Genomic DNA, 54213 nt, shown 5'->3' with positions numbered 1-54213 from the left:
ACGAGGGCGCCAAGCCGGCGCTGCTGGGCCTGAACCCGGGCAGCGGCCCGGTCGAGCCCGGCAGGACGTTCGAGACCACGATCACCGCCCGCTCGACCAGCGGCTCCGCCGCGTCGGTGCGCTGGGAGGCCAAGCCCCCGCCGGGCATCTCGGTCACCCCGGTCAGCGGCACCCTCACCCCGGCCGCGGGCGCCCCCGCCTCACGCCGGATCACGGTGACCGTGCCCGCCGGCACCCCGCTCGGCACGATCAGCATCCCGATCATCGGCTCCGGCCAGGCCATGGCGGGCATCCGGCTGAACGTGGCCCGGCCCGGCACCCCCGCCTGGCACCACAACAACGCCAGCATCGGCGACGACACCAGGCCCGGCAGCGCCAACGTGGACGGCGCGAACTTCAGCTACTCCGCCCAGGCGCTCGCCGCGGCCGGCCTCACCCCCGGCGCGCCGGTCACCTGGAACGGCTTCACGTTCACCTGGCCGAACCGCGGCCCCGGCGAATGGGACGACATCCAGCCCGGCCCCAAACCACTGGACGTCACCGCCCCCACCGGCGCGACCCAGATCGCCTTCCTCGGCGCGGGCACCGGCGGCTACCCCGAGGTCGACACGACGATCACCTACACCGACGGCACCACGACCACCGCCCGCCTCGGCATGAGCGACTGGCTGCTCGACTTCGGCGGCGGCTCACCCCAGTACGGCAACGAGATCATCGCCTCCAGCCCCTACCGCCTGTACGGCGGCTCGTGGGCCATGCAGCCCATCCCGGCACACGTGTTCGCGGCCCGGCCGATCGCGCTGAACCCGGCGAAGAAATTGAAGAGCATCACGTTCGGCCCATCGGACGACGGAACCCTGCACATCTTCACCTGGGCGTTCCGGTAACCAGCCGAGAAGGGCGCCCCGCGGGCCGCGGGGCGCCCTTTCGCGCCCGAGTCGAACGGAAAGCTCCGATACCGGACAATCCCTGGTGATGGAGACTCATGATCTTCGTCCCGAACTGTCCCGCCACCCCGTCCCCGACTTCACCGGCCGGGAGGACGCCCTGGCGGAGCTGCGCTCGGGGCCGCCGGTCCAGGTGGTGGCGGGGCCCGACGGGATGGGCAAGACCGAACTCCTGCTCCAGTACGTCGACCGGTTCGCCGCCAACCACAGTCTCGTGTGGTGGATCGACGGCGCGGGGGCCGTGCGGATCGAGGAAGGCCTGGCCGACCTGGGGCGCGCCCTGCTGGCCGCGCCGACCCTGGAGATCGCCGTCCCGTGGGCACTGGAGTGGCTGCGCACCCACCCGGGCTGGCTGCTGGTCTTCGACGACGTGTGGGACGTCGCGCACGTGCTGGCCCACGTCGAGGGGCTGCCCGGCGGACGGGTGATGATCACCACCGCCTTCGACCCCGGCGACCTGGCCGCCGTGCCGCTCGGCCCGCTGCCCGTCGACCGCCTGGGCGGGAACCCGCTGGCCCTCGCCCTCGCGGGCGGCCTGCCCGATCCGGCCTTCGCGCCCGAGGACGGCGACCCGGTGAGAACGGTGCTGCGGCTCGTCGTCGACCGGATCGAGGAGCTCGACCCCTTCGCCGGGCGGCTCCTCGAGACGCTGGCGCTGCTCGGCCGCGAGACGGTGCCGCGTGAGCTCCTGCCCGCCACACCGGAGATCGACGCGGGGCTGCGGCTGCTGGCGGGGCACCGGCTGATCACCCTGCACGACGGCCTGATCGGCGTACACGAGAAGATCCAGCTGTTCGTGGACGCCGAGGTCGGCGCCGAACGCCGGTTCCAGGCCTTCGAGAAAGCGGTGTTGTGGATCGGGGCGCTCCTGCCGGATGACCCCCTGGTGCCCCTGTCGTGGCCGGACCATCGGCGGATCATGCCGCTCGCCCGCCAGGTGCTGCCGGTCACCCCCCGGACGTGGGAGCTCAACAAGCGGCTCGTCGACCGCGAGGGCGCGGCCGCGGTGGTGGCCCGGCGCGAGGGCGTGCGCCGCAGCGTGACACGGCACGGAGCGGACGACCCCGAGACGCTGTCCGAACGCCACCAGCACGCCATCGCCATGGCGCTCGCCGGTCACCCCGCCGCGGGCCGCGACGTGTGTGCCGAGGTGCTCCGGATCTGCGAGGGGACCGTGGGCCCGGAGGACCCTCTCACCGTGTCCATCCGCCAGGACCTGGCCATGATGATCGGCGAGGCGGGCGACCCGGCCACCGCGCGGGACATGCTGGCCGGCCTCCCGGCCCTCAACACGCGCATACACGGCCCCGACCATCCCGAGACCCTGAGATCCCGGCACAGCCTGGCGCTGTGGACGGGCATGGCCGGCGACGAGGTCGCCGCCCGGGAGCAACTGACGGAACTTGCGGCCGTCTGCGAGCGCATCCTCGGCCCCTACGACCCGCTGACCTTCACGGCCCGGCACGAACTGGCCCACTGGACCGAGGGCGCGGGCGACGCCGCCCGCGCCCTCGACCTGTATACGTGGCTGCTGGAGGACCGGCGGCAGATCCTCGGCCCCGACCATGTCAAAACGCTGACGACCTGGTTCGAGACGGCCCGAGTGACCGGGGTGGTGGGCGACCACGCCGGCGCGCGCGACCAGTTCGGCCTGCTGCTGGCCGAGCGGGAACGCGTCCAGGGCGCCGAACATCCCGGGACACTGCGCACCCGCCGCGCGTTCGCCGCCTGGACCGGGCTGGCAGGCGATCCGGTGACCGCCAGGGACCTGCTGGCCGCGCTGCTGCCGGTCCAGACGCGGGTACTGGGCGCCGGAGACCCTCACGTGACCGCCACGCGTGAATCGCTGGAGATCTGGTCCGAGCAGGCACTCGCCTCGGGTGACGGGAACCCCGAGTCACCCGCAAGTGGTGGACAGCGCCGCTGTCCGAGCATCGATGCGTGAACCTCAGACGCCTCATCGTCGCCACGTGTCGGCGAACGAAGAACCGCCTGTGACGTTTGATCGGATGCCGTGCACCGGGTGTGAAAGTTTCCCGTCCCGGAGGGCGGCCGGCGACGTACCCGCAGATCGGCGAGCGGGGGCCCGCCCGACGATTGCCCCCGGCGCGACCGGCGCTTTCCATGGAGACGAGCCGGTAGCTCCATCCCGCCCGGGAGCGTGTGATGCCCAAGCACCTGTCCTCGGCACTTTCCATCGTCCTCTGCGCCGTGATCGCCGCCACGGCGGTCGTCGTGACCCAGCCCGCCGCCGCAGGCGCGGTGACAGGCGGGTTCGGCTTCTCCCGGGCACAGGTCGCCGCTGTGGGGCTGCGGGTGCCCTGGGGCATGGCCTTCCTCCCCGACGGCAGCGCCCTCGTCTCCGAACGCGACACCGCGACCATCACGCGGGTGCGTCCCGGCACGTCGCCCGTACCGGTGGCCGCGGTCCCGAACGTGTACCCCGCAGGCGAGGGGGGCCTGCTCGGCATCGCGCTCTCCCCCACGTTCGCGCAGGACCAGTGGGTCTACGCGTACATCAGCTCCGCCTCCGACAACCGGGTGGTCCGGTTCCGGCTCAGCACTCCGCACACCCAGCAGGTGATCATCGCCGGCATCCCCCGGGGCCAGTACCGCAACGGCGGCCGCATCGCCTTCGGTCCCGACGGCATGCTGTACGTGGCCACGGGCGACGCGGGCTATCCCGCGTACGCCCAGAGCTCCAACCTCGCCGGCAAGATCCTGCGCATCACCCGCGACGGCGCGGTCCCCCCGGGCAACCCGTTCTCCGGCTCACCGGTCTACAGCTACGGCCACAGCAACGTTCAAGGGCTCGCCTGGGACGAGGCCAGCCGGCTGTACGCCACCGAATTCGGCCAGAACTCCACCGACGAGATCAACCACATCCGGCCGGGCCACAACTACGGCTGGCCCGCCTGCGAGGGCATGTGCGGCAACCCGGGCTACACGAACCCCCTGGTGACCTGGAGCGACACCGAGGCGTCCCCCAGCGGCCTGGCGTACGCCAACAACACGCTCTTCGCCGCGGCCCTCGCCGGCAAACGTCTGTGGACGGTGCCGGTCAGCGGCGGCACCATGGTGGGCACCCCGGTGGCCGAACTGCAAGGAATGCCGGGCCGCCTGCGCACCGTGACGGTCGGCCCGGACGGCTGGCTCTGGGTGGCCACGAGCAACCGCGACGGCAGGGGCACACCGGGCCCCGGCGACGACTTGATCATCCGAATCCCGCCCGTCGGCCCATCCGGCCCGTCACCCTCCCCATCCGGCCCATCGCCCTCCCCATCCGGCCCCGGGGTCTCTCCGTCACCCAGCCCGTCGGCCAGCCCGTCGCCGGGCGGCCCTTCGCCGTGCCCCTCTCCTTCTTCCAGCCCATCACCGTCACCGACACCCAGCCCGTCGGTGTCCCCCAGCGTCTCCCCCTCACCCAGCCCTTCGCCGTCGCCCACCGCCTCGCCATCGCCCAGCCCTTCGCCGTCGCCCAGCCCCTCGCCATCGCCCAGCCCATCACCGTCGCCCAGCCCCTCGCCGTCGCCCAGCCCCTCGCCGTGCCCCTCGCCGTCACCTAGTCCATCGCCGTCGCCCAGTCCGTCGCCGTCGCCCAGTCCGTCGCCGTCGCCCAGTCCGTCGCCGTCGCCCAGTCCGTCGCCGTCGCCCAGCCCGTCACCGTCGCCCAGCCCGTCACCGCCGCCCAGCCCGTCACCGTCCACGGGTACGCACTCCTGCGAAGCGACGGTCCGGTTCTTTCTCCAGTGGACGACGGCCTCCTGGGGCGAACTGACGGTGCGCAACACGGGAACGTCGCCCATCACCTCGTGGACCGTCAGCTTCAAGGTTCCCGGCGGGCTGACCTACCTGCAGTTGAACGGCTACAACCTGCCAGGAGCCACGGTGACCGTCACCCAGAACGGCGTACTGCCGCCGGGCAATTCGGTGACGGTGTCATTCCCGGTCGGCTGGGCCGGCGGAAATGTCGCGACTCCGTCGCCCATCACCTGTACGGCCAGATAGCGTCCCGGCTACGAGACCAAGGCGGCCACATGCCCAAGTTCGCCTTTCTCCGCGCGGAAATTTCACCGATCACTTCGGGATGAACCAAAGGTGATCGTTGCTCCGGAAAGCGCACCTGCTGTGCTCGACCTGCGGGGCTGTGGCGGCCGTCCAAAATCGACCGTGGATGCCGGAGCGGGTGCGGGAACTGATGGCCGACAACGTGCTCCGGCATCGCCTGGCGCTGGACTTCCCCTCCGGCCTGACGACGTGGTCGTCCAAGACCGGGACCACCCTTAACCCGCGCCACGAGGTGGACGTGGCGCAACCGCTGACGGTCAGGTCCACGCGGTCGCGGCGCTGACCGGGTCAGGGTCGCGGCGGTCCGGCAGCTGAGTGCGGAGGCGGCGAATATCTACGCGCCATCAAGCCCGGCGACCCTGACTGGGCTGCCGAGGCGGCGCTCATGGCTCAGGCGGCCGGGGCGTTATGACCCGAATTCCGCCCCCACAGATCCCAGCAATCAGTTTCGCCGCCCTGGACCGGAATCGCGCGACAGCGACCGTATCCGCGTTCACCCGTGTCCTGATTTACTCATGAGAATGGCGGGACCTCAGTGTGAATATGAGACGTTAACCCACCTCCCCGAAAGCGAAACGACCGGCTTATAGTTATTTCCGCGAATTCTTTCTCGGCATCCTTTCCCGAGCCCGGCAAGGCGTGCGGGCATTGGCTTCCAGCGTCTTCCACGTCGGTCGCGCACTCGACATCAACCTCGCGGAAGCCGACCTCGGGCACCCGGAAATCCCCGGCCTCTGGGATGAACTGCTCACCGAAAGGAATCGCCCCGTCCCCGATCGTGCATTCAAGGTGACGGAGGTGCACCCGAGTCGCCTCCACAGGCAGGCCGGCAGCTCAGTGGGTTCGTCGACCGATAGCTGACCACGACCGTTGGGAGTGATTCTGCGAAATCACGCCCACAGGAGCCTGCCAGGAGGTTGGCGTGCCGGACCGGGGGCCCAACGGGATGAGTCTCCTACCCGCTCTAGTGCTGTGACCGGAAATGATCACCGGCTTCGCGTGGAGTTCCTCGCGCCGATTGGATGTGCCGTACACGTCCGATCGGCGCGAGGAGGCAGAACCGGCCAGGGTGCGGCCACTGATGGATTCAGGAAGGGCGGAAGCTGTGGCAGATCGTCCACCAGGCGGCACCGGCTACAGGCGAGCGATGATCGTGCCGGCCTCGGCCGGAGATAACACCGCCGGCCGTGGAAGGCTCGTCGCCGCTGCTCAGGCGCGCAGCCACTCCCGGGCCTCCGCGAGTATCTCAGGTGGCGTCGTACGGTTGACGTCGGCGATCAGGTCGGCGATGGTGACTGCACGTAGCGACTCCCGCCAGGCCCGGTCGGCGGAATCCATCGTGCGGGCGATCGGGCAGGGAGTGTCACAGCGCTCCGCCGGCACGGCCATCGGGCCCCGCTGACGCACTTCCGTACACCGGAACGCCGGCTGGACGCCGTCGATCGCCTCGACCACGTCCAGCACCGTGATCTCATTCGCAGCCCGAGTCAGCACATAGCCGCCGGACTGGCCCAGCGTCGAGCGCACAAGGCCTGCGCGGGACAACAGTTGCAGCTGTTTGGCCAGATAGCTCTGCGAGACGTCGTGCAGCTCAGCGAGCTTGGCCGCCGTCACCGGCGCGCCCGCGCCACTGAGCGCGACGCAGCAGTGCAAGCCCCACTCGACGCCGCCTGACATCTTCATTCGCCCAGCCTACTTGACTCGGACAAGTCTTGTCCGAATAGAATCTCGGACAAGAGTTATCCGAATTGGGGGTGGGACATGCGCATCGTCGTTGCCGGGGGAACCGGACTCATCGGGTCGAAAGTCGTCGAGTCGCTGCAGCGGCTCGGCCGCGATGTCGTGTCGGCCGCGCCGGGAACCGGCGTGGACACGATCAGTGGCCGCGGTGTCGCCGACGCGCTGAAGGGCGCGGACGTGGTCGTCGACGTGACCAACAAAGTGATCTTCGAACCCGAACCGATCCTTCACTTCTTCACCACCTCGACCCGCAACCTGCTGGCCGCCGGGCGGGAAGCCGGGGTGCGACACCATGTGGTGCTGTCGATCGTCGGTGTAGACCGGCTCTCGCACCCGGGCTACCTGGACGCCAAGGCCGCGCAGGAAAGGCTCGTCGCCGAGTCGGGCATCCCTTTCACCATGGTGCGGGCGACACAGTTCTTCGAGAACCTCACGGCCATGGGGGCCGGGATGGCGCAGGACGACGTGATCGTGCCGCCCACCGCGGACCTTCAGCCGGTCGCTGCGGCCGACGTCGCCGCCGCGCTCGTGGACGTAGCCACCTCCGCCCCGCTCGACGGCGTGGTCGAGGTCGCGGGACCGGAACGCGCGGCCTTCGCCCGGTTCATCGGTCCGGCGCTCGCCGCACGAGGTGATGAGCGCCCCCTCAAGCCGGACGCCGGCGCCGGCTATTTCGGCGTACCGATCGTGCGGGACTCGCTGGTTCCGCTCGGTGCCGCCCGGATCGGGAGCACCACCTTCGACGACTGGTCAGCCGCGCACTCCCCGTGATCCCCGCCTGGCTCGACAACGCGATATCCACGCCTGAAGGAGAAATCATGACCACCCACATGCACGCCGGTACGCCCCGCCTCGACCTGCGGACGGCCGCCCCAAAAGCCGCCAAGGCGCTCTACGCCGCGGACCAGGCCATTCTCGCCTCGCCGCTCGATCCGACCATCCGCGAGCTGGTCAAGCTGCGTACGTCGCAGATCAACCACTGCGTGCACTGCATCGACCTGCACAGCCACGATGCATTGGAGCAGGGTGAATCGCTGGACCGCATCATCCAGCTGTCCGCGTGGCGCGAATCGGCGCTGTTCACCACGGTGGAGCGGGCGGCGCTGGAGTACACCGAGGCCGCAACGACGCTGACCCCGCACGGCGTCAGCGACGAGGTCTGGGCCGGCGTCCGCGACCTCATGACCGACGAGGAACTCGGCGCGCTGGTCGTCCAGGTGGCTTTGATGAACGCCTTCAACCGGTTCGGTGTCCCGCTGCAGATGCCGGCGCGGCCTCGCAATTGAGGATTTGTCCTGCCCGGGTCTCCACCGACGCCTCGGAACCCTTGGAGTGTGACTTGGGCCCGAGGTCATGGTGACGGCATGAGAGTGTCGACGTCCAGGTAAATGGTACGTGAGAAAGGGGCCATGGCCCGATCTTGGTAGGGCTTCCCCGCAAGTCGACGCCGGTTTCTGATTAGCCAATGCTGCGCGGGTGAGAAGCTGAGGGACTGATGGCCAGGACCTGCAGTTTCGTGTTCGCGGCCTCATGAACCTCAGGAGCCAGGGGATCGGCGGTCAACTCCCGCAGACGCGAGCGGACTGCGGCCGTATCTGGCGCCGCCTCACACGCGCGCTGCTGAACTGTCGGCTCGCAATCGTGGAGTCCTTCGATCAGGACGGCTTCGGCCTCATGCGGCGCACATCCCAGAAGCCCGTCCAGGAACGCTTCCCGGGCACGTGAATGAACTGTGCCTTCCCACGCGGCCATGAGCTCGCTCGCGGCTTCACCGATCCCCAACCGGCCCAGGCCTCGAGCTGGAACCTCGGCAGCGCACCATTCTCCAGCGACGACTGTGCGGCGCAACGCGGCCAGCAACACCGGCGCATCGCCCCGGTCACCGACCTCTGCCACCACACGCTCCCCGAACGCGACGAGTGTGTCGTCGCCGCTGCCGATCCACGTGCGGGCGCGTGGCAGCGCGTCCGGCCCGAGGTGATGGAGCGCCTGTGGAATACCCGGCAGCCACCCGGCCGCGTTGCGCAGGCCGGGGTCTTCGGCGAAGTCGAAGACGATGCGATCGCCGCGCCTACCCAGCTCCTCCAGCGCCCACCGGCGCTCGAAGCCGCCGGCAGCGACAAGCCCGATCAGGTCTTCGTTGTCGATGGCGGCGATTTCGGGTCGTCTGTCGCGCCTGGCCGGTCCGGATGAACGGGAGGCCTTGAGCTCGTCGATGATTCGCCGGATCCGTGGCTGGGACTGCGCGAACCTCGTCCACGGCTCCGTGTCGCCCCAGATCGCCTGTGCAAGCTGGGCATCGTCGCGATTGGCGATGACGTCGTCAGCGAGCCCGTCCCAGATGACGGGAAGCTTCATCGCCCCGCTGTCGCCGATCACCTCCAGTGCCATGGACCAATGCGCCCCGTCGATCGCGTACCCGCGCAACACGGCCACCGCGTCCGGTCGGCCGACCATCGCAAGCAGGGCAAGGACCTGCAAGGCAAGCTCAACCGGTTCGGCGTCCTGGCCGTCGTAGGTGAGCAGGTGCTGGTGGATCGGTGCCAGTGGCAGGTCGAGCCGAGCGATGAGACCGGCGAGATAGCTGTCGCGTTGATCAACTTGCCGGTCCCAGCGCGTGTCCGTGATCACGCACTCATACACCGCGTCGGCGGCGCCGGGCGCGGTCGAGATGTGATGCACCGCGGTACCGCGTCCCCGTTGGAGCTGACCGCGGAAGGAGGCCGGACTGTCATATTCGATCATCGACATGCGGTATCCCCGTGGTGGAGGCGCTGAGCGGCGGCTGATTCGTCGCACGCCGGCGGCTGGAGAGCCTGGCCCGGTTTTACGGCCCCGCGCCCCTTGACTTCGCGGCATTGGGCGTCCATCTATGAAACACCGCTCCGTTCCAGCACCGCATCTGTGCGAGAGGAGGGAAATGATGGCGGGCTGGCCTGCACTGGGGATGTCTTGATGGGATTCACTTGGCCGGTGGCGCGCCGTGGCAGCGCTTGTACTTCATGCCGGACCCGCAGTCGCAGGGGGCGTTGCGCTCTGGCTTGCCAGCCCTTTTTCGCTGCCCAGCGGTCGTATCCATTGGCAGTCCCCGTTCGCGGACGGTACGCAGGTTGTCGCGTATGACTCTGGTCGTGGGGTGGTCGCCGCCCAGCACCCGCTTGCAGCCGGCCAGGGTCTGCTCATACAGCGGGATGGCGCGGCCCAGATCGCCGGCCGCGTAATAGGCGCCGGCGAGGTTGTTGCGGGAGGTCAGCGTGTCGGGGTGGTCGCCGCCCAGCAGCCGCTCCCGATCGGCCAGGGTCTGCTCCAACAGCCGGATGGCCGGGCCCAGTTCTCCCGCGTCCTGGTAGGCGCTGGCGAGATTGTTGCGGGAAAGCAGGGTGTCGGGCTGATCGCCACCCAGCAGCCGCTCCCGATCGGCCAGCGTCTGCTCCAACAGCGGGATGGCCCGGCCCAGATCTCCCGCCGCGAAGTAGCCGTAGGCGAGATTGTTGCGGGAGATCAGCGTGTCGGGGTGGTCGCCGCCCAGGACCCGCTCGCAGTCGGCCAAGGTCTGCTCATACAGCCGAACGGCGCGGCCCACATCGCCGGCCGCCCGGAAAGCGGCGGCGAGGTTGTTGCGGGAGGTCAAAGTGGAAGGGTGGTCGCCGCCCAGCACCCGCTCGCAGTCAGACAGGGCCTGCTCATACAGCGGGATGGCGCGGCCCGGATCACCGGCCGTCCGGAAGGCTCCGGCGAGGTTGTTGCGGGAGGTGAAGGTGGCAGGGTGGTCGCCGCCCAGCAGCCGCTCCCGGTCGGCCAAGGTCTGCTCGAACAGCGGGATGGCCCGGCGCAGATCTCCTGCCGAGGCATAGGCGTTGGCGAGGTTGTTGCGGGAGGTCAGCGTTTCGGGGTGATCGCCTCCCAGCACTCGCTCGCGATCGGCCAGTGTCTGCTCGTGCATCGGGATGGCCCGGCCCAGATCTCCCGCCGCGTAGTAGGCGCTGGCGAGATTGTTGCGGGAAAGCAGGGTGTCGGGCTGATCGCCACCCAGCACCCGTTCCCGATCGGCCAGCGTCTGCTCGTGCATCGAGATGGCCCGGCCCAGATCACCCGCCGCGTAGTAGGCGCTGGCGAGATTGTTGCGGGAAAGCAGGGTGTCGGGGTGATCGCCACCCAGCAGCCGCTCGCGATCGGCCAGGGTCTGCTCATACAGCTGGATGGCCCGGGCCAGGTCCCCCGCCGCGTAGTAGGCGCTGGCGAGATTGTTGCGGGAGTTGGAGATGTGGGGGTGGTCGTCGTCCAGCAGCCGCTCGTAGTCGGCCAGGGTCTGCTCATACAACGGGATGGCCCGGCTCACATCTCCCGCCGATTCATAGGCGCCGGCGAGGTTGTTGCGGGAGGTCAGGGTGTCGGGGTGGTCGCCGCCAAGGAGCCGCTCCATGTCGGCCAGCGTCTGCTGCAGCAGCGGGATGGCGCGGGCCAGGTCGGCCAGCTGGTTGAGGTACTGCCCGCACCAGGCGCGTAAGGCGAGGAGTCTGTGCGGGGGATCCCCGAAGGTGGCGGCCGCATCGTGCAGGGCCGCGGTCTGTTCGGCCAGCATGTCGACAGCGGGGCGGGCGGCCCAGGTGGCGGCGCCGTCGGGGATGTGGGTGTTGAAGCGGTGCAGCAGTTCCACCGCGCCGGCGAGCACCTGGTCTAGCCGGCTTCCGCCGTTCCCGTCGCCGGGCAGGGCGGTGTGGTGGGCGCGCTCACGCAGTACCCGGCTGGTCAGGCGGTGCATCAGCACCGTGGTTCCGTCGTCGCTGAAGCTGATCAGCGAGGTGTCGACCAGATCGGCCAGCACCTGGTCGATGTCTTCGGTGTCGGCGGGGTCGAGGTGGGGGTCGGTGGTCCCGTACAGGATCGTCCTCGAGACGCCGGATTCGGCCAGCACCGCCAAAAGCTCCAGCATCTCCCGCGCGCCGGGGATGGTCTGCTCGGCCTGATCGACCGACAGCAGGATCGCCGCGGCGGTCCCATGCGGGTACCCCTCAGCGGTGTGCGGCAGATACCGGTCCAGCTGATAGTCGCGCAGTAGGCCGAGGTAGGCGGAGTAGGTCAGGCGGCGGCGGTGGATGTAGGCGCCGGCCTGGCCCAGCGCCAGCGGCAGATGCCCCAGTTCGGTGGCGACCTGCTCGGCGCCCGGTGTGGTGTCGCCGGTGCGCTGGTGCAGCAGTGCCACCGACTGCTCGGGCGGGAAGACTCCCACGTCGATGGCCGTGAACAGGGTGTGGAAGGCCCGGTTGCGGGTGGTGATGAGAATCTGCACCTCGCCGGTGGCAGGACACCACGGCCGGACATCATCCACGGCCGTGGCGTTGTCGAACACCAGCAAGCCCGGCTGGTCGGCGGCGGCCAGCCAGTCGCGTGCCTTGAGCGCCGCGGTCCGCGCGTCGTCGTCGGGGTCGTGCAGTTTCAGGCGGCGGGCCAGGCCGGCCAGACCGGTCAGGATCTGATCGGGGTGCTGGGCGTTGATCCAGACGATCAGCGGCCAGCCGGCCTGCTGGCACGCCCACGCGTAGGACGCGGCCAGTATGCTTTTGCCGACGCCCGGGGTGCCGGTCACCGCGTCGATGACCGCCGCCCCCTCCTGGCGGACCTGCGCTTTCAGCGCATCCAGCAGCCCGGGCCGCGGCTGGAAGGCCGGCGGACGCCGCGGGATGTCCCCCTCCACGATCTGACCGGCAGGCGGAACCGGTGGCGGGAGGTGGATGTTCATCGTGTTCACCGTGTTCACCGTCTTGTTGACGGTCAGATCACGACCGGCCTGATACACCTGGCCGTGATCGGTGGCGGTGGCCTCCTGGTGAATCGACTCACCAGGATCCTGGCCCGGTTCTTCCTGACCGGACGATGCGGGGCCGTTCATCACTCGTTGATGGTCTGGTCGCCGTCGGCCTGATACACCCGCCCCGATCCCGACGCCTTCGCGTTCTTCTGCACATTGCGCGCGTTGTCCCCGGTGGAGACGATCCCGCTGTTGTCACCGCCCACGGTCACCGACCGTTCACCCGCGCTCTTTTCGTCGCTCTCGCCGGTGGCCGACGTCGAAGCGGCGCGGGTGAGCAGGTGCGTCACCCACGTCAGCGCGGCCGAGATCACCAAGGCGGCCAGGATCCACCACCAGTTCCACTTCCCGTCGTTGAGGATCTGGTTGACGGCCACACCGACCGCGACCGGCAACACCGCCGACCCCGCCAGCAACCACAGCCTGAACGCACCGGAAATGTTTCCTGCCATAGCGTCATCATCGCCACAAACCCACGCCCCGTTTCACCGGAAGGGACCAATGTTCTAATCCCGCTCCGCGCCCGCAGCCGACCCATCGGAAGCGAGCGGAGTTCGGTTTCTCCTGGGGCCCGTAGTGGCGAGCTGCTGGCTCGGCTGTTTCATAGGCGGTCGCTTATGAAACACGATGGCGACATGCGACGTCCAGTCGCTTAAGCAGGATCGGCATCGACCTGTTGACGGGCGGTCGACACGTTGCCGCGCACTCTCCTTGTCATAGGGTGCTCGGCTCCCAGGACGCGTTCGCAGTCGGTCAAGGTTGGCTCGTGCAGCGGGATGGCCCGGCCCAGATGTCCCGCCGCCTGGTAGGCGTGGGTGAGGTCGTTGCGGGAGGTCAGGGTGTCGGGGTAGTCGCCGCCCAGCACCCGCTCCAGATCGGCCAGGGTCTGCTCAAGCAAAGGGATGGCGCGGGCCAGGTCGGCCAGATCTTCGAGGTAGCTCCCGCACCAGGAGCGTAAGGACAACAGCAGGTCGGAAGGGTCACCGAGGGTGGTGGCCAGGGTGCGCAGGGGGGTGGTCTGCTCCACCAGCATCTCGACAGCCGGCCGGGCCGCCCACGTGGCCGCCCCGTCGGGGATGTGGGTGTTGAAGCGGTGCAGCAGGCCGACGGCGCTGTCGAGCACCTGCACCAGCCGATCCGCCTTCTCATCGTCGCCGCTGTCCACGGTGGTGTGATGGCCGGCGCGTTCGCGCAGGACCCGGCTGGTCAGCCGGTGCATCAGCACGGTGGCGCCGTCTTCGCTGAAGGTGATCAGTGAGGTGTCGGCCAGATCGGCCAGCAGCCGGTCGGCCTCCTCCACAGCGGTGTCAGCCGGGTCAGCGTCAGGGCTGCCGTACCCGCTGGCACGCCCAGGCGTAGGAGGCGGCCAGCAGGCTTTTCCCAGCGCCCGGGGTGCCGGTGACCGCGTCTACCACCGCCGTGCCCGTGCCCGCTGACCCGTTCATGCAACCGCTCCAGCAGGTCGGCGCGTTCCTGGAAGGCGAGCGGCCGCTGCGGGATGTCGTCCTCGATGATCTGCCGCGGCGGGGCGGGCAGTGGCGGGAGATGGAAGTGCAGCGCCGTCTCGGTCATGTGCTGGTCCCCGGCGGCCTGATACACCCGGCCATCCCCGGAGGGGGACCCTTCCAGGTGGGCCGCCCCTCCCGGATCCTGACCGGGACCCGGGCCAGGGCCGGGATCGGGATCGGGGGCTGGGTCTTCCCGGTCGGCCGATTCGGGAGTGTCCGGTTCGGGGGTGTTCACCGCTCGTGGATGATCTGGTCGCGGCCGGCCTGATACACCCGCCCGTGACCGGTCGCCGTCGCGTTCATCTGCACATTCCGCGCCCCGTCGCCGGTGGAGACGATCCCGGAGTTGTCGCCCTGGACGGTGGTCGAGCGGTTGTCTCCGAGTGTGACATCGCGGGCGGCGCCGATCTGGGTGACGTTGCCGCCGACGTGGCTGTCGGAGATGACCTGGCTGCCCGCCCCGGCGGTGAGCGGCGTCGCGTCTTTCACCAGGGCGGCGATGTCGGCGGCCAGCCGCGCATCGGCGCTCAGTGCCTTCTTCACCCGCAGCCGCAGCGCCGCCACCGCGTCCGGGTCGGCGGCGTCCTCGATGACATAGGCGATCGCCTCCCGCACCGCGGTCCGGGCCGGCTCATCCGCGGTCAGCAGCGCCAGCATCCGCAACCCATACAGCGCCGCCGCCTTATCGGCCCGCACGGCCAGCCCGCTCTCGGCGGCGGTCGGGGCGGGCACGTCCCACACCCGGGCGCCGTACTGGCCGGTCGCGGCCGTGATGTACGGGACCACCCGGCCGGTCAGCTCAGCGACCTCACTCATCGCCATTCCCCTCCCCCTTCGCATTTCGTCCCCCCGAAGGTGGATGCGATCGTAACGCGCCCGCCACTCACAACCACGCACCGATGACGAGAACAGTTCCCGACCGGACGCCATAAACCAATTCGACCCCACCAGCCCTTCGCGACAACGATCCATATCCGGGCTCTCAGAAGCCGGCCATTTTTGATCACCGCGTGCGGAACGCGATGCGCCCCAGAGCATCAGGGGGCCTGACCTGCCGGAAGATAGGAGGATTCCGGCTGGAGAAGGTGCCGCGCCATCGCACGGCAGCCGGCCTGTGGCGCCTGAACGCCGCGCCGCGAATAATCGAACCCGACATATGCCGCATTCCAGGAATGCGGTCGAAACAGTGGAGACGGGAGTTTCTCTCGTTTCGTTCCTGTGACGGTGGCGGGCCCATTGGGGTGTATCGCGTCAGAGATTCCGGTATCGGCGGGCGGGCGGGTTACGATCACGCGAACCTGTACGCAAAAGACAAAACAAGGGGATGAGGAGGCGGGGGATGGATGTCGCGGAAGTGGCCGCCAGGTAGTCCCGTACGTGACCGCGGCGATCGGCGCGCTGGGCGGAGCGGTGTGGACCAAGACTCAAGACGCTGCTGCTGAGGGGGTGGTCGGCTGGGGGCGGCGCCTGCTGGGCCGGGTGGCCGAGCGGGAGGAAGGACGGCCGGCGTTGGAGAGCGCGGTCGCCGATGTGGCCGCCGATGTGCAGCAGATGCTGGCCGCGGCGACGCCCATCATCGCGGGGGCGGGCAGTCAGGTGATCTCCGGCAGCTACATCGGCGGGGACGCCTTCCAGATCGGCTCGGCGGGCAGCGTGTCGATCCACCGCCGCCCGCCCTCCACGTGACCACCTGCATGCGGGCGCGGGTGACCACGCTCTCGGATGCGTTCACGGAACTCCGGGGTCTCCCCGAGCGAGGTGGCCACCACTCCTTCCAGGGCACGGCGGCCACGACGAGACCGACGTCGGTCTGCATCGACACGAAACTCAGCCCCGTTCTCGACCTCCCTACAGCTTCTGCCAGAGATCCCAGAACGACGGGAAACGGTGAACGCCCGGAATCCATGCGGCGAGATGCCAGGCCTCCCACTCCCCCTCGTCGGTCACGGCGAGCGGGTTGAGCAGGATCACGCCGTCGTCGTCGAATTCTCCGATCTTGAGGGTCGCCGACAGGTATTCCTCGTCGGCCTCGGTGCCGGGCGGCACGGGAGCGCGGCGGACGACCGGGTCGCCGGTCTCCTCCGGGGCCCAGCACCGGAAGGTCTCGGGATCGACGTCAGGGAACCAGCCCACCTCGGACGCCCGGGACATCATGTCGGTGATCCCATCGGTGAACAGGAGAAACGCCCGGTAACTCGGCGGCAGCGCGACCTCGAGACGGGCCTCCAGCGCCGCCACGTCGGCGACGCCCTCGCTGTGACCGTCGAGCACCGCGGCCCAGTCATACTTCACGCCCACCGACCCTAGTCCGCCCCACCGACAGAACCGGACGTCCGACAGGTCTACCGTCAACTAGATGTCCTGGACTCTCATTTCACTGTCATCTTGAAACGCGCCAGATGTCTGGCGCAGCGGTATTTGATAGCGGAAGCCCTCGCTGACCTGGGCACTATCAAACAGACGGATATCGAAGCAGCCGGTGGTCGACCGGCGCAGACTTCCGTGCGCAATCTGGGACCGCCGCCACAACTTCCCCGGGCTGCGGGGCGCCGTCGATCGACGTTCGACCCGGCCTACCGCAGACGGCACCAGCAGCAGGCCAGGTGCGGCGAGGTCGGCGGCCACCGCCTCGCCGTCGGACGGACTTCACCTACGCGACCGCCGACACCGAACTGTCCTACGGCGACGTGATCTCCGGGCGAACCGACGACGTGGAGCGCTTCGCCGAGCTCCCCTATAGGGGTGTGCGGAAATCATCTGTATTAAGGCCCTCATGGATGCGGACGATAATGAGCGCCGATTCCCATGGTGATTTATCGCGGTATGAGGAAAAGGCACCTTTATGTTTCACTGACGGCATGGTGTCCGCCCGGGATTACGAGCGCATCATCGCCCTTGCCGCCGGTGCCTTCGAGATCGGCGACCCTTCGGCGGTCTGGCCGTTCATCGCGCGGGAGTTCGTCGGGTCGCTCTTCGGTGCCGACGTCTTCACCCGGGCCGCCATCGACTACACCTCGGGCCGGTCGGTGCTGCTCGACATCGACCCCGCCGACCTGCGCCAGGGCAGCGGGCTCGATCCGGTGATCGTCAAGCGGCATCCGCTGTCGGTCCACTACGCCGTCACCGAGTCGCCCGAGCCGCTGCGGATCAGTGATCTGGTGCCGCCGCGACAGTGGCGGGGGCATCCGGTGGCGGCCCGGATGCGTGAGGTCTTCGGGACGACCAGCGTGATCGCCATTCCGCTCCAGGCCAGGCCGTTCCGCGGCCTTTCGATCCAGCGGGAGCGGGACGGCTTCTCCGATCGGGAACTCGCGGTGGCCGCGCGGGTGCAGCCCTTCCTGGTCGCCGCCGACCGGCACGCGCGGGCGCTGCCGGAGGCGGCTCAGGAGGCCGGGCTCACGCCGCGTCAGACGGTCGTGCTGAACCTCATGGCCGAGGGGCTGGGCGCGACCGCCATCGCGCATCGGCTGGGCATCTCCGTCAGGACCGTCGACAAGCACCAGGAGCGGCTCTACCGGAGGCTGGGCGCGTCCGACCGGCTCACCGCCGTCGTCCGCGCCCAGCGGCTCGGGCTCATTCGAACGCCAGGAGCAGCTTCTCCGGGGCTCGGGTGAACACGCCGGCGTCGTGCGGCTCCTCCATCAGCCGCAGGCCGGGGAAGCGGTCGAGCAGCATGGTCACCCCGATCCGTACCTCGGCCCGGGCGAGCTGGGCGCCCACGCAGAAGTGCCGGCCGAGGGCGAAGGCGGTGTGGTTGGCGCCGGCGGTGTAGGCCCGGGTCATGTCGAGGTCGGGGCGGAACAGGTCGAAGGCGTCGGGGTCGGTGAAGCGGGACGGGTCGCGGTTGGCCGAAGCGATCAGGCAGGTCACGGTGCCACCGGCCGGGACGGTGCCGCCGGAGAGTTCGAGGTCGGTCTCGGGCTGGCGCATCACCATCTGGACCACCGAGTCGTGCCGCAGGGTCTCGGCGAACGCGCGGTCGAGCAGTTCGGGGTCGCTCCGCACGGCGGCGAGCTGGTCGGGGTGGGTGAGCAGGTTGCGGACCAGGCAGGTGATGGCCTTGTCGGTGGTCTCGCCGCCGGCGGCGAGCAGCATACTGACGAACGCCTTGATCTCCTCGCTGGTCATCCGCACACCGTCGATCTCGGCGGTGCACAACGTGGAGAGCAGGTCGTCGCCGGGGTCGGCCCGGCGGGCCTCGACGATCGGGATCATGTACGCCGCCAGTTCGTCCCGCGTCCGCGCGCCGGCCTCGATGACCGCCGGATCCTGGGCCAGGTTGGAGATGAAGGCGACGACCGAGGTGTACCACCGCTGGAACAGGTGCTCGTCCTGCGGCGGCAGGCCGAGCATGCCGACGATCACGCCGACCGGATAGCGGGTCGAGAACCGGGAGACGAGGTCGTCGACGCCCGACAGCGGTTCGATCAGCCCGGCGGCGGTCCTCTCGATGACCGGGACGAACTTCGTCGCGAGTTCGCGGCCCCGGAACGACGGCGTCACCAGGGCCCGTTTGGTCGCGTGCTCGCGGCCGTCCATCTGGATGATGGTGCGGCCGTGCACGGGTTCGAGCTGCCATTCGTAGTTGCGGTTGCCCGCTTCCTTGAGTGCCTTGGCGACGTCTTCGTATCGGGAGACCAGATACGTCTGGGTCGCCTCGTGCCACAGGAGGGGAAAGTGGTCACGCAGCACCGCGTAATGCGGATAGGGGTCGGCGGCGAACTCGGGCGACAGGATGTCGGGGGCGTCCATAAGACGACGGTAAACACGCTGCGGCGGGTGCGATATGCGGAGAATTGCGTAAGCACGCCCAGGATCTCCACGCGTGACTTGGAGCTCCGTACGCGATCTCATGAACCCCGATCGAATTGTTCGGAGCTCGGCCACCAGCGGCCACAGCTCGGGTGCTTCGACGTCGTCCGGCGGCGAGGTGAGCAGCGGGTAGGTGCTGGCAGGGCGTCGGCCGGCGCGGCAGACCCGCCTGGCCCGTCAGTTCCAGCAGGGCGCGGCCGACGTCCGCCCGCCACCACAGAGGCGGGGGTGTGGCGGTTGGTGCCGCCCAGATCAGCGGCTCCAGTGGTACTCCGGAGGGCAACCGGTCGGGACGGCGGCCCGGGGCGGTGCTACTGGATCTCGCGCCGGTGGGGGGTGGGCGTCTTGGTGTGTGAGTAAGTGGGCACTGATGAGTACGTTCCCGTAACAAGATCGCGTCCGGGGGTCGTCCGGGGGATGATGGGCGCGGGCATCGCCGCGCCTCGCGGCCGGGCCGATTTCTCCAACCGCCCCCGCCGGTGGCTGCGAACGGAGCGCCATGATCTGCCTGCTGATCGACGTCGACGGCGGCTCGCGCGAGATCGTCCTCCCGGCCGATCCGGCCCAACGCGCCGCGCTGGTCGACGGTCTGCTCGGCGCGGCCTGGAACGTCCGGGTGGCCATCGCGCGGGGCCTGGGCCTGTGGGCGGGGTGCGGGGTTGTCCGGCTCGCCTGCGATGGCCGGTCAACGGGCCGGCCTCGGCGCTGACGGCCGACCTGAGTGGGGACCCGTGGCGTGACTACCACGGCCCGGTGCTGCTCCGCGGCCTGAACCTCGGCGACGCGGGCTGGGAACATGACGTCGATCTGACGGCGGACCAGATCGCGGATCTGCGGCGGCGGCTCGACCGCCAGCGCGCCGAATGAACGTAAATAAGCGAGTGCGCCCGCCGGAATCGGCGGGCGCACTCTCCCACCCCTGCGCGCAGAGACACGGAACCAGGGAATCACAGTGAACAAAAAGAAGGACAAAGGGCTAACCAGAAGTCTGTTTTATTTAACGGCCAGCGTCCTTCTGGTCGGCGTGGGCCGCATCATCGCCGACTATTACACGGATGGACCAGAGCGCATTACAGGTGGCTATCTCGTCACCCAGGCGGGAGTCTTCGGGGGAGGATGGCTCCTGCTGTTGCTGATCGCCCTCTGGGTTCATTTCAAGACCAACAACCTTGATGACGACGATGAAAACGACTAGCGGTATCCCCATGCCACTAGAAGCCTTGTTCGACGGGGCGACCTTCGGTAGGCCGCCAATCCGGCAGACGGGGTGGCGGCTGGAGGTGACCGGGACGGCGGCGCGTCTGGTGGCGGACGGCGGACCTGCGGACGGGCCCGCGACCGGCTGGCGAGCACCCGCGCCGAATTTCGGTCATAAGGGGATGAGTCGGGCCTCCATAATCGGGCTTATGAGGTGGTGGAGTCGTTGCCGTGCGTTTGGAGTGGACGCAGCCGTTGGTGTTCGGGGTCGGCGATCCAGTCGGTGACTCCACCAGACCCATCGGTGAGCCGCACCATCAACTGCTCTCCGTGCTCCGTCGCCGTGAACACCACCAGGGCGTCAGCGCCGCCCATGCGGCCTGACCCATAGGCGAAGGCCGTGCCTGCCAGGTCGCCGGTCGTCAGCTCCACAGTGTCAACATCTACGCGACTGGCCCATGCGAGCTGAAGGAAGAGCAGGGGCAGGAGCCGAGGTGGCGACTCTTCCGTACGTAAATGGATCTTGACTACATTGCCGTCCTCCATATGGAACTCGGGGCCTGGCACTTGAACGGCTAGGAAGTGCTCGCCCGCCACGGTGCCTTCAGGGGCCGGCTGCTGCTCGAAATCCGCCAACGCCATCTGCACCAAGTCGACGATGTGCCCAACCTGCACGCCGTCAGCGTTGAACAAGGCGTGTTGGAAAGTGAGCATGGGGTGTTGAAGTTGGCCGTCGACCATGACGGTGCCGCGAATCAGCGCTAGATCACCAAGAGCGATGCTGTGGGCTTCCATGGCGGTCCGGTGGAGCGCGGCCAGCGGGCCGTCGTCGGCGATCGGCCCGCCGGGTGTCACCGTTTCGATGTTGTAGTGGCGGGCCTTGATTGCTGCGGCTTTCGAGAAGCCGGAGGCGGACACCAGGACAAGCTGATCTGTGGGCAGGTCGTCATGCTTGGCGCGCATCTCTTCGACGAAGCCCACGTCGTTGGCTCTTCCATGGTCTCGGACCTCGACGCCAATACGGACGGGGCGGCCAGCGACCTGTGCGGTGATCAGAATGTCGACCTCGCGAGATTTCCCGGTGACCCGGTCCATGACACTCGCGGACTCCTCAACGGTCGCATTCGTGGCCAGGTGGCGTTCAACGAAGTAGACGACCGCTTGGAAGTCATTCGATCGTGCGGGCATCCCGTCACCTTACGAGGCAACAGCTCCGAGATTGGGGCCAAACGGTGTCCGGACATGCCGAGGCTTCGGAACAGCTATGTCCATTCGAGGTAAGGGCGCAGAGAGTGGACCCTAATTAGAGTTCATGTATGGGTGCTCCCCGGATGACTATCCAGACGCAGCTCGTCCTGCGAGCCCTCCTAGAGGATCCGACACGCGAGATGTACGGGCTGGAGATCTGCGCCGCCGCCGGCCTCCAGGCCGGGACAATCCACCCGATCTTGGCCAGGCTGGAAGGCATCGGCTGGCTGGAATCCGATTTCGAGGCGATCGATCCCCGGCAGCTCGGGAGACCGCGTCGCCGCTACTATCGGCTCACCCGCGACGGGCTCGAACACGCCCCCGCCGCGCTGGCAGAGGCCGAGGCCAAGCGAATGGCACGAGTCCCGCGGATATTCAGGCCCGCCGCCGGGGGCTCCCGATGAAACCCGACCCCCAGGCACACGAGCTGGCCCGCCTCCTCGTCGACACCATGGAGGCCGATAAAGAACTTGACAACGCCTTTCATCGCCTCTTCCCTGATCCGATCACCTGCCATCGTGAACTTATCTACTATGCTGCCGAAGACCTGGCGCGTGGCGGTGGTAGCCGCAAGTGGTGTATCCGCGTAGTCCAGCAGTTCTTCGACGCCTGTGACAAGGCTGCTCAATCCGAACCCTTCAATGCCGATCCCCACCTGACGAGCAGGCTGCGCCGGGTCCAGCTCATCGGCCACTATCTCCTGGCCGCCCTCAAGAGGAAACCGTCCGGAAAATCACTCAAGAGCAAACCGTCCAGGGAACTGCTGCTCGATGATCTTCGCGCAAGGTTTCCTCGCCCCACGAAGGTCCACCCCACCGCCACTCGCCTGATCAGGCTTCAGATGACCCTGCTGCCGCGGGTCCACCGGTCGCGCTACGAGGAGGAAATCGGGGCGGAGCTCGAAAGCCTGGCCGAAGTGAGGGCGACGAGAGCGTTACAGATGGTGTACGCCGCCCAGCAGCTCCGCCGAGTGTGGCAGCTCCGAGCAGCGCTTCAGGCCCCCGACCGGCCTCGCTTCTACCGGATGCACCGCGCCGCTTGCTGGATGCTGACCTCCCAATTCCGTACCTGGGCGCCCGTGCTCGGCCTGCTGCTCGGCGGCGGGATCGAGACCGTCGGCGACACCGGCCCGTGGGCGGCGGTCACGTTCATCGTGCTCAGCGGGTCCGGGTACGCGCTCGTGGTCGAGAGACTGCGCGCCCGCTGGGGCGTCGAGGTGAAACGGCGTCGGCGGCCAGAGGCAGAGTAGTTCCGGACCGTCCAATGGCTGGCGATACGGAGCGTAGCCGCTCCCAGTTCTCCACCTGACGACATTAAGAGTCAATGCAACGCAGCACCCGGAGCGCCCTTAGCGCCCGTTAGGGGTTCTGAGCTGCGAATATGTGCGGGTGCTGCGAAATTCTCAGCACCCGGTCTAGCACCCGCAGCACCCGCTGAGCGCCCGGAGCGGGTGCTGTGCGGGTGCTGGCGTCCATCACAGCACCCGCACGTTTGCGCACGTCAACACAGGTAGCGGGTGCTGTGGGCGCTCCGGGTGCTGTAATGCAATGACTCTCTAATGACGAGGGTGCCTCCAACTCCACCGGTTACCGTCCGTGTATGGGTTCAGGTGTGGCCGAGGGCTACGCGGCGAGGGACAGTGCACCACTGCGGATGGCCAGCGAGGCCGGGAGGTCGGTTAGCAGCAGCCGCACCAAGGGCCAGGGAAGCCGGCGTCCTTCCGTCCGTTGCACGCCTCGCAGGCGAGCACGGCGTTGAAGAGCTCGCGGACGCCCGACCAGCCGCACCGGCGGTTCACTAGCGCTCTAGCGGGGTTCGGTGACGCACCCCTACGGCCAAATGCGGAGTCGCAGCACGTCGAAGTGGTTGCCGTACGCGCGTGTATCCCGGTTGTTCTTGTGGTTGTTTCCCCGCCGTCGACATGGGGTGTCAGTGCACTTCATGGCACCAAGCAGCGTCCGCGCCGAGGTGACAGCCGACGCGCACCAGTGGTTACCCGAGACGTTCATCGAAGTAACCGCTTCGGTGACCGGTCCGGGAACCACCTCGGGAACCACGCCCCCCGGCGCCCTCCTCGGCGCGGCTGGGTAAAGGGTCAGCGTTGGTGGCACTCCGTACAAATTAGATTACGAAGCGCATGCATGGTGAGGTGAGGATGAGTACGGTCTGAAACCATGACCATCCCCCGCAACTACCTGTTCGTGATCACCACTGCATTCGCGATTGCGGGCTGCTCGAACTCGGGCAAGCCCCTGGAGTCTTCTTCTCCATCTCCCCTCGCCTCGACCTCCCCGGCGACCTCCCCGGTGGCCTCCCCAGCCTCGCCCCCCGCCCAGACGAGCTCGGCGTTCTGCCTGGACCTGCCAACGTTTCAGATAGGCGCCATCATGTTCCGCGCCGAGGTTCTGGACGCAGCGCACGGCAAACGACTTGACGTCGCAGAACTGCGCAGGAAGGCGAAGGTCCTTGCTTTGCTGGCCAAGGAGATGAAGGCGAGTGCGCCGCCAGAGATCGCCACGCACTTTGACACTGTCGTACGTGAGCTGGCCGCTTCTGCCAGAGCGCTTAAGTCGGAGGCCAGCATGCGTGAGGCGGCTGCTCCTCTCCTGAAGGTAACCAACCAGGTTGCCTTCGACGCAGTCGACAACTTCAAATGCATTGGGCCGACGCCGTAGCCCACCACTACTTCCTACTTCCGCTGTTCAGGCCATAACGCACAGTCCTCAGGCGTAGTCGGCTTCGAGGCGCCGCAGTTCCTCGCGGAAGTCCAGCATGAAGCGCCGCGCCGCGGCGGATGGGTCGCGCAGGTCGATCCAGCCCTGAAGGTGGACCTCCATGCGCTCGATGATGGTGGTCCGGCCGCCCTGGCCCGAGCTCCCGGCGCCGGACAGCGCGCCGCCAAGGTGGCCGGCCGCGCCGCCGTCGAGCGCCTGGTCGACCATTGACTGGGTGGCCGACCGGACGACATGCGAATTCTCGGTCACACCGAGCGCCACGCCGGCCGGGATCTCTCGGCCCACCTCGTCGGCCATGAGCCGCGACGGCGAGCCGATACCGAGCGCATCCTTGACCCACTGCGGCACCAGGCGGGAGAAGAAGCTCGTGAGCTGGGAGGACAGCCACCCGGCCATGGATTGGAGGCCGTTCCACAGGCCGGTCAGCAGGTCGCGGCCCGCGTTGCTGAGCAGCGACCCGAGGTTGCCGATGGCCGACAGGATCCGCCCCGGCAGGCCGGCCAGCCAGGACACCAGTTCGCCCATCTTGGTGACGGCCCAATCCTTGGCCTTGCCGAAGAACTCGATGAACTTGCCGGGCGGGCTGCTGATCCACCGGATGATCGCGGTGACCATGTCCGGGATGATCGAGTGGCCGACGAGGGTGTCGTACAGACCCGCAGCCAGCCAGGCCTCACCGCATCGGGCCCGGCCTCTATGTCTTCGTGCCTATCCAGTGGGAGGGCGAGGTGGACTCGTACGCTGTCCGGCTCGTCGTGGATGTCGTCGAGGGTGACCGCCTCGGCTGCAGAGAGCTGACTATGACGTCCCGCTCGGGCCAGCCGATCAACGGCAAGGCTCTCCGTCTTCTCCCGATTGGGATGGTCGTGAGGGACATGGTTCGATCGCTCGTGGTGGTGGAGTCCGACGAGTCCCCGGGGGTCATCAGCTTTGAAGAGCCGTACCTGCCCGAAGCGATGCACGTCGGGCGTGGCCCAACCGAGGATTCGCAGAAGGCCGTTGCTCTGAGCTATTCGATCGCCTCTGCGCGTGGAGATCCGCCAGCGAAGAGCGTCGAACAGGACCTCGGGCTCACGGCACCCACAGCGGGACGCTGGATTCGCATGGCTAGAGATCGAGGTTTCTTGGAGATCCCTGCGGAAGTCGGACAGAAGATCAAAGGCCGAAGAAAGGGCATGGGTGATGGCGGACCCGATCAAGCGGATTGAGCTGAAGGACGGAACGGTTCGCTACCGGTTCGTCATCGACGTCGGACGAGACCCCGAGACCCGCAAGCGGAAACAGGTCACGCACACGTTCGACACCAAGCGCGAGGCGAAATCCGAGTACGCGCGGATCAAGAGCGAGGTGGACCGGGGAACCTACGTCCGGCCTTCCGACGTCACACTGAACACCTTCCTTGATCAATACCTGGCCAGCGCAACCCGTGACGTCGAGCAGGCCACGGCGTCGAACTACCGGCACGCTCTACGCCCGGTCCGCGAACGTCTCGGCGACCGCCGATTGCAGGCCCTCGCCGAGGGGACGTCGAGAAGCTCGTCGACTGGATGCTCAGCTCCGGCCGCCGGCGCGGCGGGCCGCCGGGAAGCGGCGTATCGGTGCGGTCGGTCTCACTCACTCTCGGCCGCTTCCGGGCCGCGCTGAACGAGGCCGTCCGCCGCCAGCTCGTCATCAGGAACGTCGCCCAGTACGTGACCATCCCACGCGCTGCCCGCCGGGCCGAGGCGGAGGCGAAGGACATCCGCACGCCGTGGACCGCAGAGGAGGTGAAGACGTTCCTGGCCGGGATCGCGGGCGAGCGACTCCACGCCGTCATGCTGCTCTCGCTGATCGGGCTTCGCCCCGCCGAGGTGTGTGGGCTGCGCTGGTCCGACGTCGACTTCGAGGCGGGGACGGTCGCGGCCGGGAAGAACACCCGCACGATCGTCGACCGGATCGTGGTAGAGAAGGGCGCCAAGTCGAAGTCGGGCGACCGCGACCTGCCCGCCCCCGACGTCGTCATGGCGGCGCTCAAGGAGTTCAAGAAACGGCAGGCGGCCGAGAAACTCGCGGCCGGCGAGCCTTACAAGGCGAGCGGCTACGTCCTGGTCGACGAGCTCGGCGCCCCGCAGCGGACCGACTGGCTACGCCGCCGGGCCTATGAGCTCATGGCGAAGGTGGGTGTCCGGGGCAAGGGGCAGGTCCGGCTCTACGACTGCCGTCACGCCTGCCTGACCCACCTGGGCGCGTCCGGGGTGCCTGACGTGATCCTGGCGGCGTGGGCCGGCCACGCCGACGGCGGGGCCCTGGCGAAGCGGGTCTACATCCAGCCGGACATGAGCCACCTGAAGGCGGCCTCGGCCCAGCTCTCCGAACTATTCGGATAAAACCGAATCCCGTTCGTGAGTGATTGTGAGACGGGTACAGAAAAGGCCCTGACTCACCGAAGTGAATCAAGGCCCTGAACTGCCGACTTACGTCGGGACGACAGGATTTGAACCTGCGACCCCTTGACCCCCAGTCAAGTGCGCTACCAAGCTGCGCTACGTCCCGTTCACTGCTTCGTGCCCCTCAGGCACGGAACAACCTTAGCGCAGATTCGCGCCCCGCGTGCACCGACGCGTAGTGTTGCGATCATGGGAAGGCGTCCGCAGGTCGATCACGAGGAACTGGCGAGGCTCTCCGCCAAGGGCTGGTCCAACGCCGACCTGGCGGCCCACTTCGGTGTCACCGAGTCGGGCATCCTCCAGGCCAAGCGCTCGGCGGGCCTGTCGAAGCCCATGACCGACCACTCCGCCGCCCTCCCCTGGAAGCTCGCCAGGTCCCACTCCCAGTCCGGCCCCGCCACCAACCTGCGGAATCTCTCGGCCGCGGCCCAGGGCCGCCCCGTACCGAAAGAGAAGATCAACACGGCTCTGAGGTGGGCCCGGAGGCTCGTCGACAACGGCCTCGACATCGCCTACGACCCCGAGCAGGGCTTCCACGAGATCGAGGCGTCAGACGTCTCGCACATCGCGCAGATCCTGAAGACCGCCGAAACCAGGCTCGGTTAGAGCGTCTCGTCCCGCATGTCGACCGTGTTCACCAGGTCGTCCTCGACCACCTGGTCCGATGAGTGGCGGCGGCGGGCGAGCAGGGTGGTCACCACGCCGCTGACCACGCCGACGCACATCATGATCCAGCCGATCGCCTGAAGGTCGAAGCCGGGCGCCTCCCATTTCACGGCGAACGCCAGCACCGCCCCCACCACTACGAAAGCCAAACTGGCTCCAAATCCCATAAAGACGCCGTCTACCCGGCAATTCATGGGTTACGCCCTCATTTCAGGGGCAGTCCGGTGTGTCGAAGACAAGCAGACAGCCGGAGGCAGACATGAGCGCCATCGCATGGGTGGTCGTGGTCGTAGCCGTCGTCGTGGCGCTGGGAGCCATCGGGTACGTCGTGGCGGGCCAGAGCCGGCGGCGCCACCTGCAGGACCGATTCGGCCCCGAATACGACCGTGTCGTCCAGGAGACCGACAGCCGCAGGGACGCCGAGCAGGAGTTGCTGGCCCGCGAGGCCCGCTACGCCGACCTCGACATCCGTCCCCTCGACGCCGACGCGCGGGACACGTACGCGAAGAAGTGGCGGGAGGTGCAGGAGCGGTTCGTCGACGCGCCGAGCTTCGCCGTCACCGAGGCGGACGCCCTGGTCACCGCCGTCATGGCCGACCGCGGCTACCCGACGGACGAGTTCGAGGAGCGCGTGAACGTCCTGTCGGTCGGGCACGCCGGGACCCTCGACCGCTACCGCCAGGCCCATGAGATCAGCGGCCGGGCCGCCCGGCAGGAGGCCACCACCGAGGATCTCCGCCAGGCCATGGTCCACTACCGCGCCCTGTTCGACGAGCTTCTCGACGACGACGTGCACGCCCACTCTCCCCGCAAGGAGGCCGATCACTGATGACCACGTTCAACCCCTACGACCGTGACAAGACGGTCGAGACCGACAAGGACGACGTCCTCGCCGACGACCACCGCAACGACGACAAGCTGGTCGCCTCCAACCTGGTCCCGGGCCCGCGTGACACCGACGACCGCGTGCCCGACGACCACGACCGCAACGCCGAGACCGCCCCCGTGGGCGTGGCCGGCAGCGCCTCCGTCACCTCGCCCGACGCGGTCGACGAGGCCCACCGCGACACCGCGGGCGACCTGTCCGACGCCGAGGCGGTCACCGTCGACGACACCGTGGACGACACCGTCGACGACACCGCGCCGAGCGCGGTCGACGACATCGACTTCGACGAGCGCTGGCGGGACATCAAGGCCGCGTTCGTCGACGACCCGCGCGAGTCGGTCGAGAAGGCCGACGCGCTGATCGACGAGGCCGTATCGGCCCTGGCCGCCAAGCGCCAGTCGCTGGTCGACCAGTGGAAGAACTCCGGCACCAACGACACCGAGCAGCTCCGGCTCGCGCTGCGCGAGTACCGCAACCTGTTCGACCGGCTGAAGGGATAAGTCACATGCTGGCCATCGCCGCGGCGGTCGTCTTCGGGATCGCCTTCCTGCTCGACCTGCTCAACGCCGACATCGGCATCGGGCTGACCGCCCTCATCGCACTCGGACTCTGCCTCCTAGCCCTCCACCAGGCCGGCATCGGCACCGCGAGCGTCGGCAACGGCGGCTCCTGGCGCCGGGGCCGGGTCCGCAGGTAACCCCGTACAGAAGAACCGCCGCGCGGCCGCTCAGGGCCGCGCGGCTTCTTTTTTTGTACGGCTTCGCGAACCCGAAAAACCCGTCGCCCCCGACCGGCGAGCCGTGGCACCATCCTCGGCATGTTCACGACGTTCTTCCGAGTCGGCTAGCGCTCCGCCAGCCACTCTGAGGCCCAGCCCGCGGCTGGCGAAGCGGGAACCGGCCATCCTGCCGTTCCCGGGCGCCGACCCGGAGTTGCGTCATGCCCTCAGAGTTCCTCGTCCGTACTGTCACCGGCCTGGAAGACCTGACCGCCGCCGAGATCACCGAAGCCGGTCACCGCGTCGTCGACGTCACCAAACGCCAGCTCGTCGTGGAGGCCGCCGGTCCGATCGCGACCCGCCTGGCCGACGACCTGTTCGCGGTCCGGGCGTCGGTCCCCGACCCGGGCCGCACCAAGGCGGGCCTGCGGCAGGCCGTCGCCCGCCTCACCGCCCACCTCGACCCGGGCGTCCCGATCAGCGTCACCGCGTCGTTCACGGGCACCCGGAACTTCAGCCGCCACGACATCGAGGACGCCATCGGCGAGCGCCTCTGCGTGCCCTACTTCTCCCGCCGCCACGGCGCTCCGCCGCCGGGCACGACGGATCTGCGGGTGACCCTCGACGGGAAGACGATGTGGCTGGGGGTACGCCCCCAGCCCACTCCCCTGCACCGCCGCGCCTGGCGGAAGGCCACGGTGGTGGGCAGCCTGCATCCGCCGGTCGCCGCGGCGATGGCCCGGCTGGCCGGCATCCGGCCCGGTCACGTGGTGTTCGACCCGTGCTGCGGGGCCGGGACGCTGCTCGTCGAGGCCCGGATCCAGGAGCCGGGCGCGCGCTACCACGGCACCGACGTCGACCCGGCGGCCATCCGGGCCGCACGCCTCAACGATCCGGACATCGCCTGGCGTACCGAACCGGGAGAACCCGACCGTATGCTGGCCAATCCTCCCTGGGGGGTGCGGCTCCCCGCCGACGCGGTCCCCTCGGCGGGGTGGCCGGAGGCGGGGCGGCTGGTCGCGATCCTGGGTGAGGGCCAGCGGCTCGACCGCAGGTGGCGGAAGGTCGCGGAGTATCCGCTGACCGTGGCCGGGAGGCATCCGCGCATCGTCGTCGCCTTGATAGGCAAGTAGCGACTTGCCTATACTCCTGCGGGTGGGTGACATCTACAAAGCCCTCGCCGACCCCACCCGCAGGAAGATCCTCGACGAGCTGACCGACCGGAACGGTCAGACCCTGTTCGAGATCTGCGCCCGCCTGGCCGGGAAGCATCAGCTCGCCTCCTCACGGCAGGCCGTCTCCCAGCACCTCGACGTGCTGGAGGCGGCCGGGCTCGTGGAGAGCAGGCGGGAAGGCCGGTACAAGTTCCATTTCATCGACCCGACACCGCTGCGGCAGATCGCCGAGCGGTGGATTCCACCGGAGGAACCGGTATGAAGATCAACCTGGCCAGCATCCTGGTCGACGACCAGCGCAAGGCCCTGGCGTTCTACACCGACGTGCTCGGCTTCGTGAAGAAGACCGAGATCCCCATGGGTGAGCACGCCTGGCTGACCGTCGTGTCGCCCGAGCAGCCGGACGGGGTCGAGCTCGTGCTGGAGCCCGACGCCCACCCGGCCGCCAAGCCGTGGAAGGCCGCCCTCGTCGCCGACGGCATCCCCTACACCTCGTTCGCGGTCGACGACGTGCAGAAGGAGTACGAGCGGCTGGTGGCGCTCGGTGTGCGGTTCACCCAGGAGCCGGCGAACATGGGGCCGGTGACGACCGCCGTGTTCGACGACACCTGCGGCAACCTCATCCAGATCGCGGCGATGAACTGACGGTCTCGGCTTCCTCCTCCTCGACGAGGAAGCCGCCCGACTGGTGGTGCCAGAGCCGCGAGTAGGTGCCCTCGGCCGCGAGCAGCTCGGCGTGGGAGCCCTGTTCGGCGATCTGCCCCCGGTCGAGCACGACCAGGCGGTCCATCCGCACGACCGTGCTCAGCCGGTGGGCCACCACCAGCGCGGTGCGGTCGCGCATGAGCCGCCAGAGCGCCTCCTGCACGAGGATCTCGCTCTCGGAGTCGAGCGCGCTGGTGGCCTCGTCGAGCAGCAGGATCGGCGCGTCGCGCAGGATCGCCCGCGCGAGCGCGACCCGCTGCCGCTGGCCGCCCGACAGTTTCACGCCGCGCTCGCCGACGAGGGTGTCGAAGCCCATCGGCAGGCCCTCGACGAACTCGGTCACGTGGGCGGCGCGGGCCGCCTCCATGATCTCGCCCTCGGTGGCCCCGGGCCGGGCGAAGGCGATGTTCTCCCGCAGGGTGCGGTGGAACATCGCCGGTTCCTGCGGCACGTAGGCGATCAGGCCGCGCAGGTCGGCCTGCCTCATCCGGCTGATGTCCTGGCCGCCGACGAGGATCCGGCCGCCCTGGATGTCCATCAGCCGCAGCAGCAGCCGGGTGAGCGTGGTCTTGCCGCCGCCCGACCGGCCGACCAGCCCGATCTTCGTGCCGGGCGGCACGTCGAGGTCGAGCCCGTCGAACAGCGGCGGGTTGCCCTCGTGGGCGAACACGACCCGCTCGAACCGCACCCCGGCGTCGGCCACGCCCAGCGCCTGCGCCTGCGGGTGGTCGACGACCTTCGGCGGTTCGAGCAGCAACTCGGTGAACTGGGCGGCCTCGGTGAGCGTGCTCTCCAGGCGGCGGTAGACCTGGTTGAACTCGAACATGATGCCGGTGGCCTGCGCGTAGTAGGTGAAGGTCACCATGAGCGCCTCGACGCCGAGCCCGCCGTGGAGGACCACCGCGAGCCACACGCCGACCGTGCTGGTGAGCACCGACATCGGCGCGACGACCGCGTCGACGCGCAGGTTGCCGTAGTCCCACGACCGCAGCTGGGCGGTGCGCAGGTCGGCCAGCCTGACCCGGTTCTCGGCCGCCTCCCGGTTCTCGGCCGCGAAGGCCCGCACCGTGTCCATGTTGGACAGCACGTCGGCGACGTGCCCGGACACCCGGACGTGGGCCGCCTCGCGCACGTTGACCAGCCGCTGCCGCCGCACGATGAACGGCGCCGCCAGGAACCCGGTCACCACGATCAGGCCGACCAGGACGAGCACCAGCACGGGGTGGTACTGCCAGAGCACGACCGAGGCGAACGCCAGCGGCAGCACCTTGGAGAAGATCCCGAAGACGAGGGTGTCGACGAACCCCTCGAACGACCGGGAGAATCCGAGCACCCGCTTGGTGAGCGATCCGGCGAAGTTGTCGTGGAAGAACGCGGCGTCCTTGGCCAGCAGTTCGTCCATGCCGATGACGCCCAGGTCCTCCATGCCCCGCGCGTCGATGCGGTTGATGAAGTGGAGACCGGCCCGCCAGATCACCTCGCCGAGCAGCAGCACCGCGCCGAACCCCAGCACGTAGGGGAGCAGGGTGTCGGCGCCGCTCTCCCCGGCGGCAATGCGGCCGACCAGGGAGGCCACCAGAAGCGGGCCTATGTAGAAGAGACAGATGTTGCCCAGTGCCGGCAGGAACAGGGCGGGTGTGGCCACGGGCCACTTGAGGCGCAGCTGCGTTAAATAGTGATGGAGTACGAGCTTTACCGCTGATCTCGGTGGTTCGGGTATGTCACCTGATTCCCTCATGAAGTGGATCCCCCAATTCGCTCCGCCACCATCGTTTCGCAGCGGGTGAACGAGAGGCGAACGGTTTTCCGTCGTGTCGATCTTGGACACGGTGCGTGAGGGGTTGAATACTCAACCCCGCTCCCCCCGCAACCCTCTCGATCAGGAGTACCGATGCGCTACCTCAGCATCCCCTTCGCCGTCCTCGCGGCGGGAGCATGCCTCACCCTGTCCACCCCGGCCGGCGCCACGACCGCGCCCGTCTCCACCCAGGCGGCCGTCGACGGCTACCAGGTCGTCACCCTGCCCAACGCCAACGTGCCGAACTTCCAGCGGCGCACCGTGCTCTGCCCGGCGGGCAAGCGGGTCATCGGCGGCGGCGCCGAGGCCCAGGGCAACGAGGCCATCCTCGTCGGCTCGTTCCCGACCCCGACCGGCAACGGCTGGATCGGCCTCGGCCGCCAGACCGGCAACTCCACCGTCGGCATCAGCGTGTTCGCCATCTGCGCCAACGCCTGATCCCGCGTGAACCGCCACGGTCCCGGTCCGGGGCCGTGGCGGCCCGCACTCCCGATTCGGCGAGCCGAATTGATATCGTCCTGGCGACGATTAGGAGTGTTTGGGCACTATGACCGATCTGCTCGGACCGTTACTCGAACCCGCCTTCTTCCTGGGCGGGGTGCCCACGAGCTGGGCGGAGCTACTCGGATTTGCCACCGGCCTGCTGACCGTGTGGATGGTGGCCCGGCAGAACATCTGGAACTGGCCGCTGGGGATCGCCAACGTCGTCCTGCTCGGCCTGGTCTTCCTGACCGTGGGCCTCTACGCGGACGCGGCCCTCCAGATCGTCTACGTCGGGCTCGGGCTCTACGGCTGGTGGCAGTGGGCCTACGGCGGCGTCGACCGCACCGCCCTGCGCGTCTCCCGGACGGGCGCGGCCGAATGGGTCTGGCTGGGGCTCGCCGGGGTGGCGGCCACGGTCCTGCTGACGGCGGTGCTGTCGGCCTACACCGACTCGTCGGTGCCGTTCTGGGACGCGCTGACCACGTCGCTCTCACTGATGGCGACCTACGGGCAGACGCGCAAGCGGGTGGAGTCGTGGTGGCTCTGGATCGCCGCCGACCTGGTGTACATCCCGCTGTACGCGTACAAGAGCCTGTACCTGACCAGCGCCCTCTACGTGCTGTTCCTGGCGCTGTGCGTCATGGGGCTGCGGGCCTGGCGGCCGGTGGCGGTGGCCCCGTGAGCTTCGCGCACGGCCTCGTCATCGGGAAGTTCTATCCCCCGCACGCCGGCCACCACCACCTCATCGACACGGCGGCGCAGCGGTGCGCGCTGGTCACGGTGGTCGTGGCGGCCAACGCGGTGGAGACCATCCCGCTCGCCGACCGCGCGGCCTGGCTGCGCGAGGCGCACCCCCAGCCCAACGTGGTGATCGCGCCGGTCGTGGACGACATCGAGGTCGACTACGACGACCCGGAGATCTGGACCGCCCACGTGGACGTCTTCCGGTTCGCCCTCGCCCTGGCGCACGGCCCCGGCGTGCGGATCGACGCGGTGTTCAGCTCCGAGGACTACGGCGACGAACTCGCGCGCCGCTTCGGCGCCGTCCACGTGCCGGTCGACCCGGCGCGCGAACGGCACCCGGTCAGCGGCACCCTGGCCCGCGAGGACCCGGTCGCGGCCTGGCCGTGGCTGAGCCCGGCGGTCCGGGCCCACCTGGCCCGGCGCGTGGTCGTCGTCGGCGCGGAGTCGACCGGCACGACCACGCTGACCCGCGCGCTGACCGCCCACTACGCCTCGCGCGGCGGCGTCTGGGCGGCCACCCGCTGGGTGCCCGAATACGGCCGCACCTACTGCGAGGAGAAGCTGGCCCTGGCCCGGCGGGCGGCGAAGCTCGCCGGGGAGCCCGAGCCGTGGATGGACGACCTGCGGTGGCGACCCGAGGAGTTCACCGTCGTCGCCGAACGCCAGCTCGCCTGGGAGGACGCCGCGGCGCGGGTGGGGTCTCCGGTGCTGTTCTGCGACACCGACCCCTTCGCCACCGCCCTGTGGCAGGAGCGCTACGCCGGGGCGACCACCGACGAGGTGTGGCGGATCGCCGGCCGGGCCCGGCACGACCTGTGGATCCACACCAGCGTCGAGGGTGTCCCCTTCGAGCAGGACGGCTGGCGCGACGGCGAGCACCTCCGCCACGCCATGGACGCGCGTTTCCGCGAACTGCTGGCCGCGCGCGGGATGCCGCACCTGGTCGTGTCGGGACCGCCCGCCCTGCGGCTGGAGACCGCGGTGCGGGCGGTGGACGCGCTGTTCAGCCGCCCGGCGCCCGGACCTGGCGGAACAGCCGCCGCGCCCGGAGGGTGAAGCCGAGCTTCTCGTACAGGCGGATGGCGTTCACGTTCGACGCCGAGGCGTGCATGAACGGGGTCTCGCCGCGCGCCCGGATGCCGGCCGCCACCGCGAGCACCAGCCGGGTGGCCAGCCCCTGCCCGCGGAACGAGGCGTCGGTGCAGACCGCGCTGATCTCGGTCCAGCCGGGCGGGTGCAGCCGCTCCCCCGCCATCGCGACGAGCTTGCCCTCGTGGCGGACGCCCAGGTAGGTGCCCATCTCGATGGTCCGGGGCAGGAACGGCCCCGGTTCGGTGCGGGCCACCAGGTCGAGCATGTCCGGCACGTCGGCCGGGGTGAGCTCCACGGCCTCGCCGAAGGGCTCGCCCCACACGGCGCTGCCGTCGAGCTGCACTCCTTCGATGTTCTGCACGATCTCCCAGTCGTCCGGCAGGGGCGCGTCGAAGGTCAGGCTGATGGTGCCGCCGGGGCCGGCGAAGGAGGCGATGGCCGCCCAGTCGTCCGGGCCCGGGTCGCCCGCGACCCCGATGAAGACCGACACGTCCGTCTGGTAGCGGCGCACGCCGCCCCGGACCTCGGCGAGGTGGGCGTGCGGGCCGGTCAGCGCGGCCCAGCCGGGGTTGTCGAGGACGTGCGCCATCAGCCCTCCTGCCGCGGCAGGCCGGGCGGGTTGATCTGCGACTCGGGGATGGCCTCGTTGCCCAGGCCCCAGCGGTCGAGCACCTTCTGGTAGCTGCCGTCCTTGATGACCGTGTTGAGCGCCTCGTTGAGCGGCTTCACCAGGCCGTTGTCCTTCAGGGTCATGGCGGCGATGAGGCCCTGCAGGTCGGGCCCGGCGCCGGAGGCGGTGCCGACGATCTTCGTGTCCTTGCCGACGGCCACGTTGTAGGCGATGTTCGGGTTGGGGCCGAAGTAGGCCTGGATGCGGCCCGACTTCAGGGCCAGCAGGGCGTCGCCGTAGAGGTTGTAGTAGGAGATCTCGGCGGGCTTGAGGCCGGCGTCCTTGTTCTGCTTGTCCCAGTCGAGAAGGATCTTCTCCTGGTTGGTGCCGGAGCCGACCGAGACCTTCAGCCCGGCGATGTCGGCGGGCTTGGCGATGGTGGTGATCGGGCTGTTCGCGGCCACCTGCCAGGCGAGCTGGTCGACGCGGTAGGTGGCGAAGTCGTAGATGTCCTTGCGCTCCTCGGTGACGGTCACGTTGTTGAAGACGGCCTCAAGCTTGCCCGACTTGGCGCCGACGAAGAGGTTCTCCCACGAGCTGATCTCGCTGGTGTACTCCAGGCCGAGCACGTCGGCGACGAGCTGGGCGAGGTCGGTCTCGACGCCGATGTAGGTGGTGTCGTCGTCGGCCAGGAAGCCGAGCGGCGGCGCGCCCTCGCCGCTGTGCCCGACGAGCAGCTTGCCGTCGGCGGCGATGGCCGGGGGCACCTGCGCGGCGATGGCGTCGACCTTCTGGGCGCGGATGCGCTGCTGGTCGGGGCTGGTGTTCACGCCGCCCCCGGTCTCCTGGGCGGCCGGCGCGGGGGCGGCGGCCACCGGGGGCTCCGGGTCGGCGCCGCAGGCGGCCAGGACGGCGACGAGCAGCAGGGGGACGACGGTCCGGCGCATGATGGGTGATCTCCTTCAGAGGACGCGGCTGATGAACGCGCGGGTGCGTTCGTGCTGGGGGTGGTCGATGACCTGGTCGGGCGGGCCCTGTTCGACGACACGGCCCTCGTCGAGGAAGACGACGGTGTCGGCGGCCTCCCGGGCGAAGCCGATCTCGTGCGTGACGACGACCATGGTCGTGCCCGACCGCGCCAGGTCGCGCATGACGTCGAGGACCTCCCCGACCAGTTCGGGGTCGAGGGCGGAGGTGGGCTCGTCGAACAGCACGACCTTCGGGTCGAGGGCCAGGGCGCGGGCGATGGCGACCCGCTGGCGCTGGCCGCCGGACAGCGTGCCCGGGTAGGCGTCGGCCTTGTCGGCCAGGCCCACCCGCAGGAGCAGGCGGGTCACGGTCTCGGCGACCTCGGCCTTCGGGCGGCGCTGGGCCGAGAGGGGCGCCTCGGCGACGTTCTCCCGGACGGTCAGGTGGGGGAACAGGTTGAAGTTCTGGAAGACGAAGCCGATCTTCGTCCGCTGCCGGAGGATCTCGCGTTCGGGCAGTTCGTGCAGGACGTCGCCGGAGCGCCGGTAGCCGACGAGCTCGCCGTCGACGGCGACCGTGCCGGCGTCGACCTTCTCCAGGTGGTTGATGGTCCGGAGCAAGGTCGACTTGCCCGAGCCCGACGGGCCCAGGACCACCGCGACCTCGCCGGGGGCGACCTTCAGGCTGACGCCGCGCAGCACGTGCAGGGCGCCGAAGCTCTTGTGCACCCCGTCGATCTCGATCATTACCGGCCTCGTCCGTAGTGGCGTTCGATGTAGTGCTGGACCACCGACATGACCGTGGTCAGCGCGAGGTACCAGAGGGCGGCGACCAGCAGCAGCGCGACCACGCGGCCGTTGCGCATGTAGATGACCTGGACCTGGTAGAAGAGCTCGGGCAGGGCCATGATGTAGACCACCGAGGTGCCCTTGACCAGGCCGACGATCTCGTTGCCGGCGTTCGGCACGATGCTCCGCATGGCCTGCGGCAGGATGATCCGGAAGAACCGCCGCACCCGGGGGATGCCCAGCGCGGCGGCGGCCTCCCGCTGGCCCGGATCGACGGCGAGCAGCCCGCCGCGCACGATCTCGGCGGCGTAGGCGGCCTGGTGCAGCGCCAGCCCGAGGGCGGCGGCGGTGACCGGCCCGATCAGGTCCATCGTGCCCACGGAGAAGAACGAGGGCCCGAACGGGATCCCGAACGACAGGCGCGGATAGAGCAGCGCCAGGTTGTACCAGAACAGCAGCTGGAGGATCAGCGGCACGGCCCGGAAGACCCACACGTACCCCCAGGCCACCGACGACAGCAGCGGGTTGGGCGACAGCCGCATCACCGCGAGCACCCCGCCGAGCAGGAAGCCGAAGACGGTGCCGAGGGCGGTCAGCTCCAGCGTGAGCAGCACCGCGCGGAGCACCGAGGGGGCGAAGAGGTACTGGCCGACCACCTCCCACTCCCAGGCCGGGTTGGTGACCAGGGAGTTGGCGGCCATGGCGAGCAGGAGCAGCACCCCGGCGGCGGCGAGCCATCGGAACGGATGCCGGGTGGGCGCCACCTTCGGGCCGGTGGCGTGCCGGACGGCCGGCGCGGTCGTGGTCATGGACTGAAGCTCAGCATGCCGCGCACATTTCCGTCAAGCCCTACTTGTTAAGTAGGTAATTATTCCCTACTATTTCTGTAGGAAAAGTCCGTTCGAGGAGACCTCATGACTCTGCATCTGGCCGCCGCCCTCGACGGCGCCGGGTGGCATCCCGCCGCCTGGCGTGCCGAGGGCGCGAGCCCCGACGCCCTGTTCACCGCCGCCTACTGGACCTACCTGGTCCAGGAGGCCGAACGAGGGCTGCTCGACTTCGTCACCTTCGAGGACACCATCCGGATGCGGACCTGTCCGGGCGACGAGGTGACCGGCCCGCTCGACGCCCTGCTCCTGGCCACGGCGACCGCCCCGCTGACGTCCCGGATCGGGCTCGTCCCCGCGGCGAACGGCGCCGCCGCGGCCGCCGGACTGGCCGCCCTCGACCGGGCCGGCCCCGGCCGCGCGGGCTGGCACACCTCCGGCGAACTGCGCCCCCGGCTCTCCGGACGCCCCCTGGTGACGACGCTGGCCGGCCCCGGTTTGCCGGTGGAGGTCGCGGCCCGCGCCGCCGACGTCGTGTTTGTCACCCCGCACGACCGCAGAGAGGCCGCCGGGCTGGCCGAGCGGGCCCGGCGGGCCGCGCCCGGCGTGACCGTGCTGGCCGACCTGGTCGTGTTCCTGGACGGGGCAGGCCAGAAGGAACGCCTCGACGACCTCGACGGCGCCGCCTTCACCAGCGACGCCCACGTGTACTCGGGCTCGGCGACCGGGCTGGCCCACCTGATCCTGGACTGGCAGGCGGCGGGGGTCGACGGCTTCCGGCTGCGGCCGGGCGTGCTCCCCCACGACCTGCGGTCGATCACCCGCCACCTGGTGCCCGCGCTGCGGGCCAGAGGCGCGTTCCGCTCGGCCTACCCGGCCGGCGACCTGCGGGAACGCTTCACCCGCAGGTACGCGCGGGTGTCCTAGACGAACTCCTGGCGGGGCGGCGCGACCGGCAGCCGCCCCACCTCGGCGGAGACGCCGACGATGCGGGCGCGGGCCTCGGCCACGGCCGAGACGGGGGCGTCGCCGTCGACCGCGCCCGCGGCCTCCGACAACGACAGTCCCGCATCTCGCAGCCGGGCCCGCAGTTCCCCGCTCTCCCGCCCCAGTGCGGCCAGCCGGCCTTCGGCCGTGCCGAGCTCGATGGCCGCCGACAGCACCTGGGCGAGCAGCCCGGCCGACGCGCCGCGCCACTCCGCCAGCAGCCGGGTCCTGCGGTTTCGCGCCTCCGCGGGATCGGCGGCGGCGAGGAGGCGCAGCTCACGCGTCAGAGTCCGGGTCGAGGGGGACATCTCAGGCCTTCACCTCGCGCAGGCGGCCGGTCTCGACCTCGTACACGAAGCCCCGGACCGACTCCTTCCGGGGGATGAACGGGTCGGCGAGGATGCGGCCGATCGACTGCCGGACGTCCTCCTCCGCGTCGGGGAAGGCCTCGGCGGACCAGTCGGGCCGCAGGCCCGTCTCGGCGCGGATCGACTCCTTTAAGCCGTCGTCGGTGAAGGTGACCATGCCGCAGTCGGTGTGGTGGATCAGGATGATCTCGGTGGTGCCGAGAAGGCGCTGGGAGATGGCGAGCGAGCGCCGTTCGTCGGCGGTGACCACTCCCCCGGCGTTGCGGATGACGTGGGCGTCGCCCTCAGACAGGCCGAGCAGCCCGTAGACGTTGAGGCGGGCGTCCATGCAGGCCAGCACGGCGACGCCCAGTGCGGGGGGCAGCGGCAGCGCGCCCTTGTCGAAGCCGGCGGCGTAGGTCTCGGCGTTGGCCAGAAGCCGGTCGGTGACACTCATGGCAGCCACAGTTACCCACATTTCCTACAGAGTCAATAGGAAATTCTGGCGAAACATGATCACGAGCTTCCGGTAACAAACCGCCCATACCGTCCAAATCGCAACACCCGGCTCGTACGAGTAAGGCTCCCTCTTGCGTAACACCGCCGCGTTACTGTCACTGGCCCTCGTGGCCACCTTCGCCGCCGCCCCCGCCTCCGCCTCGGTCGAGGACGACTGGACCGTCGACCGCGTGCCCGGCGGCTACAAGGTCACCCTGAACCTGGACGAGAAGCTTCCGATCGACTCGAGCGCCCCCTCGCTGCTCGCCGACGGGAAGGTGCTCGGCCCGGCCACCGAGTCGGCCGACGGGAAGTCCCTCTTCCTCGTCACCGCCGACCCGGCCGTCGCCTCGGCCGGCGAGATCACCACCGACGTGCTCGACGCGCCCCCGGCCACGACGGCGCGGGCGGCGGCCACCCTCGCCGAGGTCCAGAAGACCGTGCTCCCGCACGATCCCTCGACGACGGGACCGTTCCAGGTCAAGGAGGGCATGTACGACTTCGGCGACCAGGCGATCCCGCTGCTCAACATCGGCGGCATCCGCGGCGAGCTCACCGGCAAGATCTACCTGCCGGTCTCCAGCGAGCGGAAGCCCCTCGTGATCTTCCTGCACGGCCGCCACACCTCCTGCTACGGCACCGGGGCCACCAACCCCAATCGCTGGCCGTGCAAGCCGTCGCCCGACAGCACCTCGCAGCGCGCCACGATCCCCAGCTACATCGGCTACGACCTGCCGGCCCGCGCCCTCGCGAGCAACGGCTACGCCGTCGTGTCGATCTCGGCCAACGCGATCAACTCCAACGACAACCAGCTCGCCGCCGACTACGGCGCGCAGGCCCGCGGCCAGCTGATCCTCGACACGCTGACCATGCTGGAGAACGCCGACGACGGCGACCCGGTCGAGTACCACGACGCCTTCACGGGCCGTGACGTCACGCTGGCCCAGGCGCTGACGGGCGCGGTGACCCCGGGCGACCTGAAGCGGGCGTTCGACTTCCAGAACGTCGGCATCATGGGCCACTCGCGGGGTGGCGAGGGCGTGGTCGCGGCGGCCACGCTGAACGACGCGCTGCCGCTCTACCGGCAGTTCGGCATCAAGGCGGTGCTCCCGCTGGCGCCGGTCGACTACGACCGCATCTCGCTGCCCAACACCGTGACGGCCACGATCCTCCCGTACTGCGACGGCGACGTGGAGAACCTCATGGGCCAGCACATCGTGGACGACTCCCGGCACAGCTTCGGCGACAACGTGCTGCGCTCGGCCGTGCTGACCCAGGGCGCCAACCACAACTTCTTCAACACGATCTGGACCCCGGGCCTGTTCCCCGCGTCCACCGGCGACGACTGGTCGGTCGGCGGCAGCGGCGCCAACGACCCGGTCTGCAACCCGGCCGCGGCCACCACCCTGCGCCTGACCGCGCCGCAGCAGGAGAAGGTCGGCGCCGTCTACATGGCGGGCTTCTTCCGGCTCGTGCTCGGCGACGAGAAGCGGTTCCTGCCGCTGTTCGACGGCTCGTCCGTCTCGGTCCCGTCGATTCCCTTCGCGGACGTGACCAGCGCCGCCACCCAGCCCGCCGCCTCGCGCACGGACCTGGCGACCTTCGACAGGCCCGAGGCGAACGTCTCGGTGACCGGTGAGGCCGCGCTCTGCTCCAGCATGGGCGGCAACGGCGGCCTCCAGATCCCGCAGGACCAGCCGTTCTGCGCGACCGCGACCAACCAGGCCGCGCTCCCCCACTGGTCGCCCGCGACGTGGGCGTTCAACATCCCGTCGTCGCCGATGATGCGCCTGAAGTCGGGCACCGTCACCGTGGCGACCAGCGCCGACCTGTCCGGGTACGAGCAGCTGTCGGTCAAGGTCGCCGCCGACGAGACCGTGGCCACCTCCACCGACGTCACGATCACCGTCACCGACGGCGCCGGCAAGACCTGGTCGTCGCCGGTCTCGGCGCTCAACTCCCGGGCCGTCACGCGGCTGCCCGGCTCCACCTCGGCCTGGCTGAAGAAGATCATCCTCCAGCAGGTCACCATCCCGCTCAGCACGACGGGCCTGGACCTGAAGGACGTCCGCCAGATCTCCTTCACCGGTACGGGCGTCTACCTGTCCGACCTGTCGGCCGAGAACCGGGCGGTCGGCGCCCGGGTCCCCAAGCAGCAGGTCGCGGTGGACGTCGCGCCCGCCCGGGTCGACGAAGGGTCCGGCCCGGGCACGGCGTCGATCGCCGTGGCGCTGTCGGCCCCCGCCGACCACGAGGTGACCGGCTACGTCAGCGTCTTCGGCTCGGCCACCGGCCGTGCCGGGATCTCGATGAGGAAGGTCACGTTCGCCCCCGGCCAGACCTGCGTGACGGTCCAGGCGGGCACCCTCGGCGACACGGTCGCGACCGGCACGGCGTCCACGTCGTTCAAGGTCTCGGTCACCAACACGGCCGGCGCGGTCATGGGCGACGGGGGCTTCGGCACCCTGACGGTCCGCGAGGACGACGGCGACGTCACCACCCCCGCCTACGGCAAGCCAGGCGACGCGTGCGCCGAGTACCTCGCCTCGCTCAAGCCGGGCAACCTCATCGTGACGAACGCGGTCGTCGCGGGCGGCTCGAACCCGGTGACGGCGAGCGGCTACCGGGCCGGGGAGAGCGTGCAGTTCACGCTGGACGGCACGGTCCTCGGCCGCGCGGTCGCCGACGCGTCCGGCACGGTCGCCTTCACCGTGGCCATCCCGGCGGGCACCCCCGCCGGGAAGGTCACGATCAGCGGCGTCGGCGCCGGTTCGGGCTACACCGCCTCGGCGGTGTCCCGGGTCAGGGCCTCCTGAGGACGCAGCACCCGGAACGTCACCTCCCGGGTGACGGTGAACCCGAGTGACTCGTACAACCGGATCGCATTGACGTTGGCGGTGGCGGCGTGCAGGAACGGCCGCTCGCCCCGGGCGCGAACGCCCGCCACCACCGCCGACACCAGCCGTGACGCCAGACCCCGCCCCCGGTGGGCGGGGTCGGTGCACACGGCGCTGATCTCCGTCCAGCCGGGCACCCTCAACCGCTCCCCCGCCATCGCGATCAGTTTGCCCTCCTCGCGGAGGCCCAGGTAGACGCCCATCTCGATGGTCCGCGCGGCGAACGGGCCCGGCTGGGTGCGCGCCACCAGGTCGAGCATCTCCGGCACGTCGCCCGGCCCCAGGACGCTCAGCTCCGGATCGGCGGCCCCCGCCACGGCCGAGCCCTCCATCTGGACGCCGGGAAGCTCCAGGAACGTCTCCCAGCCGTCGCCCGCCTCGCCCCGGACGGTCGTCAGCACCTGGCCGTCGAGGTCGGCCCAGTCGCCGGGCCCGAAGGCGTCGGGCACCGCCGCGAACGGCGAAACGTCGATGGGATAACGCCTGGTCCGGCCGCTGACGACGGCGAAGTGGGCGTGCGGGCCGGTCAGGGCGGCCCAGACGGGGTTGGCGAGGATGTCGGTTTCCACCGCTCCATAATGGCCTGATGAGGCCCTACGACCATCTGGCGGGCGACCCCGTGCTCGCGCGCCTGATCGGCGAGGTGGGCGAACCCGACCCGTTCGCGTGGTTCAGCCCCGAGCGGTTCGGCCCGACGAACTTCTCCGGCATGGTCCTCCACATCGTCAGCCAGCAGATCTCCACGGCCGTGGCGTTCGTGTTCTTCGACCGGATCAAGGCCGCGGCCGGCGGCTTCCCCACGCCGGAGGCGATCCTGGCCATGGGCGCCGAGCGCCTGCGGGAGTGCGGCCTCTCGGGGGCCAAGGCGGCCTACCTGCTCGACCTGGCCCACCGGCAGGCCGGCGGCCTGCTCGACCTCGAAGACCTGGCCGGCCTCGATGACCGCGAGGTGGTCAAGACGCTCACCGAGGTGAAGGGCGTCGGCGTGTGGACCGCGCAGTCGTTCCTCATCGCCCAGCTCCACCGGCCCGACGTGCTTCCGGCCGGCGACCAGGGCATCAGGCGGGCCGTCGAGCGGGCCTGGCAGCTGGAGGGGCTGCCCTCCGTCGCGGAGGTGCAGGCCAGGGGGCTGCCGTGGGCTCCCTATCGGACGTACGCCGCCGCCCTGCTGTGGCGGTTCTTCTACGGGGAGTGAACCAGGCCCCACTCGTGGGACAGGGCCGAGTAGGTCACGACGTCGTGCCAGCGCCCCTGGGTGCGGAACACCTGGCGGAGGGTGGCCTCCGGCCGGAGCCCCGCGTCGAGCATGATGCGCTCCATCAGCACCTGGTCGCGGCGGTGGCCGGCCCAGATGCGGTGGATGCCGAGGTGGGTGAAGGCGTAGTCGATGAGCAGGCGGCCCGCCTGGGCGCCGCGGCCCTGGATCGGCGAGCCGGGCAGCAGCACCAGACCGGTGATCATGGCGCTGCTGCCGTAGTCCTCCAGCAGCAGCCCGATCAGCCCGTGGACGGCCTCGCCGTCGGGTTCGGTGATGGCGAGGGTGATGCGCCGGTCGGAGCGCAGCCCGGCCAGGAAGGTGGCCCGCGCCCGGTCCTCGTCCATGCGGTCGACGCCCAGGTAGCGGGTGAGGACGGCGCTCGTGTAGACCTGCGTGTAGACCTTCAGGTCGCCGGGCCGCAGGCTGCGGAGGCGGACGTCGCGTCCGCACAGATCGATCATCGGAGGAGTCTTCCCAGGTCGAAGTGTGATGCCATGATCACGGAGCGTAGCAAATGCCGTGATCACGCTATGGCGATCACCGGGCCGTGGTGGTTCCCTGGGAGGCATGACCTACCTCACCGTCTACGGCGAAGACGCCGAGCTGCTCCAGCGGACCGAGAACCCGGCCGAGATCGCCGCCACTCTGACCGAGATCGGCGTCCGCCTGCGCCACTGGGACCTCGTGGCGACCGGCCCGTCCGCCGACGACGTGCTGGCGGCCTACGCCGAGCAGATCGCCAAGGTCAACGCCGCGGAGAGCTACACGTTCGTCGACGTCGTCCAGCTCGGCCCCGACGCCGACCCGGAGGTGGCGGCCGGGGCGCGGGCGAAGTTCCTCAACGAGCACACCCACGACGACGACGAGGTCCGCTTCTTCGCCCGCGGCGCCGGGATCTTCTACCTGCACGTGGACGGAAAGGTGCACGCCGTGCTCTGCGAGGCGGGCGACCTGCTGAGCGTGCCGGCCAAGACCACCCACTGGTTCGACATGGGCACCCGCCCCGACTTCTGCGCGGTCCGCTTCTTCCACGACGACGACGGCTGGGTCGGCGCCTTCACCGGCGACGCCATCTCCTCGCGCATCCCCGACTTCGACACGATCACCGCCGGGCGTTAGCGGTCTCCTCCTGGCTCCTGGACGCGAACTCGAACTCCTCGCGCGGCCGGGCCAGCGCGCCCAGGGCGACGACCTCGCGCTTGAAGAACAGCGCCAGCGTCCAGTCCATCAGGATGCGGGCCTTCCGGTTGAGGGTCGGCATCCGGGTCAGGTGGTAGGTCCGGTGCATGAACCAGGCCGGGAAGCCGCGCACCTGGACGCCGTACACGTTCGCGACCCCCTTGTGGAGCCCGAGCGAGGCGACCGAGCCCACGTTCTTGTGCCGGTAGGGCGTGCGCCTGCCGCCGCGGATGGTCGCGATCAGGTTGTCGGCGAGCCGCCTGCTCTGCCTGACGGCGTGCTGGGCGTTCGGCGGGCAGTACTCGCCGGGCCGGGTCAGGTCGGGGACCGCTGCGGAGTCCCCGGCCGCGAAGGCGAAGTCGGTGCCCTCGACCAGGAGTTCCGCCGAGGTGGCCACCCGGCCCCGGTTGCCTGTGGGCAGGTGCCGGACCAGCGGGTTGGCCTTCACCCCGGCCGTCCAGACCAGCGTCTCGCAGGGGATCGACTCGCCGTCGTCGAGCACCACGACGTCGTGCTCGATCGACTTGACCCGGGTGTCCAGCCGCACGTCGATGCCGCGCTTACGCAGCTCGTCGGTGGTCCACCGGCCCAGTTCCGGGCCGACCTCGGGCAGGATGTGGTCGCTGGCCTCGACCAGGATCCAGCGCATCGAGTCGCGGCTGATGCCGTGGAAGTGGCGGCACGCGTCGGCCGCCATGTCCTCCAGCTCGGCCAGCGCCTCCACCCCGGCATAGCCGCCGCCGACGAAGATGAAGGTGAGCGCGCGGGCCCGGACGTCCGGATCGTCGGTGGAGGAGGCGGTGTCGAGCTTGCCCAGGATGTGGTTGCGCAGGTGGGTGGCCTCTTCGACGGTCTTGAAGCCGATGCCGTTCTCGGCCAGGCCGGGGATCGGCAGCGTCTTGGTGATCGACCCGGGGCAGAAGACCAGGTAGTCGTAGTCGAGCACCCGCTCGGGCCCCTCCATGGGCGCGAACCTGGCGGTCTTCCCGGCCAGGTCGATGTCGCAGACGCGGCCGCTGAGGATCCGGCAGCGGGGCAGCACGCGACGCAGCGACACGACCACGTGCCGGGGCTCCAGGCTGCCCGCCGCCGCCTCGGGGAGGAACGGCTGATAGGTCATGTACGAGTCGAGGTCGGCGACGGTGATGCCGACCTTGCCCTGTTTGAGCTCCCTGCGCAGCTTGCGCTGGAGCCGGAGGGCGACGTACATGCCGACGTTCCCCCCGCCGACCACCAGAATTCTGGATGAAGGGGTCATTCCAGACCCGTACCCCACCTCAGAGGGGGAAACGCATCACCACGGTCGAGCCGGTCTCCCCGGTCACCACGCGCATGTCGCTGCTGAGCCGCCGGGCCACCCACAGGCCCATCCCGCTCGTCGCGTTCTCACGCGGCGGGGTGAAGCCCGGGGGCGACTCGGACGACAACTGCCAGTGCCGGCCCTCGTCGTGGACGTCGGCGACGAGGAAACCGGGTTCGAACGAAACCTTCAGCCGCGCCTTCGTGGCGCCGTGGGTGACGGCGTTGGTGGTCACCTCGTTGAGGGCGACGAGGAAGTCGTTCACCCGGTCCTCCGGCATCCCCCCACGGCGGGCCAGCGCAGCCGCGAACTCCCGCACGTCGGGCAGATCGGCGAGGGAGAAGGTGATCTCCTTCGCGGCACCCGGTGCGGGAGGCGGCGCGACGCCGTCCTCGTTCACCCGCTAACGCCTTCCAGTAGTGGCGGCACTCCGAAGAAAGATACCCCGGGTTATCACGGCAGGTTGCCCGATATCCCGGGGAATCGGGTCGAAAACCGCCATTAGGCGACAAGCTCCGCACGCAACTGGTCGAGAACCTTCCGCAGAATCCGCGAAACATGCATCTGGGAGATGTCGAACTCGGCGGCGATCTCCGCCTGCGTCATGTTGCCATAGAACCGTAGCAGCAGGATGTTCTTCTCCCGCTCCGGCAGCTCGTCGATGAGCGGCTTGACCGCCTCGCGGTCGATGAGGGTGGCCAGGCTGTCGTCGCTGTCGGGGATCACGTCGCCCAGGGCGGCCGCGTCGTCGTCGGCGCCCATCGGCGCGTCGAGCGAGAGCGTGCTGTACGCCGAGGAGGCGTCCAGCGTGAGCAGCATGTCCTCCTCGGAGATGCCCATGCGCTCGGCCAGCTCGGCGACGGTCGGGAACCGGCCGTTCTCCTGGGTCATGTCGGCGACCAGGCGGTTGAGCTCCGACCGGCGCTCCTGGTAGATGCGGGGGACGCGCACGGCCCAGGTGCGGTCGCGGAAGTGCCGCTTGACCTCACCGGTCATGGTGACCATGGCGTAGCCGCGGAAGCTGTGGCCGAGGGTGGGGTCGAAGCCGTTGATCGCCTTCATCAGCCCGACGTACGCGGCCTGGAGGAGGTCTTCCATCGGCTCGCCCCGGTGGAGGTAACGCCGGGCGATGTCGCGGGCCATCGGGCGGTGCATCTCGACGATGATCTCGCGCAGCCGGGCGGCGCGCTCGTCGGTGGTGCCGGGCTCGTTCAGTTCGACGAGCAGGTCTTCGGCGGTGACTTCGTTCGACATCAGGTCGGCAGACATGTCGCTGTCTCCTCAGGGGAACACGCGAGACCCCTGAAAACGCGGCAAGGCCCACGCAGACAGACGTCTCGCACAAGAAAACGAGACGAAGCCCTCTGCTGGACCTCTTCCGCCATAATGCCCCGAATCGGGGCGTTACACAACTCCCCCGGGAACAGTAAGGTTGCGTCGAAGGAGGCGAGGCGGTGGCAACCCTGACGATGCGCTCGAGTGCCGTGGCAGATTTCGTGGTGATCCACATCGACGGGATCCTCGACGCCACCACACGGGAGCAGTTCTCCGACCACCTCGACGCGGTCGCCGACGACCACGGGCCCGACATGATCCTCGATCTGGGCGGCGTGACGTTCATGGACTCGCGGGCGCTGGGGCTGATCGTGCACCACTGGCAGCGGTCGACCGCGGCGGGTGGTCACTTCGCGCTGGTCAACGTGCAGTATCCGGCGTCGAAGGTGATGTGGGTGACCGGCCTCGCGCAGCGGCTGCCGATGTTCGACACCGTCGACGAGGCCGTGGCGGCCGTCTAGTTCTTGGCGTTCTTCTGCTGGTGCTCGGTGACCAGCAGCTTCGCCAGGTCGGCGACCTTGACCTGGTGGTGCTGGGAGATGCGGCGCAGCTCGTCGAAGGCCTCCTCGGGGCTGCAGCCGCTGGCCTGCATGATGATGCCCTTGGCCTGGTCGATCAGGGCCCGGCCGGCCATCGCCTCCTGCATCTGGGCCGCGCCGGTCAGCACGTCGTCGAACTCCCAGATGTTGGCCAGCGCGACCGTGACCTGCTCGCGCAGCAACTCGGTCAGCGCCACGTGGTCGGCGAACACGCCCGGCCGCACCCCGTAGAGTCCGATGACCACGATCGCGCCGTCGACCTCGACGGGCAGCACGAGGATCGAGCGCACCCCGTGACGGACCGCCGCGGCGGCGTAGCGGGGCCAGCGCTGGTCGCGCATCACGTCGGCCACCACGATCGGCCGGCCGCTGCGCAGGGCCTCCCGCGAGGGGCCTTCGCGCAGGTCGCGCTCCCGGTCGCTGACGGCGATGAGTTCGCTGTGGGAGGACGCCAGCAGCACCCGGTCGTCCATCCAGAGCTCGGCGGTGCCGCCCGCGCAGCCGGGCACGCCCCTGGCGATGGCCTCGGTCACCCCGCGGAGCACGCTCTCGGCGGAGGTTCCCTCGGTGACCCGTCCGAGGGCGGCGAGATCACGGGCGAGAATGGGAATCACAGGGAAGACCATTCCCCTAGTTTGGGGTCTAATCATCCGATGACGGATGCGAGAGGGAGCACACACCGGTGACCGACCTGGAGCGGCGGCTGGGCGAGTTCGCGGCGCGCGTCGCCGAGCTGCCCGGCAGCCACGAGCTCGAGACCGCCGAAGGGCTCGTCCGCGACGCCCTGGCCGAGCTGGCCAAGGCGAAGCGGCGGCGTGACGGCGGCCCTCAGCGTGAGCAGAAACTGCTCCGGCAGATCTTCCGCACCCTCCCGATCCCGGTGATCGTGATGGACACCGGCGGGACCGTCCGCCGGATCAACAACGAGACCACCCGGCTGCTCGGCAGCCCGGCCGGATACCTGATCGGCCGCGCGTTCCCGCTGCTCATCGAGTCGTCCCGGCGGGCCGCCTTCCGGGGGAGGTTCGCCGAGGCGCTGCGCAGCGAGGAGAGCACGACCTTCGAGACGCGGCTGGCCCACCAGGGCCGGGCCCACACGGTCCGGATGGTGCTGAGCCGCCTGCGGATGCCCGGCGAGCCGCAGGAGATGGTCGCCGCCGTCGCCCTGCCCACCGACGTGCAGCTCACCGGCCCCGACAGCGGCAAGGACACGCCCGACGAGTCGCTGTTCCTGGAGGCCGCCCGCCGCCACGAGCTGTCGGCCCAGCTCACCCGGCTGCTGCTCGACGACGAGAGCCTCCGCGAGCCGGTCGCGCTGATCCGCGCGGCCCGGCTGCTGGCCGCCGAGACGGCCGACTGGGTGATCGCCGACATGGTCCGCGACGGCGGCCTCCACCGCGCCGCCGTGATCGCGCCGTCGACCCAGCCGGTCGCCAAGCTCCAGCGGGCGATCGAGTCCCGCGACCCGGCCGAGGCGCCGCTGGTCGCCCGGGTGCTGGCCACCCGCAGCGGGGTCGTGCACGAGATGCTCACCGACGACACCCTGCTCGGCGCCGACGTGCTGACCCAGATGAAGGCCGGCTCGCTGCTCTCGGTCCCCATCCAGGCCGACGACGAGACGGCGGGGGTGCTGACCCTCGTACGGCTGAGAGACCGCCAGCCCTTCGGCCTGGCCGACCTGGGACTCCTGGAGGAGATCGGCACCCACCTGGGGCTGGCCCTGCGGGCCCAGCGCAGCTTCCAGCGCAGTTCCAACGCCGCCGACGCGCTGCGCAGCGGCGTGCTCCCCCGGTCGCTGCCCGAGGTCGCCGGGTTCGAGACGGCCGCGATCTACCACCCGGGCTCGGCGATGCGGGCGATCGGCGGCGAGTTCTACGACGTCTTCCCGATGAAGGGCGGCTGGGGCTTCGTCATCGGCGGCGCGGCCGGGCGCGGCGAGGAGGCCGCCTCGGTGACCTCGCTGGTCCGCAACGGCGTCCGGGTGCTGAGCGCCTTCGAGCGCGACCCCGGAGAGGCCCTGCGCAAGGTCAACGACGCCCTGCTGGCCCAGCACACCGGCCTGTTCGTGATGGCCGCCGCCGGGTTCGTGCGCGGCCGGAAGGTGCGCCTGGCCTCCGCCGGGCACCACCCCGCCGCGCTGCTCCAGCCCGACGGCGGGGTGCGCTTCACCGAGGGGGGCGGGGTGCCCCTCGGCTTCGAGGAGGGCGCCGTGCCGGCCACCGAGGAACTGACCCTGACCTCGGGAGAGACGCTGGTGCTCTACTCCGACGGCCTGGTCGGCACCCGCAGCTCGGCCGGCGAGAACTACGGGGAGGCGCGGCTGACCGAAGTGCTCGCGCGGTGCGTCAACCAGCCGCCCTCGGCGGTGGTGAAGGCGATCGAGGAGGACCACCGCGCCTTCTGCGACGACGAGGTCGTCGACGAGGTCACGGTTCTCACCCTGCGCCGTTCCCGCTAGCCTTGCTTGGTGCAGCCCGGTGACCACAGGTCCGTCGCCTATTCCGACGAGGCCGAGTTGGAGCCCGTGCTGGCCCCCTTCATCGCCGAAGGGCTGGCCGGCGCGGACAAGGTGCTGTATTTGACCGACGTGACCCACCCGGCCGTCGTCACGGGGCTGCTGCGCGGCTGGGGCGTCGACACCGCCGGGGCGGTGGCCTCCGGGCGGCTCGACATCCGCCGGCTTGAGGCGTTCGACCCGGGCGCGATGGTCGCCGACGTCGCCGCCGAGGCCGAACAGGCCAGGTCAGAGGGCTATCGGGCGCTGCGGGTGACCGGCGAGATGAGCTGGGCCGTGCGGGTCGGCACCGACCGGCTGGCCGAGTTCGAGGCCGGCATCCAGCGCGTCTACGACACCGGCGCGGCGCTCGGGGTGTGCCAGTTCGACAAGCGGCTGTTCGCGCCCGGCCTGCTGGCCGACCTGCTCCGGCGCCACCGGGCCGACGACGGCGACCTGCTGCTCGAAACGGCCCTGCTGCGCATCCGGCGGACCTCCGCGCCCGACGGCATCCAGGTCGAGGGAGAGATCGACGCGACCTCCGCGGCCGATCTGGCCCGCCAGCTCTCCGAGGCGACCGGCGTCGTTCCGGGAGATCTTCATGTCGACCTCCACGGCGTCACGTTCATCGACCTGGCCGGGCTGCGAGCCCTCGTCGACACCGCCAAAAGCCTCGGTGACCAGCGCGAACTCGTGCTCGGGCCGGTGCCCGACCACGTCAACCACCTGATGCGGCTGATCGGCTGGCACACCGCGCCGGGCCTCCGGATCGATTTCTGATTCAGCTGAAAACTTGCGTTTAAAGCTCTTCGGTGTACGGTAAAGACCACAACACAGTTCGTGCCTAAGACGCAGGCACACCCCTTTCATCGCGCTTATCGCCATGAGGTGTGCCATGCATATCGCCATCGTCGCCACGAACAACCTCTCCGTCACCGCCCCCGCCGTCGCCCGTGAACTGGGCCGGGGCCACGAGGTCACCGTCTACACGCGGGACGACGCCGAGATCAAGGGCGTCCGGGTCGAGCGGGTGCCCGCCGGTCCCGACAAGGACCTGTCCGAGAGCGACCTGCTCCCCTACATCTCCGACTTCAGCGACGGCCTCAAGCGGCGCTGGCGGGCCGAGCGCCCCGACGTGATCCACGCCCACTCCTGGACCGGCGGCCTCGCGGCCATCGCCGGGTCCGACGGGCTCGACGTCCCGGTGACCCAGACCTTCCACCACGACGACCGGCCCTCGGCCCAGGTCCTGCGCCTGGAGCGGGCGATCGGCCGCCGGGCCCGCGCGGTGATCGCCGCCTGCGCCGGTGAGGAGTCGCAGCTCATCCAGCTCGGCGTGCCGCGCCGGAACATCTCGATCGTGCCCGGCGGCGTCGACGTCGAGCGGTTCCGCCGCCAGGGCCCGGCCTTCCCGCGCGACGGCCGCCCGCGCCTGCTCCACGTGGGCGCCACCGGCGCCGGCGCGGTCGTGAACTCGCTGACCACGATCCCCGACGCCGAGCTGGTCGTGGCCGGCGGCGACGACCCGGTGCTGGAGCGGCTGCGCATGCTGGCCCGCGCCCGCGGCGTCGAAGACCGGCTCACCCTGCTCGGCGAGGTGCCCCACAACGCGATGCCGAAGCTGATCCGCAGCGTCGACGTGGCCCTGTCGCTCCAGCCGACCGTGCCGACCGGCACCGCCGCCCTGGAGATCATGGCCTGCGGCGTCCCGGTGATCGCCTCGGCGACCGGAGCCCACCTCGACTCGGTCGTCGACGGCGTGACCGGCTTCCTGGTCCGCCGCCCCGCCGAGGTGACGGCCCGGATCCGCGACCTGCTGGGCGACCGCACCCTGCGGTCGGCCCTCGGCTACGCCGGCGCCGACCGCGCCCGCTCCCGCTACTCGCTGGAGCGGGTCAGCCAGGAGCTCCTGCGCGTCTACGAGAGCGCCTGCGCCTGAAGCCCTCTCCCCTGAGGGAACAACCCGAGTGCCCGCGATGCTCCGGCCATCGCGGGCACTCGGCCGCTTTCTATGTCCTTCCGTTACGGCTCCCGCCTGGCCGGCACCGACCGCCGCCGCCCGGCACCCGCCGCGACCGGCGCCCCTCAGCCGCTCCAGCGAGCCCCGTGACGAACCTTCGACCGGCGTCACGACGGCCTTCCGCCTTCGGCGACGTGCACCGGGCGATTCCTTCCTCGACGGCATCTCCCGCCGGTCATTTCCGTCATGACGGTGGAACCGCTCTCACAATCTCCTGGCCTTCAGGGACAGGTGGAGGAGCAGGCGGTCCTGGCCGTCCGACAGGTTCTTGCCGGTGAACTCGGCGGCGCGGCCCAGGCGGTAGTAGAGGGTCTGGCGGTGGATGCCCAGGGCGGCGGCGGTCTGCTGCACGTGGCCCGCCCTGTCGAGGTAGGTCTCCAGGGTGGTGGCCAGTTCCTCCGGGAGGGCGGCCGACTCGCCCGCCAGTTCCGCGAGCTCGTGGTGGGGCAGCCGCACCAGGTAGCGGTAGACGCCCAGCTCCGACCAGTGGGCGACGGCCTCCCCCGTCTTCTCGGCCACCCGCAACGCGTTGAGCGCCTCGCGCCAGCTCTCCCAGGCGTCCTCCGGGTCCTGGCGGGGGTCGCCGGCGCCGACCGGGACGCCGTACATGGCGTTCAGGCGGGCGGCCGCCTCGCGGGCGCGGACCGGCGGGGCCAGGAACGCCGGGTGGGCGCCCGCCTGGCCGGTCAGCACGTCACGCGGCAGCGACCAGGAGACGGGCACCTCGGCCGGGCCGGCCGCCACGGCCAGGGCGACCAGCGGGCCCTCGATGCCCCGGGCGGCCTCGGCGCGGGCCTGCGGGTTCGGGGAGAACAGGTCGTCGAGGGGGGCCCGGCGGATCCAGGCCTCGTGGGCCAGGGCGGCGGCGAGCCGGGCGAACAGCGGCTCGGCCCGGTCGAGCAGGCTGTCGGGCAGCTTGCCGCTGTCCAGCAGCCACAGGTAGCCGTAGGTGACGCCCTTGTGCCGCAGCGGGACGCAGACGCGGGCCAGGAAGCCGGGGGCCTCGGGGATGCGGACCGGATGGTCGGCCGCGGCGATCCCGTAGGCCTCGAAGTGGGCCCGGGTCGCGGCGGTCGCGCGGCGGCGGAGGATGGACTCCTGGCGGACCTCGTCCACGACGCCGCTCTGCACGCCGTAGGCCACCAGCTCGAAGGCGCGGTCCTCGACCGTGACGGAGGCGTCGAGCAGGCGGGCGATCTCGTCGACCAGGTCTTGCATGAAGACATTATTGTGCATTTGTCTGAAGAGACTTGGCCGGATGTCCGTGGAAGGGTACTTTCCGGGCGAATTACGCTGTGTGCATGCTCGGTTCCACGCTCCTCGCCGTGTCGAGGAATCCGCTCGCGCGCAAGGCCGTCACGGCCCTGCCGCCCACCCGGCGCGTCGTCGACCGGTTCGTCGCCGGAGA

61 protein-coding genes and 1 tRNA gene (2 of these 62 cut by a window edge) are annotated in these 54213 nt (G+C 69.8%); 36 read left to right on the top strand and 26 right to left on the bottom strand.

Annotation, left to right across the window (positions count from 1 at the left end):
* The 4 genes from QSK34_RS04500 to QSK34_RS04485 all read left to right on the top strand — a co-directional run.
* Positions 1-887, top strand: partial view of a GH92 family glycosyl hydrolase gene (locus QSK34_RS04500; protein WP_285580194.1) — the 3' portion only. The gene continues 2323 nt to the left of window position 1, outside the view; 887 of the gene's 3210 nt are visible here — the last part of the coding sequence; the start codon falls outside the window, past its left edge; its stop codon occupies positions 885-887.
* Between the two features lie 88 nt (positions 888-975).
* Positions 976-2892, top strand: a complete 1917-nt coding sequence (locus tag QSK34_RS04495) for a tetratricopeptide repeat-containing protein (RefSeq protein WP_285580192.1) — start codon at positions 976-978, stop codon at positions 2890-2892.
* A 221-nt stretch (positions 2893-3113) separates the two neighbouring features.
* Positions 3114-4955 (top strand): PQQ-dependent sugar dehydrogenase, encoded by a 1842-nt coding sequence (locus QSK34_RS04490; protein ID WP_285580190.1) that lies wholly within the window; start codon positions 3114-3116, stop codon positions 4953-4955.
* Between the two features lie 166 nt (positions 4956-5121).
* Complete coding sequence (locus QSK34_RS04485) at positions 5122-5298, top strand: hypothetical protein (RefSeq protein ID WP_285580188.1); 177 nt, start codon at positions 5122-5124, stop codon at positions 5296-5298.
* Between the two features lie 926 nt (positions 5299-6224).
* On the opposite strand, the gene QSK34_RS04480 is transcribed toward QSK34_RS04485, so the two are convergent.
* Positions 6225-6698: an RrF2 family transcriptional regulator gene (locus tag QSK34_RS04480; protein ID WP_285580186.1), complete on the bottom strand. Its 474-nt coding sequence runs from the start codon at positions 6696-6698 to the stop codon at positions 6225-6227.
* A 78-nt stretch (positions 6699-6776) separates the two neighbouring features.
* Here QSK34_RS04480 and QSK34_RS04475 point away from each other — a divergent pair, with 78 nt between their 5' ends.
* Together QSK34_RS04475 and QSK34_RS04470 are read left to right on the top strand one after the other, a co-directional pair.
* Positions 6777-7526 carry an SDR family oxidoreductase gene (locus QSK34_RS04475; RefSeq protein ID WP_285580184.1) on the top strand — a complete coding sequence of 250 codons (750 nt, stop codon included), beginning with the start codon at positions 6777-6779 and terminating at the stop codon, positions 7524-7526.
* A gap of 47 nt (positions 7527-7573) precedes the next feature.
* Positions 7574-8041, top strand: a complete 468-nt coding sequence (locus QSK34_RS04470; protein ID WP_285580181.1) for a carboxymuconolactone decarboxylase family protein — start codon at positions 7574-7576, stop codon at positions 8039-8041.
* A 172-nt stretch (positions 8042-8213) separates the two neighbouring features.
* On the opposite strand, the gene QSK34_RS04465 is transcribed toward QSK34_RS04470, so the two are convergent.
* From QSK34_RS04465 to QSK34_RS04450, 4 genes are all read right to left on the bottom strand, one after another.
* Positions 8214-9506 (bottom strand): hypothetical protein, encoded by a 1293-nt coding sequence (locus QSK34_RS04465; protein ID WP_285580179.1) that lies wholly within the window; start codon positions 9504-9506, stop codon positions 8214-8216.
* Positions 9507-9717: 211 nt separating this feature from the next.
* A complete protein-coding gene (locus QSK34_RS04460; protein ID WP_285582042.1) occupies positions 9718-12645 on the bottom strand; it encodes a tetratricopeptide repeat protein in 2928 nt (975 codons plus the stop codon).
* A complete protein-coding gene (locus QSK34_RS04455; RefSeq protein WP_285580177.1) occupies positions 12645-13016 on the bottom strand; it encodes an amino acid permease in 372 nt (123 codons plus the stop codon). The genes QSK34_RS04460 and QSK34_RS04455 overlap by 1 nt, the downstream gene beginning before the upstream one ends.
* A 200-nt stretch (positions 13017-13216) precedes the next feature.
* A complete protein-coding gene (locus tag QSK34_RS04450; protein WP_285580175.1) occupies positions 13217-13864 on the bottom strand; it encodes a tetratricopeptide repeat protein in 648 nt (215 codons plus the stop codon).
* 98 nt (positions 13865-13962) lie between these two features.
* Between QSK34_RS04450 and QSK34_RS04445 the strand changes: the two genes are divergently transcribed.
* Positions 13963-14340, top strand: a complete 378-nt coding sequence (locus QSK34_RS04445; RefSeq protein ID WP_285580173.1) for a hypothetical protein — start codon at positions 13963-13965, stop codon at positions 14338-14340.
* Here QSK34_RS04445 and QSK34_RS04440 read toward each other — a convergent pair.
* Positions 14304-14888 (bottom strand): hypothetical protein, encoded by a 585-nt coding sequence (locus QSK34_RS04440; protein ID WP_285580171.1) that lies wholly within the window; start codon positions 14886-14888, stop codon positions 14304-14306. The two genes, QSK34_RS04445 and QSK34_RS04440, sit on opposite strands and share 37 nt — an antisense overlap.
* Before the next feature lie 561 nt (positions 14889-15449).
* Here QSK34_RS04440 and QSK34_RS04435 point away from each other — a divergent pair.
* The gene (locus QSK34_RS04435) at positions 15450-15758 is read left to right on the top strand and encodes a hypothetical protein (protein ID WP_285580141.1); all 309 of its coding nucleotides are present in this window, start codon (positions 15450-15452) and stop codon (positions 15756-15758) included.
* Positions 15759-15920: 162 nt separating this feature from the next.
* Here QSK34_RS04435 and QSK34_RS04430 read toward each other — a convergent pair whose 3' ends face one another.
* A complete protein-coding gene (locus QSK34_RS04430) occupies positions 15921-16364 on the bottom strand; it encodes an SMI1/KNR4 family protein (RefSeq protein ID WP_285580138.1) in 444 nt (147 codons plus the stop codon).
* Positions 16365-16930: 566 nt separating this feature from the next.
* Between QSK34_RS04430 and QSK34_RS04425 the strand changes: the two genes are divergently transcribed.
* Complete coding sequence (locus QSK34_RS04425) at positions 16931-17686, top strand: helix-turn-helix transcriptional regulator (protein WP_285580136.1); 756 nt, start codon at positions 16931-16933, stop codon at positions 17684-17686.
* On the opposite strand, the gene QSK34_RS04420 is transcribed toward QSK34_RS04425, so the two are convergent.
* Positions 17646-18824, bottom strand: coding sequence for a cytochrome P450 (locus tag QSK34_RS04420; RefSeq protein ID WP_285580134.1), 1179 nt, complete (start codon positions 18822-18824; stop codon positions 17646-17648). The two genes, QSK34_RS04425 and QSK34_RS04420, sit on opposite strands and share 41 nt — an antisense overlap.
* A gap of 559 nt (positions 18825-19383) precedes the next feature.
* Here QSK34_RS04420 and QSK34_RS04415 point away from each other — a divergent pair.
* Both QSK34_RS04415 and QSK34_RS04410 read left to right on the top strand, forming a co-directional pair.
* Entirely contained in the window at positions 19384-19593 is a 210-nt protein-coding gene (locus QSK34_RS04415) for a hypothetical protein (protein ID WP_285580132.1), read from the top strand.
* A 243-nt stretch (positions 19594-19836) separates the two neighbouring features.
* A complete protein-coding gene (locus QSK34_RS04410; protein WP_285580130.1) occupies positions 19837-20079 on the top strand; it encodes a hypothetical protein in 243 nt (80 codons plus the stop codon).
* A gap of 209 nt (positions 20080-20288) precedes the next feature.
* On the opposite strand, the gene QSK34_RS04405 is transcribed toward QSK34_RS04410, so the two are convergent.
* On the bottom strand, positions 20289-21269 hold the full coding sequence (locus tag QSK34_RS04405) for a hypothetical protein (protein WP_285580128.1): 981 nt from the start codon (positions 21267-21269) through the stop codon (positions 20289-20291).
* 143 nt (positions 21270-21412) lie between these two features.
* Here QSK34_RS04405 and QSK34_RS04400 point away from each other — a divergent pair, with 143 nt between their 5' ends.
* The 3 genes from QSK34_RS04400 (at position 21413) to QSK34_RS04390 (ending at position 24004) form a co-directional block, all read left to right on the top strand.
* Positions 21413-21733 (top strand): PadR family transcriptional regulator, encoded by a 321-nt coding sequence (locus QSK34_RS04400; protein ID WP_285580126.1) that lies wholly within the window; start codon positions 21413-21415, stop codon positions 21731-21733.
* Positions 21730-22578, top strand: a complete 849-nt coding sequence (locus tag QSK34_RS04395) for a hypothetical protein (protein ID WP_285580124.1) — start codon at positions 21730-21732, stop codon at positions 22576-22578. Before QSK34_RS04400 ends, QSK34_RS04395 begins: the two co-directional genes overlap by 4 nt.
* Positions 22579-23503: 925 nt before the next feature.
* On the top strand, positions 23504-24004 hold the full coding sequence (locus QSK34_RS04390) for a hypothetical protein (protein ID WP_285580123.1): 501 nt from the start codon (positions 23504-23506) through the stop codon (positions 24002-24004).
* Positions 24005-24052: 48 nt separating this feature from the next.
* Here the strand turns inward: QSK34_RS04390 and QSK34_RS04385 are convergent, their stop codons facing one another.
* A complete protein-coding gene (locus tag QSK34_RS04385; protein ID WP_285580121.1) occupies positions 24053-24679 on the bottom strand; it encodes a phage tail protein in 627 nt (208 codons plus the stop codon).
* Positions 24680-24792: 113 nt separating this feature from the next.
* On the opposite strand from QSK34_RS04385, the gene QSK34_RS04380 reads away from it, so the two are divergent.
* Genes QSK34_RS04380 through QSK34_RS04370 form a run of 3 tightly spaced genes read left to right on the top strand, consistent with a single transcriptional unit; the run spans position 24793 to position 26430 of the window.
* Positions 24793-25272 (top strand): hypothetical protein, encoded by a 480-nt coding sequence (locus tag QSK34_RS04380; protein ID WP_285580120.1) that lies wholly within the window; start codon positions 24793-24795, stop codon positions 25270-25272.
* Positions 25247-25708: an Arm DNA-binding domain-containing protein gene (locus QSK34_RS04375; protein WP_285580118.1), complete on the top strand. Its 462-nt coding sequence runs from the start codon at positions 25247-25249 to the stop codon at positions 25706-25708. The genes QSK34_RS04380 and QSK34_RS04375 overlap by 26 nt, the downstream gene beginning before the upstream one ends.
* A complete protein-coding gene (locus QSK34_RS04370) occupies positions 25663-26430 on the top strand; it encodes a tyrosine-type recombinase/integrase (RefSeq protein ID WP_285580116.1) in 768 nt (255 codons plus the stop codon). Before QSK34_RS04375 ends, QSK34_RS04370 begins: the two co-directional genes overlap by 46 nt.
* Before the next feature lie 92 nt (positions 26431-26522).
* Here the strand turns inward: QSK34_RS04370 and QSK34_RS04365 are convergent.
* Positions 26523-26596, bottom strand: a tRNA-Pro gene (locus QSK34_RS04365).
* Between the two features lie 83 nt (positions 26597-26679).
* Here QSK34_RS04365 and QSK34_RS04360 point away from each other — a divergent pair.
* Positions 26680-27096, top strand: coding sequence for a hypothetical protein (locus tag QSK34_RS04360; protein ID WP_285580114.1), 417 nt, complete (start codon positions 26680-26682; stop codon positions 27094-27096).
* Here the strand turns inward: QSK34_RS04360 and QSK34_RS04355 are convergent.
* A complete protein-coding gene (locus tag QSK34_RS04355) occupies positions 27093-27323 on the bottom strand; it encodes a DUF6458 family protein (RefSeq protein WP_268903071.1) in 231 nt (76 codons plus the stop codon). The two genes, QSK34_RS04360 and QSK34_RS04355, sit on opposite strands and share 4 nt — an antisense overlap.
* A gap of 92 nt (positions 27324-27415) precedes the next feature.
* Between QSK34_RS04355 and QSK34_RS04350 the strand changes: the two genes are divergently transcribed.
* The 6 genes from QSK34_RS04350 to QSK34_RS04325 all read left to right on the top strand — a co-directional run bounded on the left by QSK34_RS04350 (position 27416) and on the right by QSK34_RS04325 (position 30580).
* Positions 27416-27985 carry a hypothetical protein gene (locus QSK34_RS04350; RefSeq protein WP_285580107.1) on the top strand — a complete coding sequence of 190 codons (570 nt, stop codon included), beginning with the start codon at positions 27416-27418 and terminating at the stop codon, positions 27983-27985.
* A complete protein-coding gene (locus QSK34_RS04345; RefSeq protein ID WP_285580105.1) occupies positions 27985-28542 on the top strand; it encodes a hypothetical protein in 558 nt (185 codons plus the stop codon). Before QSK34_RS04350 ends, QSK34_RS04345 begins: the two co-directional genes overlap by 1 nt.
* Before the next feature lie 5 nt (positions 28543-28547).
* Positions 28548-28739 (top strand): hypothetical protein, encoded by a 192-nt coding sequence (locus QSK34_RS04340; RefSeq protein WP_030450147.1) that lies wholly within the window; start codon positions 28548-28550, stop codon positions 28737-28739.
* Positions 28740-28981: 242 nt separating this feature from the next.
* On the top strand, positions 28982-29893 hold the full coding sequence (locus QSK34_RS04335) for a hypothetical protein (protein ID WP_285580103.1): 912 nt from the start codon (positions 28982-28984) through the stop codon (positions 29891-29893).
* A 22-nt stretch (positions 29894-29915) separates the two neighbouring features.
* Complete coding sequence (locus tag QSK34_RS04330) at positions 29916-30197, top strand: ArsR/SmtB family transcription factor (protein ID WP_285580100.1); 282 nt, start codon at positions 29916-29918, stop codon at positions 30195-30197.
* A complete protein-coding gene (locus QSK34_RS04325) occupies positions 30194-30580 on the top strand; it encodes a VOC family protein (RefSeq protein WP_161478468.1) in 387 nt (128 codons plus the stop codon). The genes QSK34_RS04330 and QSK34_RS04325 overlap by 4 nt, the downstream gene beginning before the upstream one ends.
* On the opposite strand, the gene QSK34_RS04320 is transcribed toward QSK34_RS04325, so the two are convergent.
* Positions 30555-32285, bottom strand: coding sequence for an ABC transporter ATP-binding protein (locus tag QSK34_RS04320; RefSeq protein WP_285580093.1), 1731 nt, complete (start codon positions 32283-32285; stop codon positions 30555-30557). The genes QSK34_RS04325 and QSK34_RS04320 overlap by 26 nt on opposite strands.
* Before the next feature lie 246 nt (positions 32286-32531).
* Here QSK34_RS04320 and QSK34_RS04315 point away from each other — a divergent pair, with 246 nt between their 5' ends.
* The 3 genes from QSK34_RS04315 to QSK34_RS04305 all read left to right on the top strand — a co-directional run bounded on the left by QSK34_RS04315 (position 32532) and on the right by QSK34_RS04305 (position 34721).
* Positions 32532-32876 carry a hypothetical protein gene (locus QSK34_RS04315; RefSeq protein ID WP_161478470.1) on the top strand — a complete coding sequence of 115 codons (345 nt, stop codon included), beginning with the start codon at positions 32532-32534 and terminating at the stop codon, positions 32874-32876.
* A gap of 109 nt (positions 32877-32985) precedes the next feature.
* Positions 32986-33603, top strand: coding sequence for a nicotinamide riboside transporter PnuC (gene pnuC / locus QSK34_RS04310; protein WP_285580081.1), 618 nt, complete (start codon positions 32986-32988; stop codon positions 33601-33603).
* A complete protein-coding gene (locus tag QSK34_RS04305) occupies positions 33600-34721 on the top strand; it encodes an AAA family ATPase (protein ID WP_285580076.1) in 1122 nt (373 codons plus the stop codon). The genes pnuC and QSK34_RS04305 overlap by 4 nt, the downstream gene beginning before the upstream one ends.
* On the opposite strand, the gene QSK34_RS04300 is transcribed toward QSK34_RS04305, so the two are convergent.
* Genes QSK34_RS04300 through QSK34_RS04285 form a run of 4 tightly spaced genes read right to left on the bottom strand, consistent with a single transcriptional unit; the run spans position 34669 to position 37933 of the window.
* Positions 34669-35346, bottom strand: a complete 678-nt coding sequence (locus tag QSK34_RS04300; protein ID WP_285580074.1) for a GNAT family N-acetyltransferase — start codon at positions 35344-35346, stop codon at positions 34669-34671. The two genes, QSK34_RS04305 and QSK34_RS04300, sit on opposite strands and share 53 nt — an antisense overlap.
* On the bottom strand, positions 35346-36314 hold the full coding sequence (locus tag QSK34_RS04295; RefSeq protein ID WP_285580072.1) for an ABC transporter substrate-binding protein: 969 nt from the start codon (positions 36312-36314) through the stop codon (positions 35346-35348). The genes QSK34_RS04300 and QSK34_RS04295 overlap by 1 nt, the downstream gene beginning before the upstream one ends.
* A 15-nt stretch (positions 36315-36329) precedes the next feature.
* Positions 36330-37082, bottom strand: coding sequence for an amino acid ABC transporter ATP-binding protein (locus QSK34_RS04290; RefSeq protein ID WP_285580070.1), 753 nt, complete (start codon positions 37080-37082; stop codon positions 36330-36332).
* A complete protein-coding gene (locus QSK34_RS04285; protein WP_285580069.1) occupies positions 37082-37933 on the bottom strand; it encodes an amino acid ABC transporter permease in 852 nt (283 codons plus the stop codon). The genes QSK34_RS04290 and QSK34_RS04285 overlap by 1 nt, the downstream gene beginning before the upstream one ends.
* A gap of 105 nt (positions 37934-38038) precedes the next feature.
* Here QSK34_RS04285 and QSK34_RS04280 point away from each other — a divergent pair, with 105 nt between their 5' ends.
* Complete coding sequence (locus QSK34_RS04280) at positions 38039-38878, top strand: LLM class oxidoreductase (protein ID WP_285580067.1); 840 nt, start codon at positions 38039-38041, stop codon at positions 38876-38878.
* On the opposite strand, the gene QSK34_RS04275 is transcribed toward QSK34_RS04280, so the two are convergent.
* Together QSK34_RS04275 and QSK34_RS04270 are read right to left on the bottom strand one after the other, a co-directional pair.
* A complete protein-coding gene (locus QSK34_RS04275; RefSeq protein WP_285580065.1) occupies positions 38875-39246 on the bottom strand; it encodes a hypothetical protein in 372 nt (123 codons plus the stop codon). The two genes, QSK34_RS04280 and QSK34_RS04275, sit on opposite strands and share 4 nt — an antisense overlap.
* 1 nt (position 39247) lies before the next feature.
* Positions 39248-39742, bottom strand: coding sequence for a beta-class carbonic anhydrase (locus QSK34_RS04270; RefSeq protein WP_285580063.1), 495 nt, complete (start codon positions 39740-39742; stop codon positions 39248-39250).
* A gap of 133 nt (positions 39743-39875) precedes the next feature.
* Here QSK34_RS04270 and QSK34_RS04265 point away from each other — a divergent pair, with 133 nt between their 5' ends.
* Positions 39876-42599 (top strand): alpha/beta hydrolase, encoded by a 2724-nt coding sequence (locus QSK34_RS04265; protein ID WP_285580061.1) that lies wholly within the window; start codon positions 39876-39878, stop codon positions 42597-42599.
* Here the strand turns inward: QSK34_RS04265 and QSK34_RS04260 are convergent.
* Positions 42560-43249, bottom strand: a complete 690-nt coding sequence (locus QSK34_RS04260) for a GNAT family N-acetyltransferase (RefSeq protein WP_285580059.1) — start codon at positions 43247-43249, stop codon at positions 42560-42562. The two genes, QSK34_RS04265 and QSK34_RS04260, sit on opposite strands and share 40 nt — an antisense overlap.
* A 17-nt stretch (positions 43250-43266) precedes the next feature.
* Here QSK34_RS04260 and QSK34_RS04255 point away from each other — a divergent pair, with 17 nt between their 5' ends.
* Positions 43267-43875 (top strand): DNA-3-methyladenine glycosylase family protein, encoded by a 609-nt coding sequence (locus QSK34_RS04255; protein ID WP_285580058.1) that lies wholly within the window; start codon positions 43267-43269, stop codon positions 43873-43875.
* On the opposite strand, the gene QSK34_RS04250 is transcribed toward QSK34_RS04255, so the two are convergent.
* Positions 43863-44399: a GNAT family N-acetyltransferase gene (locus tag QSK34_RS04250; RefSeq protein WP_161478482.1), complete on the bottom strand. Its 537-nt coding sequence runs from the start codon at positions 44397-44399 to the stop codon at positions 43863-43865. The two genes, QSK34_RS04255 and QSK34_RS04250, sit on opposite strands and share 13 nt — an antisense overlap.
* 106 nt (positions 44400-44505) lie before the next feature.
* Between QSK34_RS04250 and QSK34_RS04245 the strand changes: the two genes are divergently transcribed.
* Complete coding sequence (locus QSK34_RS04245; RefSeq protein ID WP_285580054.1) at positions 44506-45057, top strand: 1,2-dihydroxy-3-keto-5-methylthiopentene dioxygenase; 552 nt, start codon at positions 44506-44508, stop codon at positions 45055-45057.
* On the opposite strand, the gene QSK34_RS04240 is transcribed toward QSK34_RS04245, so the two are convergent.
* From QSK34_RS04240 to QSK34_RS04230, 3 genes are all read right to left on the bottom strand, one after another.
* A complete protein-coding gene (locus QSK34_RS04240) occupies positions 45041-46375 on the bottom strand; it encodes an NAD(P)/FAD-dependent oxidoreductase (RefSeq protein ID WP_285580052.1) in 1335 nt (444 codons plus the stop codon). The genes QSK34_RS04245 and QSK34_RS04240 overlap by 17 nt on opposite strands.
* A 19-nt stretch (positions 46376-46394) precedes the next feature.
* Complete coding sequence (locus QSK34_RS04235; RefSeq protein ID WP_285580050.1) at positions 46395-46817, bottom strand: ATP-binding protein; 423 nt, start codon at positions 46815-46817, stop codon at positions 46395-46397.
* 101 nt (positions 46818-46918) lie between these two features.
* The gene (locus QSK34_RS04230; RefSeq protein ID WP_030450169.1) at positions 46919-47686 is read right to left on the bottom strand and encodes a SigB/SigF/SigG family RNA polymerase sigma factor; all 768 of its coding nucleotides are present in this window, start codon (positions 47684-47686) and stop codon (positions 46919-46921) included.
* Between the two features lie 185 nt (positions 47687-47871).
* On the opposite strand from QSK34_RS04230, the gene QSK34_RS04225 reads away from it, so the two are divergent.
* A complete protein-coding gene (locus QSK34_RS04225) occupies positions 47872-48213 on the top strand; it encodes an STAS domain-containing protein (RefSeq protein ID WP_285580048.1) in 342 nt (113 codons plus the stop codon).
* On the opposite strand, the gene QSK34_RS04220 is transcribed toward QSK34_RS04225, so the two are convergent.
* Positions 48210-48905, bottom strand: coding sequence for a GAF and ANTAR domain-containing protein (locus QSK34_RS04220; protein WP_231515257.1), 696 nt, complete (start codon positions 48903-48905; stop codon positions 48210-48212). The genes QSK34_RS04225 and QSK34_RS04220 overlap by 4 nt on opposite strands.
* A gap of 68 nt (positions 48906-48973) precedes the next feature.
* Here QSK34_RS04220 and QSK34_RS04215 point away from each other — a divergent pair, with 68 nt between their 5' ends.
* From QSK34_RS04215 to QSK34_RS04205, 3 genes are all read left to right on the top strand, one after another.
* Positions 48974-50749, top strand: coding sequence for a SpoIIE family protein phosphatase (locus QSK34_RS04215; protein ID WP_285580045.1), 1776 nt, complete (start codon positions 48974-48976; stop codon positions 50747-50749).
* Positions 50750-50758: 9 nt separating this feature from the next.
* A complete protein-coding gene (locus tag QSK34_RS04210; protein ID WP_285580043.1) occupies positions 50759-51565 on the top strand; it encodes an MEDS domain-containing protein in 807 nt (268 codons plus the stop codon).
* 115 nt (positions 51566-51680) lie between these two features.
* A complete protein-coding gene (locus tag QSK34_RS04205) occupies positions 51681-52724 on the top strand; it encodes a glycosyltransferase (RefSeq protein WP_285580041.1) in 1044 nt (347 codons plus the stop codon).
* Between the two features lie 285 nt (positions 52725-53009).
* Here QSK34_RS04205 and QSK34_RS04200 read toward each other — a convergent pair whose 3' ends face one another.
* Positions 53010-54023: a PucR family transcriptional regulator gene (locus tag QSK34_RS04200; RefSeq protein WP_285580039.1), complete on the bottom strand. Its 1014-nt coding sequence runs from the start codon at positions 54021-54023 to the stop codon at positions 53010-53012.
* 83 nt (positions 54024-54106) lie between these two features.
* Between QSK34_RS04200 and QSK34_RS04195 the strand changes: the two genes are divergently transcribed.
* Positions 54107-54213 carry the 5' end (the start) of a proline dehydrogenase family protein gene (locus tag QSK34_RS04195; protein ID WP_285580038.1) on the top strand. Its footprint extends 805 nt past the window's final position, so the window shows 107 of its 912 coding nt (coding positions 1-107); its start codon is at positions 54107-54109; its stop codon lies beyond the right edge, outside the window.

The sequence above is a fragment of the Herbidospora sp. NBRC 101105 genome, from assembly GCF_030269205.1.
Classification (GTDB): Bacteria; Actinomycetota; Actinomycetes; order Streptosporangiales; family Streptosporangiaceae; genus Herbidospora; species Herbidospora solisilvae.
The sequence above is the reverse complement of the archived record's forward strand: the minus strand, read 5'-3'. Positions and strand labels throughout refer to the sequence as shown.

Excerpts from the sequence above, each read along its gene's own strand:
- QSK34_RS04495 (WP_285580192.1), top strand. The coding sequence starts at position 976 with ATGGAGACTCATGATCTTCGTCCCGAACTGTCCCGCCACCCCGTCCCC.
- QSK34_RS04490 (WP_285580190.1), top strand. The coding sequence starts at position 3,114 with ATGCCCAAGCACCTGTCCTCGGCACTTTCCATCGTCCTCTGCGCCGTG.
- QSK34_RS04485 (WP_285580188.1), top strand. The coding sequence starts at position 5,122 with ATGCCGGAGCGGGTGCGGGAACTGATGGCCGACAACGTGCTCCGGCAT.
- QSK34_RS04480 (WP_285580186.1), bottom strand. The coding sequence starts at position 6,698 with ATGAAGATGTCAGGCGGCGTCGAGTGGGGCTTGCACTGCTGCGTCGCG.
- QSK34_RS04475 (WP_285580184.1), top strand. The coding sequence starts at position 6,777 with ATGCGCATCGTCGTTGCCGGGGGAACCGGACTCATCGGGTCGAAAGTC.
- QSK34_RS04470 (WP_285580181.1), top strand. The coding sequence starts at position 7,574 with ATGACCACCCACATGCACGCCGGTACGCCCCGCCTCGACCTGCGGACG.
- QSK34_RS04465 (WP_285580179.1), bottom strand. The coding sequence starts at position 9,506 with ATGTCGATGATCGAATATGACAGTCCGGCCTCCTTCCGCGGTCAGCTC.
- QSK34_RS04460 (WP_285582042.1), bottom strand. The coding sequence starts at position 12,645 with ATGAACGGCCCCGCATCGTCCGGTCAGGAAGAACCGGGCCAGGATCCT.
- QSK34_RS04455 (WP_285580177.1), bottom strand. The coding sequence starts at position 13,016 with ATGGCAGGAAACATTTCCGGTGCGTTCAGGCTGTGGTTGCTGGCGGGG.
- QSK34_RS04440 (WP_285580171.1), bottom strand. The coding sequence starts at position 14,888 with ATGAGTGAGGTCGCTGAGCTGACCGGCCGGGTGGTCCCGTACATCACG.
- QSK34_RS04425 (WP_285580136.1), top strand. The coding sequence starts at position 16,931 with ATGGTGTCCGCCCGGGATTACGAGCGCATCATCGCCCTTGCCGCCGGT.
- QSK34_RS04420 (WP_285580134.1), bottom strand. The coding sequence starts at position 18,824 with ATGGACGCCCCCGACATCCTGTCGCCCGAGTTCGCCGCCGACCCCTAT.
- QSK34_RS04415 (WP_285580132.1), top strand. The coding sequence starts at position 19,384 with ATGATCTGCCTGCTGATCGACGTCGACGGCGGCTCGCGCGAGATCGTC.
- QSK34_RS04405 (WP_285580128.1), bottom strand. The coding sequence starts at position 21,269 with ATGCCCGCACGATCGAATGACTTCCAAGCGGTCGTCTACTTCGTTGAA.
- QSK34_RS04400 (WP_285580126.1), top strand. The coding sequence starts at position 21,413 with ATGACTATCCAGACGCAGCTCGTCCTGCGAGCCCTCCTAGAGGATCCG.
- QSK34_RS04395 (WP_285580124.1), top strand. The coding sequence starts at position 21,730 with ATGAAACCCGACCCCCAGGCACACGAGCTGGCCCGCCTCCTCGTCGAC.
- QSK34_RS04390 (WP_285580123.1), top strand. The coding sequence starts at position 23,504 with ATGACCATCCCCCGCAACTACCTGTTCGTGATCACCACTGCATTCGCG.
- QSK34_RS04385 (WP_285580121.1), bottom strand. The coding sequence starts at position 24,679 with ATGGTCACCGCGATCATCCGGTGGATCAGCAGCCCGCCCGGCAAGTTC.
- QSK34_RS04375 (WP_285580118.1), top strand. The coding sequence starts at position 25,247 with ATGGCGGACCCGATCAAGCGGATTGAGCTGAAGGACGGAACGGTTCGC.
- QSK34_RS04360 (WP_285580114.1), top strand. The coding sequence starts at position 26,680 with ATGGGAAGGCGTCCGCAGGTCGATCACGAGGAACTGGCGAGGCTCTCC.
- QSK34_RS04355 (WP_268903071.1), bottom strand. The coding sequence starts at position 27,323 with ATGGGATTTGGAGCCAGTTTGGCTTTCGTAGTGGTGGGGGCGGTGCTG.
- QSK34_RS04350 (WP_285580107.1), top strand. The coding sequence starts at position 27,416 with ATGAGCGCCATCGCATGGGTGGTCGTGGTCGTAGCCGTCGTCGTGGCG.
- QSK34_RS04345 (WP_285580105.1), top strand. The coding sequence starts at position 27,985 with ATGACCACGTTCAACCCCTACGACCGTGACAAGACGGTCGAGACCGAC.
- QSK34_RS04340 (WP_030450147.1), top strand. The coding sequence starts at position 28,548 with ATGCTGGCCATCGCCGCGGCGGTCGTCTTCGGGATCGCCTTCCTGCTC.
- QSK34_RS04335 (WP_285580103.1), top strand. The coding sequence starts at position 28,982 with ATGCCCTCAGAGTTCCTCGTCCGTACTGTCACCGGCCTGGAAGACCTG.
- QSK34_RS04325 (WP_161478468.1), top strand. The coding sequence starts at position 30,194 with ATGAAGATCAACCTGGCCAGCATCCTGGTCGACGACCAGCGCAAGGCC.
- QSK34_RS04315 (WP_161478470.1), top strand. The coding sequence starts at position 32,532 with ATGCGCTACCTCAGCATCCCCTTCGCCGTCCTCGCGGCGGGAGCATGC.
- pnuC (WP_285580081.1), top strand. The coding sequence starts at position 32,986 with ATGACCGATCTGCTCGGACCGTTACTCGAACCCGCCTTCTTCCTGGGC.
- QSK34_RS04300 (WP_285580074.1), bottom strand. The coding sequence starts at position 35,346 with ATGGCGCACGTCCTCGACAACCCCGGCTGGGCCGCGCTGACCGGCCCG.
- QSK34_RS04295 (WP_285580072.1), bottom strand. The coding sequence starts at position 36,314 with ATGCGCCGGACCGTCGTCCCCCTGCTGCTCGTCGCCGTCCTGGCCGCC.
- QSK34_RS04290 (WP_285580070.1), bottom strand. The coding sequence starts at position 37,082 with ATGATCGAGATCGACGGGGTGCACAAGAGCTTCGGCGCCCTGCACGTG.
- QSK34_RS04285 (WP_285580069.1), bottom strand. The coding sequence starts at position 37,933 with ATGACCACGACCGCGCCGGCCGTCCGGCACGCCACCGGCCCGAAGGTG.
- QSK34_RS04280 (WP_285580067.1), top strand. The coding sequence starts at position 38,039 with ATGACTCTGCATCTGGCCGCCGCCCTCGACGGCGCCGGGTGGCATCCC.
- QSK34_RS04275 (WP_285580065.1), bottom strand. The coding sequence starts at position 39,246 with ATGTCCCCCTCGACCCGGACTCTGACGCGTGAGCTGCGCCTCCTCGCC.
- QSK34_RS04270 (WP_285580063.1), bottom strand. The coding sequence starts at position 39,742 with ATGAGTGTCACCGACCGGCTTCTGGCCAACGCCGAGACCTACGCCGCC.
- QSK34_RS04255 (WP_285580058.1), top strand. The coding sequence starts at position 43,267 with ATGAGGCCCTACGACCATCTGGCGGGCGACCCCGTGCTCGCGCGCCTG.
- QSK34_RS04250 (WP_161478482.1), bottom strand. The coding sequence starts at position 44,399 with ATGATCGATCTGTGCGGACGCGACGTCCGCCTCCGCAGCCTGCGGCCC.
- QSK34_RS04245 (WP_285580054.1), top strand. The coding sequence starts at position 44,506 with ATGACCTACCTCACCGTCTACGGCGAAGACGCCGAGCTGCTCCAGCGG.
- QSK34_RS04240 (WP_285580052.1), bottom strand. The coding sequence starts at position 46,375 with ATGACCCCTTCATCCAGAATTCTGGTGGTCGGCGGGGGGAACGTCGGC.
- QSK34_RS04230 (WP_030450169.1), bottom strand. The coding sequence starts at position 47,686 with ATGTCTGCCGACCTGATGTCGAACGAAGTCACCGCCGAAGACCTGCTC.
- QSK34_RS04205 (WP_285580041.1), top strand. The coding sequence starts at position 51,681 with ATGCATATCGCCATCGTCGCCACGAACAACCTCTCCGTCACCGCCCCC.
- QSK34_RS04200 (WP_285580039.1), bottom strand. The coding sequence starts at position 54,023 with ATGCAAGACCTGGTCGACGAGATCGCCCGCCTGCTCGACGCCTCCGTC.